This is a genomic window from Sphaerisporangium sp. NPDC049457 (genome assembly GCF_055586705.1).
Map to the genome: position 1 here is coordinate 1 of NZ_JBVJHR010000011.1, position 57,671 is coordinate 57,671.

The following is a 57,671-nucleotide window of genomic DNA, read 5'->3' on the forward strand; positions in this document are numbered from 1 at the left end:
CCCGGTCATCGGCTATTTCTCATGGCGTCCACGGAATACGGAATGGGGAACTGGTGTGCTGGCCATGGACGTGTGCCGGGTCGGGCACCGTACGGTGGCGCCGGGATCGCCGTACTGCTTCCCGCCGACCCGGCGCCGAACACACTCAGCACCCACCTGAGTAGGGGAAGAGCGCCCGGTGGGTGGGGCCGTGGGAAGGGCGCTCGGTGGTTGGGCGCCGTACGGTGGCGCCGGCATCGCCGTACTGCTTCTCGCCGACCCGGCGCCGAACACGTCCAGCACGTCGAGGTGGGGCAGGGTGGCCGGTGGGTGGGGGTCGTGGAGAAGGGGGCCCGGTGGGTGGGGGCCGCGGGGAAGGGGGCTCGGTGTTGGGCGCCGTACGGTGGCGCCGAGATTGCCGTACTGCTTCTCGCCGACCCGGCGCCGGTTATGTCCAGCACATGCTGGAGTGGGGGAAGGGCGCCTGGTGGGTGGGGGCCGTGGGGATGAGGGTCCCGGCGGGCGGAGCATGGGGCAGGTCTCGGAGCTTGGGGTGGGGTCTGACAATCGGAGTCAATCTGTTATTTGGGGGGTTGGTCGGAGGGGCGGCCGGTGAGTGAGGGACGCGCTACGCTTCCCGGTACCTGGGGGAGATCTTCGCTGAGTGTCCTTTGTTGGCGTTAAGGGCGTGACGTCGTGACAGGCAGGCATCGCAATCCGGATCCCCTTGACGGTGAGGCGTGGAGCGGGGAGGCGCCTTCGTGGCGCGACCGGTTCGCGAGTTCACTGGAAGCCCTGAGGACGACCGGTCCGCTGGCCACCGCCCGGAGCCGGGCGATCGTCGCGCTCGGGTTGGGCACCGTTCTGCTCGCGTCGCTGGTCGGCGGAGGGTATGCGCTGGTCAGCCATACGATGTGCGCCGAGCGGCCGCATTTACGGGTGACCGCCACGCCCGAGGTCGGCCCGGCGCTGGAGCAGGTGGCCGCGAGGTACGCGCAAGGCGGCGGCTGCGCGTCGGTGTCGGTCAGCACGGCGGGCTCCGCCGATGTGGCCGACGAGTTCGCCCTGCGCAAGAACCACATGGACGTCTGGGTCCCGGACGCGTCGGTGTGGGTGGACCTCGCCAAGGTGCAGGGCGCCGACCGGACGCTGTTCTCCGAGGGCACGTCGATCGCTCGATCTCCGGTGATCATCGCAGTGTCGGAGAGCACCGCCGCCAAGCTCGCCGGTGGCGATGCCCGGGGTGACGACAGCGGCAAGAGCGACAAGGCCCGGGGGGATGACGCCCGGGGTGGTGGTGTTGACGGGGGTTCGGACGCCAAGGGCGATGCGGGCGGGATCGGGCCACGGGCCGGGGAGGTGTCGTGGACGCTGTTGATCCCCACCTCGGCGAGCAAGAAGAGGCTGCCGAAAGCGTCCACGACCTTGCCGGATCCCAGCAGGTTCGCCTCAGGGCTCGCGGTGCTCGACGCGCTCAACACCGTGGTGGCGGACCGGCCGGCCGCATTGAAGATCGTGCAGGGCATGACCATGAACCTGAAGCGGTCCATCCTGCCCTCCGAGGAGGCGCTGTTCGACCTCGTCGCGCAGTCCGGGAAGGGCACAGACGCGATCATCGTGGACGCCGAGCAGGCCATCTGGCGCCACAACGACGCGCGTACGAACCCTCAGGTGGTGGGCCTGTATCCCGAGGAGGGGACGCTGGCCCTTGACTATCCCTACGTCCCGCTGACCAAGGACGCCGCCAAGCTGAAGGCCGCCGAGGAGTTCCGCAGGGCGGTGCTGTCCGATACGGGTCGGACGTTGTTGCAGGCGTCGGGGTTCCGTGACCCGTCCGGCGTGGCGGGGGCGGCCATGGACGAGCGCCACGGCGTGCGCGCCGAGCCTCCGCCTGAGATCAACGCGCCGACCGCCATGACGACGCTGCGTTCACTGCTGTCGATGCGGTTGCTACTCGCCGACACCCGCACCCTGCTGCTGCTGGACGTCAGCCGTTCCATGGGGAAGGAGGTCCCGGGGATGGGGACCACGCGGATACGCGCCATGGCGGACGTCGCGGCGGCGGGCGTCCAGGCTCTGCCGCCGGGTGGCGACATCGGGCTGTGGGTGTTCGCGACCGGCCTGAACGGCGACAAGGATTACCAGGAACTGGTGTCGGTCGGTCCGGTCCGCGAACGCGAGCCGGAGATCGTCAAGGCTCTGCGCAAGCTTCCCGGGAACACCCGCGGGGACACCGGCCTGTACGACTCGGTGCTGGCGGCGTTCCGCGCGACCTCGTCCAGCCAGGTCAAGAACATGCTGAGTTCGATCATCGTGTTCACGGACGGCCGGGACGACGATCGCCGCGGCATCTCGCTGGACGAGCTGCTGACCGTGCTGCAGAAGGAGTTCGACCCCGGCCGGCCGGTGACGATCACGTTGATCGGCTACGGCGAGGACGTGGACGCGGAGAAGCTGAAGAAGATCGCCCGTGTGACGAACGGCGCCGCCATGGTGGCCAGGTCGTTCGACCAGGCTCAGCAGATCTTCCTCCAGGCTCTCGCCAACAGGGTGTGCCTGGACAGGGAAAGGTGCGCTTCGCAGGAGGGCTGAGTCCGAGCGCTTCGCCGGATCGTCTCCCGGGGGTCCGGCAGGTCGCCGGTGGTCGTCATGGGCCGGGGGTGGGGCGGCTGGCCGCTCTCAGGAGAGGCTCGACGCGGTACGGGACCTGCGTCGACAACGCGATGGTGGTGTCGGTGCGCTGGACGGCTGGTGACGCCAGGACGCGGGCGATGATCTCCTGAAGCTCGACGGTGGAACGGGCCACCACCCGGCAGAGCAGGTCGGCCTGGCCGCTGGTCCCGTATACCTCCAGGATCTCCGGGACGGCCTCCAGCGCCTGTACGGCCTCTTTCAGCCTGCCCTGAGAGATCTGCAAGGACACGAAGGCCAGGATGGGGTATCCCATCTCGGCGGGCATGACGGTCGGCCCGAAGTCGCCGATGACGCCGCGGCTGACAAGCTTGTCCACCCGCGCCTGCACGGTGCCGCGGGCGACTCCGAGCAGCCGCGCCAGCTCGGTCAGGCCGATGCGCGGATGCGCCCGCATGGTCGAGAGGAGCCGCCCGTCCAGAGGATCGACGGGACCGTGAGCCGTGGGCATGGCGTCGAGAGTACGGCCTGCCATGGCGCTTCGACCACGCCTGGCCGACCATGCCCCGCCGACCGCGCCGCTTCCACCGCGCCGCTTCCACCGCGCCGCTTCCACCGCGCCGCTTCGATCACGGCCCCGTCCCGGGGTACGGCCTGCAACGTCCTCCGGCCATGGTCTCCCGAAGGGGAGGGGATTCGTGGGAAGCGGAAGCGGGACGGGACGAGGGCCGCGGTGGGGCGGCGGCTGGGGGGGTGTTCTGGCGGGGCGGTGGGAGGCTGGGCGGATCGACCAGTGTTCGGGGGGCCGGAGGGTGGTGTTCTGGCCGATATGACCATCGAAACTGGCCGCTCTTGCCAGCCAAACCCCCGACTGCCGATATTTCTGTCATGTTCGAAGAAGCCCAGTACTTTGCCCCGGTGGCGACGCGGGAGGACGGGTCCGTCGTCGTCGAGCTGGCCGCCGGCCACCCGGGGGTCGCGGACCCGGCCTATCGTGAGCGCCGCAACGCCATCGCCGCTCTCGCGCTGAACCACGTGGCGGGCGAGCCGATCCCGGTGGTGGAGTACACCGAACGGGAGCACGAGGTGTGGGCGCTGGTCGCGCGCGAGCTCGCGGTCAAGCACCGCGAGTACGCCGCCACGGAGTACCTGCGCGGCTGCGAGCGTCTCGGGCTGCCGAAGGACCGGATCCCGCAACTGCAGGAGGTCGGCGATCTCCTCGCGCCGCTGACCGGGTTCCGGTACCTCCCGGCGGCCGGGCTGGTGCCGCTGCGCGACTTCTACGGCGTGCTCGCGGACGGCCTGTTCCACTCGACGCAGTACATCCGCCACCACTCGGTGCCGGTCTACACTCCCGAGCCGGACGTGATCCACGAGGTGATCGGGCACGCCAACGCGCTCGCGTCCGACCGCTTCGCCGGGCTCTACCGGCTGGCCGGCGCCGCCGCGCGCAGGGTGGAGACGCAGGAGGCGCTGGAGTTCGTCTCCAAGGTCTTCTGGTTCACCATGGAGTTCGGCGTGCTCGGCGAGAACGGCGAGGACCGGGCCTACGGCGCGGGGATCCTGTCGTCCTACGGTGAGATCGAGGAGTTCCGCGGCATGGACATCCTGCCGCTGGACCTTGCCGTGATGGGTACGACGACCTACGACATCACGAAATATCAGAATGTGCTGTTCCGGGCAGAGTCGCTGAGCCACCTCGAAGACGTCGTCGGGACCTTCTGGGCGAGCTGTGACGATGACGCCATCGCCCGCCTCGTGGCCGACCGGGCGGTGGGGAACAGCGCCGTTTAGGCGGTCTGTTCCCTCGCCGGCCCGGTCTCCCTGCTCCCGTCTCGCCTGCCCGATGTCCTGCGCGGGGCGGATCGCGTCGGTTCACGCCAGGCCGTTCCTAGGCTCTGGTACAACCTTGAGGGGTCCGTCATGACCGTCGGACCCGGGTGGTCGGACATGCCGCCATGTGACGGTTGTCAGTGCTCTGTCAAGACGATGACATCGCGATCCGCGCTCTCGCCGGACGTACGGACTGTGGCTGAGCTGTGTGCGAGCCGCCGCCGATCGGGGCCCGCGCCGCGCCCCGCCGCATTAGATGATCAATAAAAAAGGGTGGATGGTAAACATAGTTGTTGACGATCACTTAACATACGATGGTGTCTCCCGGGGCTGCAGGGAGAGACATGCAGGTGCGCATCTTAGGTCCGCTAGAGGTGCTGGCCGACGGTCGCCGACTACCACTCGCGGGTCCAAGACCACAGGTGATCTTGGCGCTGCTCGCACTGGAGCCCAATCGGGTCCTGTCCGTCGACCGTCTTCTGGACGCGATCTGGGAGGACGAGCCGCCCACCACGGCCCGGGGCCAGATCCACATCTGCGTCTCCGTGCTCCGGCGGACGTTCGCCGAGGCAGGCATGCCGGAGGCGATCGTCACCCGGCCGCCGGGCTATCTGCTGAACATCCCTGACGCGGACATCGACGCGCGGATGTTCGACGATCTGGTGCAGGAGGCCCAGGCTCTCGCGGACGCGGGCAGGCGGGAAGAGGCCGTGGTGGCTCTGCGGTCCGCCCTGAGCCTGTGGCACGGGGCCGCCATGGAGGGCCTGCAGGGGCGGGTCATCAGGGGAAGCGCGCTCCGCTTGGAGGAGCGGCGCCATTCCGCCATCGAACAGCTCATCAGGCTCGAACTCGCGCTCGGCAGGCACACCAGCCTCATCGGCGACCTCACCGACCTGGTCCGCAGGTATCCCCTGCGCGAGACGCTGTACGTCCATCTGATGGTCGCTCTTCACCGGTCCGGCCGGCAGGCGGAGGCGCTGGAGACCTACCGTGCCGCGCGCACGGTGCTGATCGAGGAGCTCGGCATCGAGCCGGGCGAGGAGCTCCGCCGGCTGGAACAGTCGATCCTCCGCGGCGATGTCGACATCGGCGACGAGGCGGTGGGCGAGCAGCACCCGCCCGTCCATGAGACCCCGCCGGCGGCGGTGGCGGCGGCCCAGGTCGTCCCGCGTCAGCTTCCGGGCTCGATCGCCGACTTCACCGGGCGCGCCGACCGGTTCACCGACATAGTGAACTCCCTGACCAACGCGGCGCCCGACGACCGGTCGGGCACCGTGCCGACGGTGGTCATCAGCGGCCAGGGCGGCGTGGGGAAGTCCACGCTGACCGTCCAGGTCGCCCACTCCATCCGTGAGGAGTACCCCGACGGGCAGCTGTTCGTCGACCTGCGCGGCGGAAGCGGGCGGCCGGCGCAGCCGATGGAGGTGCTGGAGCGCTTCCTGCGCGGCCTGGGCGTCGAGGGCACGGCGATCCCCGACACCGTCGACGAGCGCGCCGCGATGTACCGGAGCCGGCTCGGCGAGCGGCGCATCCTGGTGGTCATGGACGACGCCGCCGGGGAGTCGCAGGTGATGCCCCTGCTGCCGGGGATCTCCAGCTGCGCCGTACTGATCACCAGTCGCACCCGGCTCACCGGCCTGCCCGGCGCGCACCGCATCGAGCTGGAGGTCCTGGAGTCCGGCGCGGCGGTCTCGCTGCTCGAACGCATCCTCGGCGAGGAGCGCGTGCGGCAGGAGCCCGCCGAGGCCGTCGATCTGGTGGAGCTCTGCGGCCACCTGCCGCTCGCGGTGCGGATCGCGGGAGCCAAGCTCGCCTCACGCCCGCACTGGCGATTACGCCAGCTGGTGAGCCGTCTGCGTGACGAGAACCGCCGGCTCGACGAGCTGGAGCACGGTGACCTCGGCATCAGGGCCAGCATCGAGGTGAGCTACCAGGGGCTCCCCGATCAGGCCAAGTCGCTGCTGCGCCTGCTGGCCCTGCTGGAGGCGGAGGACTTCCCGAGCTGGGTGTGCGCTCCCCTGCTCGACCAGGACGTCGCCGACGCGGAGGACCTGCTGGAGACCCTGGTGGACGCCCAGCTCATCGACGCGGGCGCGGCGTCGGCCAAGAACCCGCCCCGTTATCGCTTCCATGATCTCATCCGGGCGTTCGCCCGCGGCCGGGCGCTGACGGAGGACTCGGCCGAGGTGCGCATCGCGAGCCTGCGCCGCGTCCTGACGGCCTGGCTCGCCCTGGCCAAGGAGGCGCACCGCCGGGAGTACGGGGGTGATTACACCATCCTGCACAGCAAAGAGCAGTTATGGTCGCCGCCGCAGTCGCTGGTGGAGCGGCTGATGCCGAACCCGATGGTCTGGCTGGAGGGCGAGCGCAGCGCCTTGGTCGCCGGGGTGCGGCAGGCGGCTCATCTCGGCTTCGACGACCTGTGCTGGGACATCGCCCTCACGTCGGTGACCCTGTTCGAGGCCAGGAGCTACTTCGACGACTGGCGTTCGACGACGGAACTGGCGCTCGGCCTGGTCCGCAGGAAGGCCAACGCCCGAGGGCTGGCCGCGATGCTCTACTCGCTCGGCAGCCTGCGCATCTTCGACCTGGAGCCCGACGCGGCCTCGGAGGCCATGGAGCAGGCTCTGCGCATGTTCATCGAGCAGAACGACCAGCACGGACGGGCTCTCACCCTGCGCAACCTCGCCTTCATCGACTCGCTGCGCGGAGACCTGCATCAGGCGACGCGCAAGTACGAAGAGGCGCTGGAGGTGTTCCGGCTCATCGGCGACCGGATCAGCGAGGCCCACGTGCTGAGCAACATGGCCCGCTCGATGCTCGAAGGCGGCGAGCACGCCAAGGCGGAGAAGCTGCTGGAGCAGGCGCATCAGATCGCGCGGATGAGCGGCAGCAAACGCCTGGAGGCCCAGGTCCTCTACCGGCTCGGCGAGGCCGCGTTGCGCCAGAAGCAGCTCGACCGGGCGGGCGAGGCCTTCACGTTCGCGGTGCGGCTGGTCAGGGACGGCGGCGACCACATCGGCGAGTCGTACGCGCTGTACGGACTCGGCCGGGTGTGCGCGGGGGAGGGAAGGCACGAGCAGGCCCAGATGATCTTCGAGCAGTCGCTCGTGCTGGCCTGCCGGGTGGGCGACCGGCTGGTCGAGGGACGGGTGCTGTACGAGCTGGGGGAGGTGGCGGTCGCCTGCGGCCGCACCGCCGAGGGGATCGACCGGTTCACCAAGGCGCTGGAAATCTTCCGATTGCTGCGGCTCGCCCCGCTGCAGGCGATGACCCTGGTCTCGCTGACCGAGGCGCATGACGCGGTCGGCGCGGCCGAGGCCGCGGAGGAGACCGCGAGCCTGGCCTGGGGGCTGCTGGCGGGGCTGACGTCGGTCGAGGCCCGCCACCTGCACGAGCGACTCGCCTTGCGCGGGCCGCAGAAGCGCTTCCCCGCGGTGAGCGACCCCCGCGGCGACCGGCCGGAGCCGGCCCTCAGCGGACCCGGCTCCCCCGGTACGTACGGTACGGCGGGCACGGTCAAGCATTCGTGAGGGCTTCGGCCGGTGGCGCCGGGGGGCGCGGGAACCGCTCGGCGAGCCGGCGGACCAGGTCCAGGCAGGGTGCGGTCATGACGGTCGAGACCAGGGTCATGAAGACCAGCATGGTGAACATCGTCGGGCTGATCACCTTCATGCTCAGTCCGATGTTGAGCACCACGAGCTCGGTGAGACCCCGGCAGTTCATCAGGACGCCGAGCGAGACCGACTCCTGCCAGCCGATCCCCGCCACGCGGGCGGCCACGGCGCTGGCCACCGCCTTGCCGAAGATGGCCACCACGGTGATCAGCAGGCACCAGGCCCAGAGCCGGCCGGAGGCGCCGAGCAGGCCGAACTCGGTGTGCAGGCCGGTGTAGACGAAGAACAGGGGAAGCAGCAACGTCACGGTCAGGCCGCGCAGCTGTCCGGTGGCCCGCTCGATGGGCATCGACCCACGGGGCATGATCGCGCCGAAGACGAACGCGCCGAAGAGCGAGTGGATGCCGATCGCGTCGGTGGCCAGCGCCGACAGCATGACGCCGACGAGCACCACGGGCAGCGTCGCGGCCTCGGGGAACCGGCGTTCGGCGTCGAGGACCCGGTGCAGCACCGGCCGGACCGCGAAGATCATGAAGGCGAAGTACGCGACGGCCATCGTCGCGGTGAGGGCCGCCGCGCCGAGGCCGGTGCTGCCGGTCACCGCCACGACGGCCGCGAGCAGGCACCAGGCCGTGACGTCGTCGACGGCCGCGCAGGTGAGCGACATGGCGCCCATCGGGGTGTCGGTGAGCTTCCGGTCGGCCAGGATGCGGGCGAGCACGGGGAAGGCGGTGATGCTCATGGAGATGCCGAGGAACAGCGCGAACGCCAGGAAGCCGACCTGTCCTGAGCCGAGCGAGCGGTACAGCGCGAACGCCAGCAGGATCCCGCAGAGGAACGGCACCACGATGCTGACGTGGCTGATCACCGCGGCCGCGTAGCTGCGGCGCCGTACGACCGCGAGGTTGAGCTCGTGCCCGACCAGGAACATGAAGAAGATCAGCCCGACCTGGGAGAGCGTGTAGAGGGTGGAGACGAGAGAGGGCGGGAAGAGCGTCTCGAAGGCCTCCGGCCACAGGACGCCCAGCACGGACGGCCCGAGGATCACCCCCGCGAAGATCTCGCCGATGACCGGAGGCTGGGCGATCCTGTTGAAGAACCGCCCGCACAGGTGGCAGGTCACCAGGATCACCGGCACCGCGATCAGCAGTTTCGAGTAGGTGCTCGGCGGGTCGGCGGGGGACGGCCCGCCGGCCGGCCGCCCGGTGTCGGGCAGGCCGAACCGCAGGGCGAGCACGGCCAGCACCGCGGGCGCCACGACCAGGCCGATGTAGATCGCGAGCATGCGGGCGGATCGCCGGGGCGTGCCGGAGGACGCGAAGGCCGGACGGTCGCCGACTTGCACGGACATGTCTACTCCTCGTGAGGACAGAGGTGGGGCGCGCCCTGCTCGGGTCGTGCGAGACGCGGAAGGGTGGTGGTCGCCCTAGGGGTGGCCGTCCCAGCCCCAGTGGGTGTTGATGTCGGGCGGAGGAGTGGGCCCGGCGGCGACGACCGTGGCCTGAGCGTCCTGAGCGGAGAAGTGGGCCTGCGCGACGACCGGCAGTGAGAGGGCGGCCGCGATGGTGAGGGCGGTGACCAGACGTTTGAACATGGGAAACCTGCTTTCATGTGGTTCAGAGGGGCCCTGTCGGTTGCTCTGCGGGTTGCTCTTGGTGTTGCTCTGTCGCTGATCGGTAGCCAACACAAATGGGGTGTCACGCGGCTTTCGTCGTTCTTAGGAAGCGCTTAATAAGCCGATATAGGGCTATGAAACCCCCCTAATAGCCGCCCTGCCCACCATTCGTGGCGTGAAGAATGACGCGAGCGTGGTCTGGTACCTCACAGAGGAAGTCACCAGATGGGCGTGCCGGCGGCTCGACCCCGTGAAGATCGTGCGTGAGGTGCTGATCCTGCACGGCCAAGGGGAGAGCAGGCTGCCCGACGAGGCATATCTGTCATGGACGAGCCCCTCAGGGGCCGCCGCGCGAAGCCTCAACATGCCGGGATACGTGGGCGGCCAGTACGAGATGGCCGGCACGAAAATCATCAACGGCTGCCTGGACAACCCCGAACGCGGGCTGCCCAGGGCGAGCGGCCTGACCATGCTTTTCGACCGGCAGACCGCGCGCATCCGGTGTGTGATGGCCTCGGCCCACATCAGCGCGCTGCGCACGGCGGGCGTGACGGTGGCGTGCGCCCAGGCGCTGCTCACGCAGAAGGCGATCACCGTGGGCATCATCGGCGCCGGAGCCATCGCCCAGGCGCACATCGAGCTGCTCGTCCGGACGATCCCGGTGATCACCTCCATAGCCGTCCACGACCAGGACAGGGACCGCGCGTCGCGGCTGCTGGACCTGATGGACGACACCGTGCGGCGGCACGGCGTGCGCATATCGCTGGCCGACTCGGCGCAGGAGGCCGTCCTCGGTGCCGACCTCGTCATCCCGGCCACGACCACCGTGACCGGGTACATCGAGCACTCCTGGCTCAGCAAGGGCGCGGTCGTGTCGAACGTCTCCCTGGACGACGTTCTGCCCGAGGTGGTCGACAAGGCGGACTCGCTGCTCGTCGACGACTGGCACCTGGTCAGCACGGACTCCCACCGCCTGCTCGGCCGGATGGTCCGCGAGGGCCGGCTGGCCGGCCCCGGGGAGGAGACTCCGCCCGGCGCCCGCCGGGTCGACGCCGAGCTCGGCGACGTCTTCGCCGGCCGGCATCCAGGCCGCTACCACCACGACGACATCATCCTCGTCAACCCGTTCGGCCTCGCGATCGAGGACATCGCGCTCGCCACCGAGGTGTACCGCCTTGCGATGCAGGAGGAACGCGGCATCGCGCTGCCGCGCTGACGCCGTCCGCACCGTCCGCACCGTTCACATCGTCCACGTCGACCGTTCCGCCCAACCCACCCCTCACCCGACGGGAGCAAGACCATGAACAATGACGAGCCTGACGGCCGCGTCTACCGTGTCGTGTTCAACGACGAGGAGCAGTACTCCATCTGGGCCGCCGACCGGGAGCCGCCCGCCGGCTGGTACGCCGAGGGCACCGAGGGCACCCGCGAGGACTGCCTCGCGCACATCGGCGAGATCTGGACCGACATGCGTCCCAAGAGCCTGCGCGAGCGGATGGCCGCGGCCGACCGCGTCGCGGGCTGAGAGGCCGGCGTCATGTCGATCCGGCATCTGATCTCCCTGCGCGACCCCGGCATCCCCGTCCGCCGCCTCGTCGAGCGAGGCGCCTGGTACGCCGACGGGAACCGCCGGCCCGACCCGCCGCTGCGCGGCCGGGCGGTCGGCATCTACTTCCGCAGAACCTCGACCCGCACCCGCACCGCCTTCTCGCGGGCGGCCCTGCTGCTCGGCGCCGACATCATCACCTACGGCCCGACCGACCTCCAGGAGAACACCGGCGAGACGGTGGCGGACACCACGCGCGTGCTCTCGGGCATGCTCGACGCCCTCGTCGCCAGAACCTCGGGGGACGACGCCGAGATGCGCGCGTTCGCCGCGCAGGACCGGATGGCCGTGGTCAACGCGATGAGCGCCGGGGAGCATCCGACGCAGGCCCTCGCCGACCTGGCCACGATCCACCGCCGCCGCGGGACGGTCGACGGCACGCGCCTGCTTTATGTGGGCGAGGGCAACAACACGGCCGCGGCGCTCGCGCTCGCGCTGGGCGCCTTCGACGGCGTCGAGCTGCACCTGCGGACCCCGCCGGGGTACGGGCTCGACCGGGAGGTCGTGGCGGCCGCGCGCCGGGACATCGAGGCCAGGGGCGGGCTGCTGGCCGAGGAACACGACATGACCCTCCCCATGAAGCCCTGCGACATCGTCTACACCACCCGGTGGCAGACCACGGGGACCAGCAAGCCGGACCCGGACTGGCGGGAGGTGTTCGCCCCCTTCCAGGTGTGTCCCCGGCTGATGGAGTCCCACCCGGGCGCGCTGTTCATGCACGACCTGCCCGCCCACCGCGGGGATGAAGTCGACGCCCGGGTGCTCGACGGGGCCGACAGCATCGCCTTCGAGCAGGCCGAGGGGAAGCTGGCGGGCGCGATGGCCGCGCTCGAATGGTGCCTCGCCGGTCAGGACGGTTGATCGCCATGACCATCTCACCCACGTCACCCAGGACACCGCTGTCCCCCCTGCGCGCCAACCGCGACTACCTGCTGCTGTGGATCGGCGGCGCGGCGTCCGCGCTCGGTTCGCGCGCCTCGTCGCTCGCCATGCCGCTGCTGGTGCTCGCCATCGGCGGGTCGGCGACCGAGGCGGGCGTGGTCGGCTTCGCCGCCACCCTGCCCTACCTGGTCGCCCAGCTCCCCGCGGGCCTCCTGGTCGACCGGATGGACCGGCGGCTGCTGATGATCGTCTGTGACGCCGGCCGGATCGCGGCCCTGGGCGGCGTGGTCGCCGCCCTGCTCCTCGGCCGGCCGCCGATCGCACTGCTGATCGTGGTCGCCTTCGTCGAAGGAATCCTGTCGGTCCTGCACAACCTGGCCGAGCAGGCCGCGGTACGGCACGTCGTACCGGAGGAGCAACTGCCCGAGGCGCTGTCCGGCAACGAGGCCAGGGTGCGCGGGGCGCTGCTCGCCGGGCAGCCTCTCGGGGGCGCGCTGTTCGGCCTGGCGCGATGGGTGCCCTTCGCCTTCGACCTGATCACCTACCTGGTCTCGATCGTGACGGCCCTGCTCCTGCGTGGACGGTTCCGCGCCGGGGCCGGGCCGGCCGGTCAGGAGCAAGGGCAAGGACAGGCCCAGGCTCAGGAGCAGGGGCAGGGGCAGGGCCCGCTCGCCGAGCTGCGCGACGGGGTCGTCTGGCTGTGGCGGCAGGCCTTCCTCCGTTCCGCGGTCCTCGCCATCGCCGCCAGCAACCTGCTCTTCCAGAGCCTGACCCTCGTCGTCATCGTGGTGGCCGGCAGGCAGGGGGCCGCGCCCGCCATGGTCGGCCTGCTGTTCTTCGGCGCCGGCGTCGGCGGGGTCGCCGGCGCGCTGCTGGCCTCGCGGATCACCCGTGTGCTGTCGATGAAGGTCGTCGTGATCGGCGCGAACTGGTTGTGGGCCGCGCTCACCCCGCTGATCGCGTGGGCGCCCGGCCCGATCTCCCTCGGCGTCGTCTTCGGCGCGATGTGCTTCGCGGGCCCGGTGTGGAACGTGGCCGTCGCGGCACACCAGCTTCAGATCACGCCCGAGCACCTGCTGGGCCGGGTGGGGAGCGCCATCGGCACCCTCGCCTTCGGCGCCCTGCCCGTGGGGTCCCTGCTGGGCGGATGGCTGCTGGACGCCGCCGGTCCCGGCGGCGCCACGCTCGCCCTGGCCGTCTTCATGGCCGTCGTCGCGGCCGTCGTGACCGTGACCCCCGCCGTCAGGCACGCGCCTGACCTTTCCTCGTCCTTGGGCCGCCGGCTGGAGCCGAGCGTCGAAACCGGAAGGTGACCGATGGAACCCCATCGTTTCGCCGCCCTGCCTCACCTGGTGTGGGCACAGGCGCGCCGTACACCCGGCGCCGTCGCCGTGGAGCACGGAGCACACACGCTGGACTACGCCGCGCTCGACCTGCGGGTCGCGCGGATGACCGCCCGGCTGCGCGGTGAGGGCGTCGCGCGCGGGCATCTCGTCGGCGTCCTGCTCGACCGCGGCCCCGACCTGCTGGTCACGCTGCTGGCCGTCCACCGGGCGGGCGGGGCGTACGTCCCCCTCGACCCGTCCCACCCGCCGGAGCGCATCCGCCAGGTGCTGGCCGACGCCGAGGTGCGGACGCTGGTCAGCGACCGGCCCGGCCTCGGGTCCTTCCAGCCGCCGCCCGGCATCGGCCTGATCCTCACCGAGGAGGCCTCGGCCGCCGTCCCTGACCTGGAGCCGCCGGCCGTCCTGCATCCCGACGACCTCGCGTACCTCCTCTACACCTCGGGGTCGTCCGGCACGCCGAAGGGCGTCATGGTCACCCACGGCGCGGTCGTCAACCTGCTGACCTCGCTGATCGAGGAGCTGGCGTTCAACGCCGCGGACGTGCTCGTCGCGACGACCACCTACTGCTTCGACATCTCCGTCCTGGAGCTGTTCATGCCGCTCATGGTGGGCGGCCGGGTGGTGCTCGGGTCCGCCGAGCAGGCGCGTGACCCGCGCGCGCTGGCGGAGTTGCTCGACGCGGCCGGCGCCACCCACTTCCAGGCGACGCCGACGAGCTGGCGGATGCTGCTGGACACCGGCTGGCGCCCGCCCGGCGGCTTCACCGCGCTGAGCGGCGGCGAGAAGCTCGTTACCGAGCTGGCGGAGCGGCTGTGCTCGCTGTGCGCCCACGTCTGGGACCTGTACGGCCCCACGGAGACGACCGTGTACTCCACCCACGCCCGGGTCACCGGCGGCCGGGCGCACGACTTCGCCGTCGTGGGCGACACCACGCTGCGCATCCTCGACGAGACCATGAGCCCGGTGCCCGACGGGGACAAGGGCGAGCTGTACATCGGCGGCGCGGGCCTGGCCCGCGGCTACCTCGGCCGTCCCGCGCTGACCGCCGAGCGGTTCACCCCCGACCCGTGGGACGAGGGCGCCCGTCTGTACCGCTCGGGCGACGTCGCCCGGCGCCGCCCGGACGGGCTCGTCGAGATCCTCGGCCGCACGGACTTCCAGGTGAAGCTCAGGGGCCACCGGGTCGAGCCGGGCGAGATCGAGGCCGTCCTCGCCCGGCACCCGGAGATCCGGTCCTGCGTGGTGCACCCCTTCGGCACCCCGCTGCGGCTGGCCGCCTACCTGGTGCCGGAAGAGGGCGACGGCCCGTCCACCGCCGCGTTGCGGGCGTATCTGGGGCGGTCCCTGCCGGAGTACATGATCCCGGCCGCCTTCGTCCGGATGGCCGCGCTGCCGGTCACCGCCAGCGGGAAGGTCGACAGGAAGGCGCTGCCGCTCCCCGGCACGCGGCTGCGCGAGCCGGGGAGCGTCCCTCCCGAGACCGCGATCCAGCGCGTCGTCGCGGACGCCTGGGAGCAGGTGCTCGGCCTCGGCGGGGTCGGGCTCGACGACGACTTCATGACGCTCGGCGGGGACTCGGTGTCCGCGGCCCAGGTGACCGCCAGGATCTCCCGCCACACCGGCGTCCGGGTCCCGCTCCGGGAGCTGTTCGAGGCCGGTACGGTCCGCGCCCTCGCCGCCCGCCTCGAAGAGACGGCGCCGGACTCGGCACTGAACCCGGCGCTGGACACAGCGCTGAATCCGGTGCTGAACCCGGTGCTGAACCTGGCGCCGGACACAGCGCTCAACCCGGCGCTGAGCACGGTGGCGATGGGGGGTGGCGACCACGACGGCCGGCCCCTGTCGTTCGCGCAGCGCCGGTTGTGGCTGCTCGACCAGATGGGGGAGGCGGAGAACGCCTACAACCTGCCGACGGTGCTCAGACTGACCGGCGCGCTCGACGAGAAGGCACTGCTGGACGCGGTGAACCTGCTCCTCGCCCGGCACGAGTCACTGCGCAGCCGGTACGTGTGGGACGGCGGCGAGCCGGTCCAGCGGGTCCTTCCCGCCGGCTCGGTCACGGTGGAGGTCTCCGCGCTCGACCCCGCCGCCGACGCCCGCGCGCAGACGGACGAGTGGCTGGGACGGCTGACGGGCGCCGCCTTCGACCTGGCGCACGCCGCCCCCTGCCGGGTCGGGCTGCTCAGGCTCGGCCCCGACGAGCATCTGCTCTGCCTGGTCGTCCACCACATCGCCATCGACGGCTGGTCGGAGAACATCCTGCGGCGGGACCTGGCCGAGCTGTACCGCGCCCTGACCGCGAGCCGGGAGCCCCTGCTGCCCGCGCCCGCCGTCCGGTACGGCGACTACGCTGCCTGGCAGCGCGAGAGCCTCGACGACGAGACGCTCGCCGCCCACCTCGCGTACTGGCGGGACAAGCTCACCGGCCTCGCCCCGCTGGAGCTGCCCACGGACCGGCCCCGCCCGGCCACCTGGTCGCAGGAGGGCGCGGCGCTGTCCTTCACGATCGGCGCCCGGCTGCGCGAGGACGTGCGGGACCTGGCAGGACGGCACGGCGTCACCCCCTTCATGGTGCTGCTCGCCGCCTTCCAGACGCTGCTCGCCCGCTACGCCGGCGCGACCGACGTCCCGGTGGGCACCGTGCTCGCCGGACGGGGCATGCCCGAGTTGGAGCAGGTCGTCGGCCTGTTCGTGAACACGGTGGTCATGCGGGGCGACCTGTCCGGCGACCCCACCTTCGCCGAACTGCTCACGGCCGTGCGCCGGGACACCCTCGCCGCGCACGAGCACCAGGAACTGCCCTTCGACCGCCTGGTGCAGGAGCTGGCGCCCGAGCGCGACCTGTCCCGCAATCCGCTGTTCCAGGTGATGTTCGCCTTCCAGAACACCCCGAAGGAGGACCCCTTCTGGGGCGACGGCCTGCGCGTGCGGCGCGAGCCCCGGCCCGCGGTGACCTCCCGGACCTTCGACCTCACCCTGTCGATGAGCGACGACGAGGACGACGGCTGGGCGGGCCACGTCGAGTACAGCACCGCCCTGTTCGACCGGGAGACGGTCGAGCGGATGGCCTGGCACTACCGGGCCCTGCTCGCGGCCGTGGCCGCCGACCCCGACGTCCCGGTCGGCGAGGTCTCCCTCTACGACGGCGACCTCGCCCTCGTGCCCCAGGCGTCGCCCGACCTGCCGTTGCCGGCGGGGTCGGTGGCGGACGTCGTGGACGAACGCGCCGCGCGCGCCCCTGACGCGGTCGCGGTGGTGTGCGGCGGGGACGCGATCCCCTACAAGGAGCTGACGGAGCGGAGCGACCGGCTGGCGCGTCATCTGCGCGGGCTGGGTGCCGGCCCCGGCGTACCGGTGGCGGTTTGCCTGCCGCGCGGGGTGGAGCTCGTCGTGACCCTGCTGGCGGTGGCGAAGACGGGAGGGTACTTCCTGGTCCTGGATCCCGCCCACCCGCGGGAGCGGATCGCGGCCATGGCCGGCGACGCGGCTCCCCTCGTGCTGGTGACGACGGCCGGGGCGCCCGACCTCGGCGTCACCCGGGTGGTGCGCCTGGACGAGGACGCGGCCGCGATCGCGGCGTGCCCGGCGTCGCGGCCCCCGGTGGAGGTCTGCGGTGACGACCGGCTGTCGCTGGTGTACACCTCGGGGTCGACCGGAGTGCCGAAGGGCACCGTGGTCACCCACCGCAACGTCCTGTCGGCCCTGGTCGGCCGCCAGGCGTACAGCGACCCGCCGCGCGGCGTGCTGCTGCCGGTCTCACCCTCCTTCGACGTGTTCGTCTCCTTCGCCGTCTGGACCCTCGGCACGGGCGGCGCGCTGATCCTGCCCACGCACGGGTCACGGGCGGACCTGGACGAGCTGGCCGCGCTGGCGCGCCTGCCCCTGGTCAGCCACCTGGTGGGATCGCCGCACCTGTTGCGGGCGCTGCTCGAACGCGACGACCGGCCGCTCGCCGAACTGGAGATGGCGGTCATCGGCGGGGAGTCGTGCCCGGCGACGGTGCTGGACGACCTGGCACGACGCGCCCCCGGGCTGCGGCTGGTCAACGAGTACGGCCCGACAGAGGCCTCGTGGGGGTCGTTCTTCGACGCCGCGGCGCATCCGATGCCGGCGGGACGCGTGACGCTGCCGATCGGGATCGCCCCGGCCAACTACCGGGTCCACCTGTGGGACGCCGGCGGGCGGCCGGTTCCGCTGGGCGCGGTGGGGGAGCTGGTCATCGGCGGGCCCGGCGTGGCCTGCGGATACCACCGGCGGCCTGAGCTGACCGCCGCCCGGTTCGTGCCCGACCCGTGCGGGGAGCCGGGGGCACGGGTCTACCGGACCGGCGACCTGGCCCGTCACGGCGGAGGCGGGCTGCTGGAGTTCCTCGGGCGCACCGACGACCAGGTGAAGATCCGCGGCCACCGGATCGAGCTCGGCGAGATCGAGGCCGTGCTGGCCGCCCATCCCGGCGTCGCCCAGGCGGTCGTCCGGCATGACGGCGGGCGGCTGGTCGGCTACGTCCGCCCCGCCGGGGGACCCGGCGCGGCCACGGAGGCGGAGCTGCGGACCTACCTGCGCGAACGGCTGCCCGACCCGATGATCCCCGGCGTGTTCGTCACCGTCGAGGACTTCCCCGTGACCCGGCACGGCAAGATCGACCGGAACGCCCTTCCCGTCCCCGGCCCGGGCTCCGGCGCCGCCGCGAGCGGCCCGTCCCGCACGCCGCCGCGGACGCCGATCGAACGGCTGGTGGCCGAGGTGTGGGCGGAGACGCTCGGCCTGGCGAGCTGCGGCGCGGAGGACTCGTTCTTCGACCTGGACGGCAACTCGCTCACCGCCGCCCAGGCCGTCGCGAAGGTGCGCGCGAGGCTGCAGGTGCCGATCAGCGTGCGGGACCTGTTCGCCGCGCCGACGGTGGCCGGGTTCGCCGAACTGCTCGGCGCCCGCATGTTCGACGCCCTCAGCTCCCCCGCGGCCAGCACCGAGACGGCGTCCCCCGCGGCCGGGACAGGCGCGGTGTCCTCCGCGGCCGAAACCGTGACGACGTCCTCCGCGGCCGGGACCGGCGCGGCGTTCTCCGCGGCCGGAACCGAGGCGGCGGCGTCCCCTGTGGCCGGGTCCGGGACGGCGTCCGCCGGTGAGCCGGCCTCGGCTCTCGACACAGGCCAGGCGGGGGTGCAGGAGCCGCCGCTGTCCCCCGGGCAGCGCCGGCTGTGGCTGCTGGACCGCATGGATCCCGGCGGAGCCGACTACGTCGCCCCGATCGCCTGGCGGTTGCGCGGACGGCTCGACGCCGAAGCCCTGAGCGAGGCCCTGAGCGGGCTGGTGGCCCGGCACGAGGTGCTGCGCACCCGGTACGAGCTGCGAGACGGCGAGCCGCGCCAGGTGATCGACGACCCCGAGCCGGTGCGGCCGGCGCTGCGCGACCTGTCGCGCGTGCCCTGCGCGACCGGAGTGGCACGGCTGGCCGAGGCCGTCGAGGAGGAGACCACGCGCGGCTTCGACCTGGCCGCCGAGTGGCCGCTGCGCGCCTCGCTGCTGCGGCTCTGCCAGACCGAGCACGTCCTGCTGCTCGTCGTCCACCACATCGCCTGCGACGCCTGGTCCCTGAAACTGCTCACCGACGAGCTGGACGTCAGGTACCGGGCGCTGACCGCCGGGCGCACCCCCGCGCTGCCCGCCCTCCCCGCGCAGTTCGCCGACCACGCGGCGCGCGAGCACGCGGGCGACCATGCCGCCTCGCTCGGCTACTGGCGCGAGCGCCTGGCCGGCATGGCGGAACTCGCCCTGCCGGCCGACCGTCCCCGTCCGCCCGTGCGGGACCGGCGCGGCGAGGCCGTCGGCTTCGAGCTGCCGCCCGAGCTCGCCGAGCGGGTGCGGGCGCTGGCCCGCGGGCGCGGCGTCACGCCGTACATGGTGCTGCTCGCGGCGTTCCACGCGCTGCTCGGGCGGTACTGCGGGCAGGACGACATCGTCGTCGGAACGCCCGTGGCGCGGCGCGACACACCGCACGCGGAGCGCCTCATCGGCTTCTTCGTGGACACCGTGGTGCTCCGCGGCGACCTGCGAGGCCGCCCGGCGTTCCAGGAGCTGATCGACCGGGTGCGCGAGGACGTGCTCGGCGCCCTCGCCCACCAGGACCTGCCGTTCGACCGCCTGGTGGAGGAGCTGGCCCCCGAGCGGGACGCCTCCCGCAACCCGCTGTTCCAGGTCATGTTCGCCTACCAGAACGCGCCTTCGGCGGCTCCGCGGCTCGGCGCGCTGGAGGTGACCGAGATGCCGGTCGCGGCGCGGACCGCGAAGTTCGACCTCACGCTGGAGCTCGCCGAACGGCGCGACGGCGGCATGACCGGGGGTGTCGAGTACGCCACCGCGCTGTTCGACCGGGCCACGATGGCCGCGTTCGCCGAACGGTACGTCACGCTGCTGCGCCAGGCGCTCGACCACCCCGAGCTGCCCGCCGACGGGTTCGACATCCTCACCGGCGACGAGCGGCGCGACCTGCTCACCGGCTGGAACGCCACGCAGGCCCCGCGCGGCGGCGGATGCCTGCACGAGCTGGTCGAGCGGCAGGCTGCCGCGACCCCGCAGGCGACCGCGGTGGTCGACGGCACGCGCACCATGTCCTACGCCGAGCTGGACGCCTCCGCCGACCGGCTGGCCGGCCGGCTGCGGGCGGGCGGCATCGGCGCCGGGTCCTTCGTGGGGGTCTGCCTGCCACGCGGGTTCGACCTGGTCGTGACGCTGCTCGCCGTGCTGAAGGCCGGCGCCGCGTACGTGCCGCTGGACCCCGGCCATCCGCCGGAGAGGCTGGCGACCGCGCTGAGGGAGTCGCGCGCGGCGGCGCTGGTCACCCGCGACGCCGTGGCGGGCCGGCTGCCCGCCGTCCCGGCTCAGGTGATCAGGCCGGACGAGACGGCCCCGGACGTCCACGGACGCGGCCCCGCCCCGGACCTCGACGCCGCCGCGTACGCCATCTTCACCTCCGGCTCGACCGGCACCCCCAAGGGAGTCGTGATCACCCACAGGGGGATCGTCAACCGGGTGCTGTGGACGGTCGGCCGCCACCGGCTCTCGGCCGCCGACCGGGTGCTGCAGAAGACGACCGTCGCCTTCGACGCCGCCGGGTGGGAGATCTTCGCCCCGCTCGTCGCCGGCGGGACGGTCGTCCTGGCGTCGCCCGACGCCGAGCGCGACCCCGCGCTCATCGTCGCGGACGTCATCGCGCACGAGGTGACGGTGCTGCAACTGGTGCCCTCGATGCTGCGGATGGTCGTGGAGGAGCGCGACCTGGAGCGGTGCGGCTCGCTGCGGCTGGTCTTCTCCGCAGGCGAACCCCTCACCGCCGAGTTGTGCGAACGGCTCACCGCCCGCCTGGCGGTGGAGCTGCACAACACCTACGGCCCGACCGAGTGCTCGATCGACGTCACCGCCTGGTCGTACCGGCCAGGGGAGCACGGCGGCGGCACGGTCCCCATCGGGACTCCCATCGACAACACCGCGATCCGCATCGTCGACCGCCGGCTGCGCCTGACCCCCGTCGGTGTCCCCGGCGAGCTGTGCGCGGTGGGCGCGGGCCTGGCCCGCGGCTACCTGAACCAGCCGGCGCAGACGGCGGAGCGGTTCATCCCCGACCCGCACGGCGAGCCCGGCGCCCGCATGTACAGGACCGGCGACCTGGCCCGGTGGCGGGCCGACGGCACCATCGAGTTCCTCGGCCGCCTGGACCACCAGGTCAAGGTGCACGGCGTGCGCGTCGAGCCCGGCGAGGTGGAGGCCGCGCTGGCCGGGCACCCGGACGTGGCCGCCGCCGTCGTCGTGGCGGGCAAGGACGCGCACGGCGGCGGCAGGCTGGTGGCCTACGTGACACCGGCGGGCGAGGCCGTCCCGTCCGCCGACGGGCTGCGGGCGTACCTGGCCGACCGCCTGCCGGCGCCGATGGTGCCCGGCGTCTTCGTCCCGCTGGAGTCCTTCCCGCACACCGCCAGCGGCAAGATCGACCGGGCCGCGCTGCCCGAGCCGGAACCGGCCGCGCCCACCGGTCAGGCAGGCGCGTACGTGGCTCCGCGTGACCCGGTGGAGGAGGTGATCGCGGGCGTCTTCGCCGACACGCTCGGCCTCGCGCGGGTCGGCGTCCACGACGACTTCTTCCGCGCCGGCGGGAACTCGATGCTGGCCATGCGCGTGATGTCACGCCTGCGCGAGACGTTCCCCGGCGAGCTGCCCATGCGGGCGCTGCTCAACGGGCGCACGGTCGCCGAGCTGGCCAGGCGGCTGCCGGCCGCCGAGCCGGAGGACGGCGGCCGCATCGAGGCGGTGCCGCGCACCGGGCGGCTCCCCCTGTCGTCGCCGCAGCGGCGGATGTGGCTGATGCACCGGCTGGCGCCCCGCAGCGGGGAGTACCTCGCCCCCATCGCCCTGCGGCTGCGCGGCCCTCTGGACGAGGACGCGCTGCTGTGGGCGATCGAGACGCTGAGGGACAGGCACGAGATCCTGCGCACCCGTTACGACGTCGAGGACGGCGAGCCGTACCAGGTGATCGACGAGCCCGTGCCGCTGGAGCCGCGCCGCGCCGACCTGTCCGCCGAGCCCGACGCGGAGCGGCGCGCGGCCGCGCTCGTCACCCGGTGGGCCGGTGAGCCGTTCGACCTGGCGCGGGAGGCGCCGCTGCGGGTCGGCCTGATCCGGCTCGGCGCCGCCGACCACGTGCTGCTCATGCTCACCCACCACATCGCCTGCGACGGGCGCTCGCTCGACGTGCTGGCCCGCGAGCTCGGCGAGGCCTACGAGGCGTTCCGCGCCGGTACGCGGCCCGGCCGGCGGCCGCCGCCCGTGCAGTACGCCGACTACGCGGCCTGGGAGAGCGGGCCGGAGGCCGGGCGGGTCCGGCGGCGGCACCTGGCCGGCAGCCGGGAACGGCTGGCCGGCGTGCCACCGCTCGACCTTCCCCTCGACCGGCCCCGCGCGCCGGTGCGCGACGCGACGGGAGCCGTCCACGCGTTCGACGTGCCCGCCGGCCCGGCCTCGCGCGTGCTCGCGTTCGGCCGGGAGCGGGAGGCCACGCCGTTCATGACGTGGCTGGCCGTCTTCCAGGCGCTGCTGGCCCGCTACAGCGACCAGGCCGCCTTCCTGGTCGGCTCCCCCGTCGCCGGGCGCGACCGTCAGGTGGTGCAGGACCTGGTCGGCTGCTTCGTCAACACCATGGCGATCCGCGCCGACGTCTCCGGCGACCCGAGCTTCGCGGCCCTCGTCGACCGGTCGAGGGAGGCGGTGCTCGAAGCCCTGGACCACAAGGACGTGCCCTTCGACGAGCTCGTCGACGCCCTCGACGTCACCCGCGACCTGTCCCGGGTGCCGCTCGTGGACGTGATGCTCACCGTCGAGGACACCGGGCTCACGCCGTTCCGGCTCCCCGGCATGCGCGTGGAGGCGTACCCCGTCGGCGTCCGCGCGGCGATGTGCGACCTGGCGCTGTCGATGCGGGAACGCCCGGACGGCGGGTGGACGGCCGAGTTCGAGTACGCGGCCGCGCTCTTGGAGCCGGAGACCGTCGAGCGGATGGCCGGCCACTTCCAGCGGTTGCTCGACGCCTGCGCCGGCGACCCCGGGCGATGCCCGGCGGACGTGCCGCTGGTGGAGGTGGACGCGCCCGCGGAGCCGCGCGCGGTGCCCCTGGTGAACGAGACCGTCTCGTCCTGGGCGCGCCGGACGCCGGGCGCCCTGGCCGTGGTCGAGGCGGGCGGCGGCGAGGCCTGCACCTACGCCGAGCTCGATCGCCTGACCGGCCACCTGGCGGCCAGGCTCGTCGCCGCCGGGGTGACGCCGGGAGCGCCCGTCGTGGCCTGCCTGCCCCGCGGCCCCCGGGTCGTCGTGGCGATGCTCGGCATCATGCGCGCCGGCGGGGTCTACGTCCCCGTCGACGCCGACTCGCCGCCCGAACGGGTGGCCGGGCTGCTGGCCGACGTGGCGCCCGCCGCCGTGGTCACCGGCAAGGGAAGCCCGGAGATGATCACGCCGTTCGGCGTCGCGGTCCTTGCCGTGGACGCGCCGGGGCCGCCGCCCGCGGTGGCGCTTCCCGTGCTCGACCCGCGCGACCTCGCCTACATGATCTTCACCTCCGGCTCCACGGGCCGCCCCAAGGGCGTCCAGGTGGAACACGGGTCGTTCGCCGAGCACTGCCTCGTCATGACCGAGGCCTACGCCCTCACGCCCGGCGACCGCTTCGCGCTGATGGCCTCGGTGACGTTCGACGCCTCCCTCGACCAGATCGCGGCCACGCTCGTGGCCGGCGCGGCCGTCGTGGTCGCCGACCCTCGGGGCACCGCCCCTGAGGACCTGGTCGACCGGCTCACCGCGAGCGAGGTCTCGGTGCTGGACGTCACCCCCGCCTACTACCGGCTGATGGTCGGAGTCCTGCGGCCGGGCGACGGGCGGCTCGCCGCCCTGCGGGTGATGAGCGTGGGCGGCGACGCGGTGACCTACGAGGACGCCCGGCAGTGGGCCGCTACGGGGTTGCCCGCCCGGTTCGCCACGGGCTACGGGCCGACGGAGACCACGATCGCGGCCACCGAGCACCGGCTCGGACCGCTGGAGGCCGCCTCGGACGGGCTCATCCCGCTGGGCCGGCCTCTCACAGGGACCGGAGCCTACGTGCTCGGCCCGCGACTGGCGGCGGTGCCGTACGGCGTGACCGGCGAGCTGTACATCGGCGGCGGCCGGGTCAGCCGCGGCTACCACCAGGCTCCGGCCCTCACCGCGGCCCGGTTCCTGCCCGATCCGTTCTCCCCGGTCCCCGGGGCCCGGATGTACGCGACCGGGGACCTCGTGCGCCGCCGTTCCGACGGCGTCATCGAGTTCCTCGGCAGGGCCGACCGCCAGGTCAAGATCCGGGGGTTCCGCGTGGAGCCCGGGGAGGTCGAGGCGATCCTGGCCGCGCACCCCGACGTCCGGGCGGCCGTCGTGGAGGCCCGCCATGGGCCCGGCGGAGACCTGGCTCTGGTCTGCTACCTCGTCCCGGCTACTGTGCCCGCCGCTGTGCCCGCTGATGGGGCGGCCCACCCCGCCGCACTGGCCGGCCACCTGCGCGAGCGGCTGCCCGACTACATGGTGCCCTCGGCGTGGGTGGAACTCGGCGAACTGCCCATGACCCAGAACGGCAAGGTCGACAGGGCCGCGCTGCCCGAGCCCGACTGGAGCCGCCCCGAGCTGGCTCGCGAGTACGTCGCGCCGGAGCCCGGGATCGAAGAGTACGTCAGCACGCTGTGGACCGAGGTGCTCCACGTCGAGCGGGCCGGCCGGGACGACGACTTCTTCGCCCTGGGCGGCAACTCGCTGCTGGCCTCCCGCGTGCTGCTCCGACTCCGGGAGGTGTTCGACCTGCCGATCTCCCTGCGCCAGATCTTCGAGGCGCGGACGGTGGCCGCGATGAGCGCGCTGCTCGAACGCTCCATCGAGGAGGAGATCTCGCACTGGACGCGAGACCAGATGGCGACCCTGCTCTCCGAAGGAGAAGAAGCGTGAACCCCACCAGTGACGCCGCGACCATCGATCCCCCCGACGCCAAGCTGCTGCTCCGGCGGTATCTCGACCGCGGCAGGCGAAGGGCGGCCGCGCCGGGCATCAGCCCGGCGGACCGCGACCGGCCCCTGCCGCTGTCGCCCGGCCAGCACCGACTGTGGCTGCTGGAAAGGCTCCGGCCGGGGAGCACCGAATACCTGGTCCCTGTGACGCTGCGGCTGACCGGCCCGCTGGACGTGCCCGCCCTGCGGGCGGCGCTCGACCGGCTCGTGGCCCGGCACGAGGTGCTCAGGACCCGCTACCCGGAGTCCGGCGGCGAGCCCTGCCAGCTCGTCGACCCGCCGGCCCGGCTGCCGCTGACGGTCCTGGACCTCGCCGGCCACGGCGACCGGCGGGCGCGCCGGGTGCGGCAGATCATGATGGTCGGCGACGGGCGGTCCCCCGAGGAGCGCGAGCGCGAGCTGACCGCGCAGAGCCTGGCCGATCTCGTCAGGGACGTGGGCGAGCGGCCCTTCGACCTGGCCGCCGAATGGCCGCTGCGGGCGACGCTGATCCGGGTGGCCCCCGACGAGCACGTGCTGTCGCTGGTCGCCCACCACATCGCCGTGGACGGGATCTCGGCGGACGTGCTGCTGGACGAGCTGACCGAGATCTACGGGGGCGGGACGCCGCCGGCCCCCGCCCTCCAGTACGCCGACGTGGCCGCGTGGTGGCGCTCCCAGGCGGACGGCCCGCGAGCCGCCTCCCACCTGGCCTTCTGGCGGGACGCGCTGGCCGGGCTCGCGCCGCTGGACCTGCCGCTCGACCACCCCCGGCCGCCGGAATGGGACCCCGAGGGCGACGTGGTGACCTTCGAGGTGACCGCGCCCGTCGCCCGCGCCGCCCTCGCGGTGGGCGCGGACCGCTCGGCCACCCCGTTCATGACGATGCTCGCCGCCTTCTGGGCGCTGCTCGGCAGGTACACCGGCGGGCGCGACATCGCCGTCGGCACGCCGGTCGCCGGGCGCGACCGCATCGAGTTCGAGCGGCTCGTCGGGTTCTTCGCCAACACCGTGGTGCTGCGCGGCGACCTGTCGGGACGTCCGTCCTTCGGCGCGCTGGTCGAGCGCGCCCTGCGGGTCGTCACCGACGCCCACGACCACCAGGACGTCCCGTTCGAGCGGATCGTGGAAGAACTGCGGCCGGGCCGCGACCTGTCGGTCAACCCGCTGTTCCAGGCCATGCTGACCTACCGGGAGCAGGGCGGCGCCACCCGCGAAGCCGGCTCCCTGACCGTCGTCGAGGAGCCGGTCGGCTGGTCGCCCGCCCGCGTGGACGTCGCGCTCGACCTGACGCTGCTGCCCGACGGGTCGCTCAGCGGAGCCCTGATATACCCAAGGGCGCTGCTCGGCCGCGGGACCGCCGAACGGCTGGCCGAGCACTTCGTGACCTTCCTCGACCAGGCCGGCCGGAGCCCGGAGACGCCGGTGGACCGGATCGGCCTCACCTCCGCCGCCGAGCGACGGCGGGTCCTGACCGAGTGGAACGACACCGCCGTGGACCACCCGGCGTGGTGCCTGCCCCAGCGGTTCGCCGATCAGGCGGCGGCCCGGCCGGACGCGGTCGCCCTCGCCTGCGGCGCCCGCCGGATGACCTACCAGGAGCTCGACGCCGCCGCCAACCGGCTCGCCCACCTGCTGCGGGCGCGCGGCGTGCGGCCGGAGACCCGGGTGGCCGTCTGCCTCGACCGCTCGCCGGAGATGGTGATCGCCCTCCTCGGGACGGTCAAGGCCGGCGCCGCCTACGTGCCGATCGACCCCGAGTATCCGCGGGAGCGGATCGGCTACCTCGTCGCCGACTCGGCCCCGCACGTGGTGCTGACCACCACGGCGTACGCGCACCTGTTCGGCCCCGGCGGCACGGACGCCGAGCGCACGGACGCCGAGGGCACGGACGCCGAGGGCACGGACGCCGTCCGCACGGACATGCGCACGGACGTCGTCCGCATGGACGGCCTCGACCTGACCGGTCTGCCGGCGACGCCGCCGCAGGACGGGCCCGACCCCGACAACGCCGCCTACGTGATCTACACGTCGGGGTCGACGGGCCGCCCGAAGGGCGTCGTGGTGTCGCACCGCGCCATCGCCAACCGGCTGGACTGGATGCAGCGCGCCTACCGGCTCACCCCGGCCGACGTGGTGCTGCAGAAGACGCCGTTCGGGTTCGACGTGTCGGTGTGGGAGTTCTTCTGGCCGCTGGGCGAAGGAGCCCGGCTGGTCCTGGCCGAGCCGGGCGGTCACCGCGACGGCGGCTACCTGCGCGACCTCATCGCCGAGGCCGGGGTGACCGTGTGCCACTTCGTGCCGTCGATGCTGCGGTCCTTCCTCGACGTCCCGGGCGCCGAGGCGTGCGCGTCGCTGCGCGCGGTGATCTGCAGCGGGGAAGCGCTGCCGAAGGACCTGCAGGCCGCGTTCCTCGACCGGCTCGGCGCCCGCCTGCACAACCTGTACGGCCCGACCGAGGCCGCCGTCGACGTCACCGCGTGGGAGTGCCTGCCCGGCCGGCGGGAGGCCCGCGTCCCGATCGGCCGGCCGATCGACAACATCTCCATGTACGTCCTGGACGACGCCATGGAGCCGGCCCCGGTCGGGGCGCCCGGTGAGCTGTACATCGGCGGGGTGGGCGTCGCGCGCGGCTACGTCGGCCGGCCCGCTCTCACGGCCGAACGCTTCGTGCCCTCGCCCTTCGGTCCCGGCCGGCTCTACCGCACCGGCGACATCGCCCGCTGGCGGGAGGACGGCACGCTGGACTACCTGGGCCGGCGCGACCACCAGGTGAAGATCCGCGGCCACCGCATCGAGCTGGGCGAGATCGAGGCCGTGCTGCTCGGCCACCCGGACGTGCGCGCCGCCGTGGCCGTCGTGGACGAGCCCGCGTCCGGCGACCCCCGGATCGTCGCCTACGCCGTCCCCGCCGCGGGCGCGGAGGTCGACGACAGGGCGCTGCGGGCCTGGCTGGCCGCGAAGGTGCCCGCCTACCTGGTGCCCGCGTTCATCGTCCCGCTGGCCGAGCTTCCCGTCTCCGCGCACGGGAAGCTCGACCGGTCCGCGCTGCCCGCGCCGCGCGCCCACGAGTCCGCCGACGCGTTCGTCGCGCCTGCCACCCCTGCTGAGCACGCCGCCGCCGCGGCCTGGGCGGCCGCCCTGGACCTGCCCGCGCCCGGCGCGCACGCCAACTTCTTCGAGCTGGGCGGCGACTCGATCAGGGCACTGCGCGCCGTCGGCGCGCTCCGCGAGGCGGGGTGGGACGTCGGCGTGCAGGACATGTTCCGCTGCCAGACCCCCGCCGCGCTCGCGGTGGTCATGGAGTCCCGCCAGGACGGGCCCGCGACGCGGCCCGAGGCCGTGGCGCTGCCCCCGTTCGCCCACGTCGGCCCCGAGGACACGCGCCTGCTGCCCGCCACGCTGGGCGACGCCTACCCGCTGACCCAGGTGCAGGCGGGGATGCTGTTCGAGCTCGCCTCGGACGACGGTCTCAGCCCGTACCACAACGTCACCGCCTACCTCATCAGGGACGACGCACCGTTCTCGCCGTCCGCCCTGCGGACGGCGGCGCGGACGCTGGCCGAAAGGCACGACGTGCTGCGCACCTCGTTCGACCTGCTCACCTACTCGGTCCCCATGCAACTGGTGCACCTCGACGCCCAGGTGGAGATCAGCGTCGAGGACCTCACCGGCCTGCCGGACGACGAGCGGCGCGCCGCCGGGGAGGCCGCGCTCCGGCGCGAGCGGTCGCGCCGGTTCGACATCGGCCGGGCCCCGCTGTGGCGGCTCTACGTCCAGCGGCTGAGCGACCGGCGGTGGCGGCTGGGCTGGGTCGAGTGCCACCCCATCCTGGACGGCTGGAGCCACAACTCGCTGCTGTCGGAGCTCCTGGAGCTCTACCGCGCGGTCCGCCGCGGCGAGCCGGTGCCCGAGCCGCCGCCGTCCCCGCTGCGGTTCGCCGACTACATCGCGCTGGAGCGCGCGGCCGTCGAGTCGGCCGAGCAGCGGGACTTCTGGGCCGGGCGGGTGCTCGGCCACGAGCGGCTCAGGCTGCCCGAGGCCTGGGCCGGCCCCGCCGCCGACGATCCCTTCCCCTACGACCTGCGGGTGCCCATCGCCGGCCTGCTGCCGCGGCTGCGCGCCCTGGCCAAGGCTTCAGGAGCGCCGCTCAAGAGCGTGTTGCTCGCCGCGCACGTGAAGGTCATGAGCATGGTCACCGACCAGCGGCCGTTCCGCACGGCGCTGGGCGTCAACGGCCGGCCGGAGGTGGCCGGCGGCGACCGGACGCGTGGCATGTTCCTCAACGTCGTGCCGTTCGCCGTCCGCGCCGACGCGGCCACCTGGCGCGACCTGGTGCGCGCGGTCTTCGACGAGGAGACGACGCTGTGGCCGTACCGGCGCTACCCCGCGCCCGAGATGCAGCGGCGGTGGAGCCAGGGAAGCCCGATCAGCGACGTGCTGTTCAACTATCTCGACTTCCACGTGCTCGACCGGGACGCGGTGGACCTGGCGGAGACCGACGACCGCAGCCCGACCGACTTCGCCCTCGTGGTCTCCACCGAGCCGGGCTCGCTGGTGCTGTCGATGGCCCCGCACGCGATCGCGCCCGGCTGGGGCTCCCGGCTGGCGGACCTCTACGCGACCGTGCTCGCCGCCATGGCCGCCGGCCCGCAGGGGGACGCGCGCGCCGCCTGCCTGCCCGAGGCGGAGTCGCGCCTGGCGCTGGGCGGCGGCGCGGCCGTCGAGCCGCTCCCCGCCCTGTGCGTGCACGAGCTGTTCGCCGCCCAGGCCACGCGCACCCCGGACGCGGTGGCCGTCGAGTTCGGGTCCGACCGGCTCACCTACGCCGAGCTCGACATCCGGGCCAACCGGCTGGCGCACTACCTGCGCGACCGGGGCGTGCGGCCGGACACCGTGGTCGGCGTCTGCCTCGACCGGTCGCCGGACCTCATCGTGGCCATCCTCGGCGTCCTCAAGGCCGGCGGGGTCTACCTCGGCCTGGACGCCGCGGACCCGCCCGCCAGGCTCGCCGGGCTGCTCGACGACGCCGGGGCCCGGCTCGTGCTGGCCTCCGCGGAGGCGGCCGGCTCGCTCGGCCGTCCGGACGTCGTCGCCGTCGAGGGACTGGCCCTAGACGCGCTGCCCGGCACCGCGCCCGAGGCGGGGGCCACCCCCGAGCACCTGGCGTATCTGATCTACACGTCGGGCTCGACCGGCCGGCCCAAGGCGGTGGCGGTGCCGCACCGGGGCGTCGTCCGCCTGGTCACCGGGCAGGAGTACGACGAGTTCGGCGCCGGACGGGCGCACCTTCTGCACTCCCCGATCACCTTCGACGCGGCCACCTACGAGATCTGGGGCGCGCTGCTGCACGGCGGGCGGCTGGTCGTCGCCCCGCCCGGCCTGCTCGACGCGCGCGAGCTGCGCGACCTCGTCGCCCGGCACAAGGTCACCTCCCTGTTCATCACGCATGGACTGTTCAAGCTGATGGCCGACGAGGGCATGGACGGGCTGGAAGGGGTGCGGACGCTCATCACCGGCGGCGAGACCGCCTCTCCCGAGCACATCGAACGCGTGCGGCGGGCGCTGCCGGCGACCCGCCTGGTCAACGCGTACGGCCCGACCGAGACCACCACCTACGCCACCTGCCATCCCATCGACCCCGGCGTGCCGGTCACCCGGCCGGTGCCGATCGGGCCCGCCATCGCCCACACCAGCGCGTACGTGCTGGACGCGGACGGTCTTCTCTGCCCGGCGGGCGTGCCCGGCGAACTGCACATCGGCGGTCCCGGCGTGGCCCGGGGGTACCTGGGCCGGTTCGAGCTGACGGCCGACCGGTTCGTCCCCGACCCGTACGGAGGCGAGCGCGGAGCCCGCCTCTACCGCACCGGGGACCTGGCCAGGCTTCGCCCCGACGGCGGGTTCGACTTCATGGGCAGGCGGGACGACCAGCTGAAGATCCGCGGCCACCGGATCGAACCGGGCGAGATCGAGGCGGTGCTGCACCGGCATCCCGGAGTCCGCCTGGCCGCCGTCGTGGCCCGTGAGGTCGGCCCGGGAGATCGGCGCCTGGTCGGATACGTCATGGCCGAGCGCTCCGGGCCCGACGTCGCCGAGCTCCGCGCCCACCTGGCCGGGCTGCTGCCCGGATACCTGGTGCCCGACATCCTGGTGAAGCTCGACCGCTTCCCCATGACCACCAGCGGGAAGATCGACCGCGCCGCCCTCCCCGCGCCCGGCGGCCACCGGCCCGAGCTGGACGTCCCGTACACGCCGCCGCGAGACGACGTCGAGCGGATCGTCGCGGACGTCTGGCGGGCGGTGCTCGGCGTCGACCAGGTCGGCATGAACGACGACTTCCTCCGGCTCGGCGGGCACTCGCTGTCGGCCATGCGGGCCGCGGCCCGGCTGCGCGCCGAGGCCGGCCTGGCGATCACCGGACGCGACATCATGGCCCGCCGCACGGTCGAGGCGGTGGCGCGCGACCTTCGAGCCGGCCAAGGTGCCCCGGACGGCGCGTCCCCGGCCGACGGCGCCGCCGAGCCGGACGGCCGCCCGCCCGCCGTCGCGGTGTGGTACCGGACCGCGGGCGACCAGGACCCGCTGTTCTGCGTCCACCCGGGCGGCGGCAGCGTCCACTGGTACCGCCACCTGGCCGAACGGCTGCCGGCCGACCGGCCGATGGTCGCGCTGCAGCATCCCGCGATGGAGGACGAGGGCATGGCCGGCCTGCCCGTCGACGAGCTGGCCGGCCTCTACCTGGACGAGATCCGCGGCATCAGGCCCGCCGGCCCGTACCGCATGTTCGGCTGGTGCGGCGGCACGTCCGTCACCTGGGAGGTCGCCTCGCGCCTGCGGGACATGGGGGAGGAGGTCTCGCTGGTCCTTCTCGACCCGTGTCTGCCCGCCGAGGACCCGCCCCTGCAGGAACGGCTGCTCGCCCGGGCCGCGGAACTGCTCGCGGAGCCGGCGGCCGAGCCCGCGGACGAGGACCTGCGCGCCGAGCTCGTGGAGGTGCTGCGGGCCGTCGTCGACGACAACGCCGGAGAGCCGATCACCGAGGAGGACCTCGACGACGACTGGTCGCCGAGGATCCGGCTGTGGCGCGGCATCGCCGAGGCCGCGCGACGGCACCGCATGGAGCCGGCCGACGTGCCGCTCAGGATCCTGCTCACCGATGAGCTGATGGGCGACGGGCATGACGCCAAGGGCGGGCTCAGCCACGACGCGTACCTGCGGGAATGGCGACGGCTCGGCGGCGACGTCCCCGTGGGGAGGATCCGTCACGGCCACCTGGAGGCGATGGAGCCGCACCACGTCGGCGACCTGTCCGCGTCGCTGACGGCGTGGCTGAAGGACGCGGAGACGGGACGATGAGCCTGCCCGCCGTGCCCGTCGCCGCCCGTCCGGGCGACGTCGAGGCCGAGCTCGACCGCCTGTCGGCAAGCGCCGAACCCACCCCGCTGGCCGGCGTGCGCATGGTCGTCGCCGGCCGCCGGGTCGGCGTCCGGCTCAAGCTCGAAGGCGCGCTCCCGTGCGGCTCCATCAAGGACAGGACGGCGCTCAGCCTGCTGAAGTCGGTGGCCGGTCGCCTCGACCTGCCCGGCGCCGTGCTGGTCGAGTCCACCTCGGGCAACCTCGGCATCGCGCTGGCCTCGTTCGCCTCCCGCATCGGGGTGCGGTGCGTGGCCGTCGTCGACCCGAGCATCTCCCCGGTGCTGGCCGAGCGGCTCGTGCTCCTCGGCGCCGAGGTCGAGCAGGTGCGGGAACGCGACCCACAGGGCGGCTACCTCAAGGCCCGGCTGGAGCGGGTGGCCCGCCTGACCGCCGACGATCCGGCGATGGTGTGGACCGACCAGTACCACAACCCGGCGAACCCGCTGGCCCACTACCAGGGGACCGGCCCCGAACTGGACCGGCAGGCCCGCGGGGAGTACGACGCGGTGTTCGTGGCGGTCTCCACCGGCGGCACGCTCGCCGGACTCGGCCGCTACCTGCGCGCCCACCGGCCCGGGGTCCGCGTGGTGGCCGTCGACGTGCCGGGCTCCAGGGTGCTCGCCGCCCCCACGGGCAACCGGTTGCTGACCGGGATCGGCGCCGGCCGGGTCTCCGCCTTCCTGCGGCCGGGAGACTGGGACGATCTCGTCATCGTGGACGATGTCGTCGCGATCGCCCACTGCCATGCCCTCGCCGACTCGGCGGGGATCAGGCTCGGCGGCTCCAGCGGCGCCGTGCTCGCGGCCTGCGCGGCCTACCTGGCCCGGCATCCCGAGATCACCTCCCCCATCTGCGTCTGTCCCGACTCGGGGGACAACTACACCCGCACGTTGTACGAGCCCGGCTGGCTGGCCGGGCACGGCATCGAGCTGTCCGCCGACCTGCTGCGACCGGAGGCGGGCCGCCCTCCGGTCGCGTTCGCGGCGCAGGACCGGTCGTGAGCCGCGCCGCGGGCGTGGACGTGTGGTGGGCGCGTCCGGTGAGCGCCGGCGACGGCCTGACCCGGCTGCTCGACCCGGTCGAGCGGGCCCGGTACCACGAGTACCACCGCCCCGCCGACCGGGCCAGGTTCCTGACCGCCGCGGCGCTCCTGCGCCTGACCACCGGCCGGCTGCTCGGCATGGAGCCGGAGCGGGTGCCGCTCGACCGGTCCTGCTATCGCTGCGGCAGGCCGCACGGCCGCCCCAGGACCCGGGCCGGGGTGCGCCGCCTGGCGCTGTCGGTGTCGCACGCCGGCGACTGCGTGGTGGTCGCCGTCGGCGACGGCGTCAAGGAGGTCGGGGTGGACGTGGAGGTGATCGACCCCGCGCTCGACGTCGACGAGCTGATCGACGGGGCCATGACCGAGCAGGAGATCCAGGCGCTCGCCGAGCTGGACCCCGCGAGCCGCGTGTCGACGTTCGTACGGCTGTGGACCAGGAAGGAGGCGCTGCTCAAGGCCGTCGGCGTCGGGCTGGACCAGGAGCCCGACCGGGTGAACGTGCTCGGCTCGGGACCGTCGCTGCGCGTGTGGACGAGCGCGGGGGAGGCCAGTGTGCTGCCCCTGCGCCCGCCCCGCGGGTACCACGCCAGCCTGGCGGTGATCCGCGGGCCGGTGCCCGTCGTCGAGCGCGACGGCACCGGCCTGCTGGCCACCACCATGGCGACCGCGACGCTCAGCAGCACCACGACGACCACGACGCTCACGGCTCGCGCGGCCGGGGGCTGATCACAGGCCCGGCGTGGCCGGCTCGCGCGGCCAGGCTCGACAGGGCGCTGTGGCAGGCACGCGGAACGCCCGGCCGGGATGTCCCGGCCGGGCGTTCCGCACTGCGCTGTCGAGGTCTTTCGTCGTGGGCTCAGGCGAGGTAGACCGCGTCGGTGGTCTCGTAGCTCTTCTCGGTCAGCAGGTCGTTCACGCCGGCGAACGTCAGGTTCACGATGGAGCGCGTGACGCCCTCGGTCTGGATCGGCATGGTGCGGTGGAGGGTGGTGTCGGTCTTGAAGAAGTACGACTCGCCGCTCTCGTGGTGGTAGCTGCGGATCATCCCCTCCATGAGCCGGCGGTTGACGGCGGGGTCCTGCTTGTTCCAGTGGGTGTGCGGGACCGTCTGGAGCAGGCCGCCGTGCTCCGGGCCGGGCGCCGCCGCGATGAAGATCCAGGCGAACTCGTGGTCGCCCCAGTGCCACCCGTGGGTGTCGCCGACCTCGGTCTGGTGGGTGCCGGTGATCCGCTCGTCCGCGTAGGTGCAGTCCAGGACCGGCGCGCCGGCGATCTCGGCGAGCAGCGACCGGAACGCCGGCACGTGGTAGAGCGCGGTGAACATGGTGCTGTTGGACTCGAACAGCGAGTTCGGCAGGCTTCCCATCCGGCGGGGCGTGTTCCCCGTGACCGGCACCCGGATGTCGATCCGGCGGGTGTTCGCCGCGGTGAGCTGCGAGGTCTCCTCCTGGAGCAGGCGGACGAGCTCGTCGGGCAGCAGCCCGGTCATCCTCGCGTAGTGCTCCTCGGAGTACTGCAGCGCCGCCCTGCGCACCTGCTCCTCTCTGGTCGACAGGTGCTTGGCCAGCAACTCGTCCAGCTCGTCGACCACGTCCATGCGGATGTGGGCCGCCGGCCGGTTGCCGGCCTCGATGAGGGTGACCGCGGCCGATGTCGCGCTAATGGTGGGCATCTCTTCTCCTTCTCCTCGCGGCACTCGCCTTGTGTGGCGGAGTCCGGCGTCAGGCGCCGGGCTCTGTACAGAAGGTCGGCGGGCCGCCTATCGAAGGTCTTTCACCGCTACATCACGGAGCTAAGAATGCCTGGTGAGAGCCTCACCGATCGCCCTTGCGCGGCGGGGTGCGGACGCGGCCCGACGCGGAGGTCCCGCGCGGAACGGCGCCGCCGTCAGACCGGCGTCACCAGGCGGTAGCCGACGCCCCGCACCGTCTGGATCAGCCGGTCGTCGTCGTCGCCGAGGCGGGCGCGCAGGCGTTTGACGTGCACCGCGATGGTGTTGGTCGACATGCCGTCCGCCGCGTGCCACACGTGGTGCATGATCTGCTCGCGCGTCACCGTGCGGTCGGCGTTGCGCATCAGGTAGTGCAGCAGCTCGAACTCGCGCAGCGGCAGGTGGACGGGCATCCCGGCCACGCGCACCTGGTAGGCGGCGGCGTCGAGCTCGACGTCTCCGACGGTGAGCACGCCGCGCGCCCCCGCGTCCCCGGGGAAGGCCGCCTGGACGAGCGGCAGCAGCTCGGGCACGCGGTAGGGCCTGGCGACGCACGCGGTCGCGCCGGCGGCCAGGGCCTGGACGGCCTGCTCGGCGTGCCCCTCTCCGACGCCGAGCAGCACCGGCACGGTGCGGGCGAGCCGGACCGCCCGTACGAAGTCCACCGGCCCGATGACCGGCAGGGTGGCGCTCACGAGCACCACGTCCGGGCGTAGCGCGCCCGCTTGGAGGAGGGCCTGCGCGCCGTCGGGGACGCCCGTCACGGAGATCCCCTCGCGCTCCAGCGCCGAGGCCAGTTCCCTGACCAGGCCCGCGTCGGGATCGGCGACCAGCAGCATGGGCGCCGGCCGGGTGTCCCCGTCCACTTCAGGTGCCGCCTGCGGCCGGCTCACACCATCTCCTTCACGAGCGGGTCGGCAGAGGCGTCCGGATCATCCGAAGCGTCCGGTGATGTAGTCCTCGGTCGCCTTCTCGGTGGGGTTGGTGAAGATCTTCGAGGTGTCGTCCATCTCGACGAGCTTGCCCGGCCGTCCCTGGCCTGCCAGGTTGAAGAACGCCGTCTTGTCGCTGACCCGCGCCGCCTGCTGCATGTTGTGGGTGACGATCACGATCGTGTAGTCGTTCTTCAGCTTGGCGATCAGGTCCTCGATGGCCAGCGTCGAGATGGGGTCCAGGGCCGAGCACGGCTCGTCCATGAGCAGGACCGCCGGGCTCACCGCGATCGCCCTGGCGATGCACAGGCGTTGCTGCTGCCCGCCGGACAGGCCGGACCCGGGCTTGTTCAGCCGGTCCTTGACCTCGTTCCACAGGTTGGCGTCCCTGAGCGAGGACTCCACGATGCCGTCGGCCTCCGAGCGGGAGACCCGGCCGTTGAGGCGCAGACCTGCGGCGACGTTGTCGTAGATGGACATCGTCGGGAACGGGTTCGGCCGCTGGAAGACCATGCCGACCGTCCGGCGCACGGAGACGGGGTCGACGTCGGGCCCGTAAAGGTCCTGGTCCTCCAGCCTGATCTTGCCTTCGACGCGGGCGCCCGGGATGACCTCGTGCATGCGGTTGAGCGTGCGCAGGAACGTCGACTTGCCGCAGCCGGACGGGCCGATGAAGGCGGTGACCGAGCGGGGCTCGATCGTCATGGTGATGCCTTCGATCGCCTTGTGCGATCCGTAGTACGCGTCGAGGTCGGACACCTCGATCTGCTTGGCCATTGTCGAAACCCCTTATCGGCCCTTGGCGGGAGAGCGCCACCACGAGATGAGGCGTGCCACCAGGTTGAGCAGCATGACGAACAGGATGAGGGTGAAGGCTCCGGCCCACGCCCTGTCGATCGCGGTGTCGTTCGGGCGGCTCATCTGGTCGAAGATGTACAGCGGGAGGCCCATCTGCGGCCCGTGGAACGGGTCCGGGTTGATGGAGTCGGTGACGAACACCGTCAGCAGCAGCGGCGCCGTCTCGCCCGCGACGCGGGCGATGGCGAGCATGACGCCGGTGACGATGCCGGTGAACGCGGTCGGGAGCACGATGCGCACGATCGTCTTCCACTTGGGGACGCCCAGCGCGTACGACGCCTCGCGCAGCTCGTTCGGGACGAGGCGCAGCATCTCCTCGCTGGAACGGACCACGGTCGGCATCATCAGGATGGACAGCGCGAGCGCCCCGGCGAAGCCGGAGTAGCCGAGTCCGAGGATCAGCACCCAGAACGCCAATACGAACAGACCGGCCACCACGGAGGGGATGCCGGTCATCACGTCGACGAAGAAGCTGATGGAGCGGGCGAGGCGACGGCCCCTGCCGTACTCCACCAGGTAGACCGAGGTCAGCAGGCCGATCGGCACAGAGATCAGGGTGGCGACCCCGACCTGCTCCAGTGTGCCGACAATGGCGTGGTAGGCGCCGCCGCCCGCGTCGCGCGGGCCGATGTTGCGCATCGAGTGGGTCAGGAACTCGACGTCGAACCGGGCGAGCCCGTTCTTGGTCACCAGCCAGAGCACCGACACCAGCGGGACGACCGCGACGGCGAAGGCCAGCCAGACGAGCCCCTGCACTACGCGGTTCCTCACCCGCCGGCCGGTGGAGACCGGGGTGATGACACTGGGCGACATGGTCATGCGGCGGCCCTCGAATACTCCTTGCGGCGGGCGATGATCAGCCGTGCGGCCACGTTGACCACCAGGGTGATCACGAACAGGACGAGACCCGAGGCGATCAGCGCGCCCTGCCCGATCGGGGTCGCCTCGCCGAATCCGTTGGCGATGTTCGCGGCGATGCTGTTGCCGCTGTTGGACAGCACCCTGAACGTGATGTCGAAGGTGGCGGGGAAGATCAGCGCGACCGCGATGGTCTCGCCCATCGCCCGTCCGAGGCCGAGCATCGCCGCGCTGATGACGCCGGGACGCCCGAACGGCAGCACCGACATCCTGATCATCTCCCACCGGGTGGCGCCCAGGGCCAGCGCGGCCTCTTCGAGCATCGTCGGGGCCTGGAGGAACACCTCGCGCGAGATGGCCGCGACGATCGGGAGGATCATGATCGCCAGCACGAGCGAGGCGGTCATGATCGACTTGCCGTAGACGCCGTCTCCCCCGAACAGCGGGATCCAGGCGAGGTAGGTGTTCAGGAAGATGTAGGGGCCCTTGACGAGCGGGACGAGGAACAGCACGCCCCACAGGCCGTAGATGACGCTGGGGACGGCCGCCAGCAGGTCGATGACGTAGCCGAGCACCCCGGCGAGGCGTCGCGGCGCGTAGTGCGAGATGAACAGCGCCACGCCGATCGCGACGGGCACCGCCATGACCAGCGCGAGGAACGAGCTGATCATGGTGCCGAACGCCAGCGCCGCGATGCCGAAGGCCGGCCGGGTCGCGTTCGGCGTCCAGTTCCTCTCGGTGAGGAAGTTCGCGGTGTTGGCCTGGAGGGCCGGAGCGGCCTTCACGATCAGGAAGATCGCGATCGCCGCCATGATGGCGAGCAACAGAACGCCGGCGCCGGTCGTCGCGAACCGGAAGGGGCCTTCGCCGCGACTGCGCCGGAAGGCGGACCGGCCAGTGGCCGGCCCGCCCTCGCGTGTACGAAGTGGCGTGGCCATCGAGTTAGGAGATCGCCTCGACGGCCGTGCGGACCTTGCTCACCAGGCCGGCCGGCAGCGGCGCGTAGCCGAGGCTCGTCAGGGCCTGCTGGCCCTCGTCGCTCGCGGTGTAGGTGAGGAAGGACTTGACGAGCTTGACGTCGTCGGCCGACAGGCCCTTCTCACAGGTGATCTCGTAGGTCACCAGGACGATCGGGTAGGCGCCCGCGGCCTTGGTGGCGTAGTCGATCGACAGCTTCAGGTCGTTGCCGGTGCCCTTGATCTCGGCGGCCTCGACCGTCTTGGCCGCGCTCTCGGGGGTGAGCTCCACGAACTCGCCGGAGCCGTTGGCCACCTTCGCCTTGGTCAGGCCGGAGTTCTCGGCGAAGGACAGCTCGACGTAGCTGATCGTGCCCTCGGTGCCCTTGACGGTCTGGGAGATGCCGTCCGACCCCTTGGCGCCGGTGCCCTTGGCCTCAGCGGGCCACGCCTTGCCGGGCTCGTACGGCCATTCGGCGGTGGCCTTCAGGAACTTGGTGAAGTTGTCGCTGGTGCCGGACTCGTCCGAGCGGTGGACGGCCTGGATCGGGGTCGACGGCAGCTTGGCGTCAGGGTTGTCCTTCTTGATCGCCGCGTCGTCCCACTTGGTGATCTGGCTGCTGAAGATGCCGCTGATGGTCGCCGGGGACAGCTGAAGGTTGTCCACACCCGGCACGTTGTAGACGACCGCGACCGGGCCGGTGACCATGGGCAGGTTGATCGCCTTGCCGGTCTTGCAGCGCGCGTCGGCCTGCGCCGGCTCGCCCTTCTCGTCGTTCAGCGCCGAGTCGGAGCCGGCGAACGCGACGGTGCCCTGGATGAATGCCTGCACACCCGCGCCGGAACCGCTGGGCTGGTAGTTGATGCTCACGCCGGGGTTCGCCGACTGGAACGACTTCTTCCACTCGGCGATCGCGTTGGCCTGCGCCGAGGAGCCGGCCGCGTTGATGGTGCCGCTGACGCCACTGCCGCCGGCGCTGCTCGCGGGAGCCGCTGCGGCGTCGGTGGCACCGCCGTTGTCATCGGTGCCGCACGCAGCGAGCGAAAGCACGCCGGCGATGGCGGCTACGGCGAGCCGGCCTGCATACTTCACGGTTGTTGTCCTTCCACGTTGTTCTCTCAACGGGTAGGACGGTAGAGAGCCAAGATGACCTGATTCCCGGTACAAGGTGAACGACGAATGAACGAGTCGGGTCACTATCGTGGTGCGCGCCCCATGACGCTCTACCTGCGCATGGTGTCCGGGGCGTGATGCTCTACCCCGACATGGTGTCCGGGCGTGGCGGTCCACCTCTGCTGGGCGCGACCACGGGCGTTCATGGCACATCATGGCGTTCATGACACGTGTATGCCTGGTGTGCATGGGGAACATCTGCCGGTCGCCGATGGCCGAGGTCGTGCTCCGGCGGGTGCTCGAAGACCACGGCCTGGCCGGCGAGGTGACCGTCGACAGCGCGGGCACCGGCGGCTGGCACGCGGGCATGCCCATGGACGAGCGCGCGCTCTCGACGCTGTCCTCCCGCGGGTACGACGGCGCCCGCCACCGGGCGCGCAGGTTCGAGCCCGAGTGGTTCGCCGAACGCGACCTGGTGCTGGCCATGGACGCCGACAACCTCAGGGCGCTGCGCAGGCTGGCGCCGCCGGGGGCCGACGTGCGGCTGTTCCGCTCCTTCGACCCCGCCGCGCCCGAGGGGGCCGAGGTGCCCGATCCGTACTACGGCGGCGCCGACGGCTTCCGCGAGGTGCTCGCCATGGTCGAGGCCGCCTCCGAAGGCATCGTGAAGCACCTGCGGGAGCGCCTCGCGACGCCAGATCACTGATACGCGACTGTTCCCTCACCGACAGTGACGCCCGCGGGGATGTGCCGTAGCGTCGTGGGCAGGACAGCCGAGGAGGGTGGGCGATGCTCCCAGGATGCGGTAACTGCGATTGCTACCTCGAAGACCGGGTCATCTCACGGCCCCCGGAAGAGCGCTGACGGCCGCCGCCCGGCCGGTCAGTCGCCCAGTCGTTTGAGCACCTCGGCGTGCAGGACGGGGTTGGCGCACACCATGCTGCCGCCGTCGACGTCCTGCGCGCCCGACAGGTCGGTCCACACGCCGCCGGCCTCTTCGACGATCACCGTGAGCGCCGCCATGTCCCACGCCGACAGTTCGGGCTCGGCCGAGATGTCGACCGCGCCCTCGGCGACCATCATGTGCGACCAGAAGTCGCCGTAGGCCCGGGTGCGCCACACCGTCCTCGCCAGCGTGAGGAACTCCTCAAGGCGCCCGCGCTCCTCCCAGCCGCCGAAGCTGGAGTAGGAGAACGAGGCGTCCTGCAGGCGGCTCACCGACGAGACCTGACAGCGGGACGCCTTGGTCAGGCTGCGGCCGGTCCACGCGCCGCCCTCGCGCGCCGCCCACCAGCGGCGGCCGAGCGCCGGGGCCGACACCACGCCGACCACGACGCGACCGTGCTCCATGAGGGCGATCAACGTCGCCCACACCGGCACACCGCGCACGTAGTTCTTCGTGCCGTCGATCGGGTCGATGATCCAGCAGCGGGAGCCGTACCCGCTCGTCCTGCCCATCTCTTCGCCGACGACCGCGTCGCGCGGCCGGGCGCGCCGCAGCGTGCCGCGGATGGCCTCCTCCACGGCGCGGTCGGCGTCGCTCACCGGAGTCAGGTCGGGTTTGGTGTCGACCCGCAGGTCGACGGCCCGGAACCGGCGCATGGTCAGGTCGTCGGCGCTGTCGGCCATCATGTGCGCCAGGCGCAGGTCGTCGCTATAACCCGTCACAGGGACAAACGCTATCGTGCCGCCGCGTGATTCAGCAGTCCCCGACGGCTCCGAAGCGTCGCATGCCGGTCATGCTGGGTCACTCCGCCCCGCCCGGCGCGTCGCCGGGTCTCCTCAGTCGTCGTCGGGGGCGCCGTCGCGGCTGGCGAGCAGCCGGCGCAGGGACGCGAGGCTCATCGGGTCGGCGTGGCCCTCGGCCACCCAGCCGTCGAGCGAGCACTCCTCACCCCGGTGGGTGCAGCCCTTGGGACAGTGGACGGCGCCCTCGGCGAGGGCGGGGAACGCCGCGAGCACGTTGTCGATCACCACGTGGCCGAGGCCGAAGCTGCGCACCCCGGGAGTGTCGATGATCCACCCGCCGCCGGGCAGTTCGAGGGCGACCGCCGAGCTGGAGGTGTGGCGCCCGCGCCCGGTGACCGCGTTGACGTGCGAGACGGCCCGTCCGGCGTCCGGCACCAGGGCGTTGACCAGGGTCGACTTGCCGACCCCCGAATGGCCGACCAGGACGCTCAGCCGGTGGTCCAGCCTTTCCCGCACGGGGTCGAGGTCGCCGCCCTTGCTCACCACCAGATAGGGGACGCCGAGCGGCTCGTAACGGGAGACGAGCTCGTCGGGGGCCGCCAGGTCGGCCTTGGTGAGGCAGAGCAGCGGGTCGATGTCGGCGTCGAACGCGGCCACCAGCAGGCGGTCGATCATGCGGGGACGCGGCGGCGGGTCGGCCAGCGCCGTGACGATCACGAGCTGGTCGGCGTTGGCGACGACGGGACGCTCGACCTCGTCGGTGTCGTCGGCGCTGCGCCGCAGCATCGACGTGCGCGGCTCGACCCGGACGATGCGCGCCAGCGTGTCGGGACGGCCGGAGGTGTCGCCGACCAGGCTGACCAGGTCGCCCACCACGATGCCCTTGCGGCCGAGCTCGCGGGCCCGCATCGCCGTCACCGGGCGCGGCGCCTCGCCGCGCCGCCGGCGGTCGCCGTCGACGCCCGTCTCGGTGATGCCGCCGCCGACCAGGCAGGTGTAGCGGCCCCGGTCGACGGCGACGACGAACGCTGGGACGGCGTCTTCGTGCGCGGGACGGCGCCTGGTGCGCGGCCGGGAACCCTTGCCCGGCCTGACCCGTACGTCGTCCTCGTCGTACTCCCGTTTTCTCAGCGGGCTTCCTCCAGCATCAGTGCCCACATGCGGGCGAACTCGGGGAGCGTCTTGGCGGTGGTCGCGATGTCCTCCACCTCGACCCCGGCCACCGCCAGGCCGATGACCGCGCCGGCGGTCGCCATGCGGTGGTCGGCGTAGGAGTGGAACACGCCGCCGTGCAGCGGCCGCGGCCTGATCACCAGGCCGTCGGCGGTCTCGGTGACGTCGCCGCCGAGCCGGTTGATCTCGGTGGCGAGCGCGGCCAGCCGGTCGGTCTCGTGGCCCCTCAGGTGCGCGACGCCGCGCAGGGTGCTGGGCGAGCCGGCCAGCGCGGCCAGGGCGGCGATCGTCGGGGTCAGCTCGCCGACGTCGTGCAGGTCGGCGTCGATGCCGTCGATGCGGCCCCCGCCGGTGACCCGCAGCCCGCCCGGGACGCGGGCGACGGTCGCCCCCATGCGGGCCAGCAGCGTGCGCAGCGCGTCGCCGCCCTGCGTGGTCTCGGCCGGCCAGCCGGGGATGGTGACCGTGCCGCCGGTGACGAGCGCGGCGGCCAGGAACGGCGCGGCGTTGGACAGGTCGGGTTCGACGGTGAGGTCGCGGGCGGCGATCGGGCCCGGCTCGACCCGCCAGACGTCGGGCTCGCCGTCGTCCACGTTCACGCCGGCGGCGCGCAACATCTGCACGGTCATCTCGATGTGCGGCATGGACGGCACCGGGGGCCCGCTGTGGCGTACGGTGACGCCCTTGTCGTAGCGGGGGGCGGCCAGCAGCAGCCCGGAGACGAGCTGCGAGGAGGCCGAGGCGTCCAGGGTCACCTCGCCGCCGGAGATCGGGCCCCTGATCGTGAACGGCAGCGCGTCGCCGGAGACCTCGGCGCCGAGGGTGCGCAGCGCGGCGAGGATCGGGCCCATCGGCCGCGTGCGGGCGTGCGGATCGCCGTCGAAGGCCACCTCGCCGTCGGCCAGCGCCGCCATCGGCGGGACGAACCGCATGACGGTGCCCGCCAGGCCCACGTCGATCGACGCGCCGCCGCGCACCGGGCCGGGGACGACGTGCCAGTCGGCGCCGGACACGGTCTCGTTCGAGGAGGTCAGCCCGGCTCCCAGCGAGCGCAGCGCCGCGACCATCAGGTCGGCGTCGCGGCTGCGCAGCGCCAGCCGGACCGTACTCGGGCCGTCGGCGAGCGCGGCGAGCAACAGGGCACGGTTGGTGACCGACTTGGACCCGGGCAGCGGGACGGTCGCCTCGACCGGACCGGCCGCCTCGGGCGCGCGCCACAGGGGAGCTGACATAGCACCGAGCCTACCGGGACCCTCCCGTGGAGGCTGTCCTACAGGCGGTGTCATGAGCGGTGTCATCGGCGGCGTCACAGGCGGTGTCACCGGTGCGCCGAGCGGTGTCCTGCCGCGAGGGGGCGCGCGCGGCGCGCCGGTGCGGCAGTCTATGGGCATGTGCGGGAGATACGCGTCGGCGCGCAAGCGCCAGGAGCTGCTCGAGGAGTTCGACATCGGGCCGGACGAGACGGGGACGTCCGACGAGCTGAAGCCCGACTACAACGTCGCCCCCACCAAGAAGGTCTACGCCGTGGTGGCCAAGCCGGCCGGCAAGGACGGCGACGACGGCAAGAAGGGCGAGAAGGGCGAGAAGGGCGAGGACGGCACAAAGGGCGATGACGGCGGGGACGCCGGCGCCGGTGATCGGCCGCGGGGGCCGGTCCGGCGGCTGGAAGTGGTCAAGTGGGGGCTGGTGCCGAGCTGGGCCAAGGACCCCTCCATCGGCTCCCGCATGATCAACGCGCGGGTCGAGACGCTCACCGAGAAGCCGTCCTTCCGCAGGGCCTTCGCCAAACGGCGCTGCCTGCTGCCGGCCGACGGCTACTACGAGTGGTACCGGGCCGACAAGAAGACCAAGCAGCCCTACTTCATCCACCCCGAGGACGGCGGGGTGATGGCCATGGCGGGGTTGTACGAGTTCTGGAAGGACCCGGGCCGCGCGGACGACGACCCGCTGAAGTGGCTCACCACCTGCACGGTGATCACCACGACGGCCGAGGACCACCTCGGGCACATCCACGACCGCATGCCGGTGATCGTCAAGCGCGACATGTGGGCCGACTGGCTCGACCCCGGGCGCACCGACCCGGCCGAGGTGCTGGCCATGCTGAAGGAGGCCCCGCCCAGCGGGCTCGCCGCCTACCCCGTCTCCAGCGAGGTCAACAACGTCAGGAACAACGGGCCGCACCTGATGGACCCCGAGAGCCCCGAGACCGCGCTGTTCTGACCGGCCAGGTCGTGGCGGCGCCGTCGCGGTCCGCGCGGTCGCGTGACGGCGGCGTTCCAGGCGTGACACCCGGAAAAGGCCGGGCCGCGCCGGTGTAAGAACCCGGCCGAATGGGCATCCGGTGAGGAAAGCGATGACGTGCTGGCACAGAGTCACCGCCCGAAGGCGTGCTCGACGGCCAGGAGGGATGTCCGGGGGATCCCGTCCGAGGCTTCACCCGTTTCCCTTCCCGGAGGTGCGGATTCGTGGACGACGCGACCGCTCGCGCCCAACTGGAGAACATGCTGGCCGAACTCGACCGGTCGATCAGGGTCCTGCGCGGTGATCCCGTGACCGTGGGGGACAGATCGGCGGCCGACGCCGGCTCCACCCTCACCGAGGCCGATCGCGCCCAGGCCATGATCGAGGTGGCCACGCGCCAGCGGACCGCCGTGGTGCACGCGCTCGAACGGCTGGAGGCCGGGGTCTACGGGCGATGCGTCGACTGCGGCGCCCCCGTGCCGGAGGGCCGGCTGGCCGCGCGCCCGGAGGCCGCCCGCTGCGTCCACTGCCAGTCGCGGCGCGAACGCCGCCGCTGACCCGCCCGCCTCCGTGCCGGCTCACTCGGGTCTGCGGGCGCTGGCCACCAGGTGGATGCCCACCGTGTCGTCGTCGTCGGGGTGCGCGTCCAGCTCCGTGCGGACGAGCCAGTTCAGCGCCCGGGTGTCGGCGGCGAGCACGTGGTCGACGGTGGAGGGCGACAGCACCGTTCGCGGCCGTATCCACTCCACCTCAAGCCCGGCGTCGCCCAGCAGCTCGCGCAGCTGGGCGCTGCTGAAGCAGCGGGTGATGCTCCCGTCCGGCCACGGCACCAGCATCACCTCGCCGGTGCCCGTCTGGCACAGGTGGGCCCAGTAGTTCTGCTCCGCCATGATCGCCATGCCGAGTACGAGCGAGTCGACGCAGGCCAGCACCCGCCCGCCCGGCTTGAGCACTCGCACGATGTCCTCGATGGAGGACTCGGCCATCAGTTCCAGCGACAGCGCCCGCTCCTCGGCGATCACCGCGTCGATCGAGGCGTCCGGCAGGAAGGACAGGTCGTCGGCGCGCACCCGCCGGATGAGGTTGGAGGCGTCGCGCAGCCCGGCCGCGGTGGGACGCCGGAAGTCGACGACCTCGATGACGTGGTGCCCGGCGCCGGCCGCCTGCGCGGGCCAGCGCCCGCGTCCGCCGGACAGATCGAGCACCAGACCGGGCCGGCCGGGCAGCCACCGCTTCAGCTGCTCGGCGACGACGGCATGGTAGAAGGTCCAGTACGGCCCGAGTGCGCCTGAGCCGTTCAGTTCGTTGGCTGGGATGGGCAGCACAATGGCTCCTGGACGGTCGGGGCTCCGGGGAATCGCTACCAGCCGGTACGTATCTTTTTCCCCGTACCGGGTCGTTCGTCACCTTCTACTTACCGGGAACAGATGCTATGCCTCGCGTGTTGCAGACGCGTGTAAACACGCGAGGAGGTTCCGTCCCATGCTGATGGCCGAGGTCGGCGATCGGGCGATCGTACGCAAGCCGGTATTCTCGGCGGTGTACGGCGCGTATAAGGGGGTGGGTCCGGTCTCCAAGACAGCCGAGGAGACTCTGGAGCAACGAAGTGAGCGGTTCGAGCGGGACGCGATGCCGTACCTCGACCAGCTCTACTCCGCGGCGCTCCGGATGACCAGGAATCCCGCCGACGCGGAGGACCTGCTTCAGGACACCTTCGCCAAGGCCTTCGGGTCCTTCCACCAGTTCCAGGAAGGCACCAACCTCAAGGCCTGGCTCTACCGCATCCTGACCAACACCTTCATCAACACCTACCGCAAGAAGCAGCGGGAGCCCAAGCAGGCCGGCACCGAGGAGATCGAAGACTGGCAGCTCGCGCGCGCGGAGTCGCACACGTCGGCCGGTCTGAAGTCCGCCGAGGTCGAGGCGCTGGAGCATCTGCCTGACAGCGATGTCAAGGACGCGCTCGCCGCCCTTCCGGAGGACTTCCGGATGGCGGTCTATCTGGCCGATGTCGAAGGTTTCCCCTACAAGGAGATCGCCGACATCATGGGCACTCCCATCGGGACCGTGATGTCCCGGCTGCACCGCGGGCGGCGCCAGCTGCGGACGCAACTCGAGGATTACGCGCGTGAACGCGGGCTTGTGCGATCGGAGGACCCGTCGTGATGCAGTGGGGTGACAAGGGCCGATCCCCTGGAACGGGCGGCCGGGCGGACGCGGACGGCGCCGGCGCCCTGGCGGGGTGTTGGTCATGAGCTGCGGCGATCCGCACGACACCGACTGCAAGGAAGTGCTGGACAAGGTGTACACCTTCCTTGATGGCGAGCTGGACGACATCCGGCGCTCTGACATCCGGCAGCATCTGGACGAGTGCGGCCCCTGCCTTGAGGAGTACGGCCTCGAGCAGGTCGTCAAGCAACTCGTCGCCAAGCACTGCGGGTGCGACCCGGTGCCCGAGGACCTCCGTTCCAAGGTCCTGGCGCGCATCAAGGCCCTCAGCACCGAGCTGTCCGCCGACTGACGCGCCGGGCTCGCGCGACCGGTCGCCGAGGCCGGGCCGTCCGCCGGTCGGCGCGCCGGGCCGTCCGCCCGCCGGGCGGCGGTGACACGGGGTTCGCCGCCGAGGGCGTCGCGGGCTGATCGCCTAAGATACCGGGATGCGCCTTCTCGTAACCGGCGGTGCCGGCTTCATCGGCTCGACGCTCGTCGACCGCCTGCTCGCGGACGGCCACGAGGTGGCGGTCGTGGACGATCTGTCCTCCGGCGACCTGTCGAACCTCGATGACGCGGCGGGCCGCTCCTCGTTCCGGTTCCACGAGCTCGACGTGCGCGACCTCGCGCTCCGCGGGCTGATGGCCGAGTGGCGGCCCGAGGTGGTCTGCCACCTGGCCGCCCAGATCAGCGTCCGCGCCAGTGTCGCCGATCCGGTGCACGACGCCCGGCTCAACGTCGAGGGCACCGTCAACGTGCTGGAGTCCGCGCGCGAGGCGGGGGCGAGGAAGGTCCTGTACGCCTCCTCGGTCGCGGTGTACGGCCGCCCGGCCGTGATCCCCGTCCCGGGCGACGCCGCGACCGACCCCCGCTCGCCGTACGCGGCCTCCAAGCTGAGCGGCGAAATCTACCTGTCGATGTTCAGGGCGCTGCACGGCCTGTCGTACACGACCCTCGTGCTGTCGAACGTCTACGGCCCGCGCCAGTCGCCCACCGGCGAGGCGGGCGTGGTGTCGATCTTCACCGACGCGCTGCTGCGCGGCACGCCGACCGTCGTCTACGGCGACGGCTCCCAGACGCGCGACTACATCTTCGTCGACGACGTCGTGGACGGCTTCGTGCGCGCGTGCGGCGACCGCGGCGACGGGCGCAGGTTCAACCTCGGGACGGGCGTGCGGACGACCGACCGCGAGCTGCACTCCCTGGTGGCCCGCGCCGCCGGAGCGCCCGACGAGCCGGGGTTCGAGCCCGCGCGGCTCGGCGACCTGCCCGCCATGGCGGTCGACCCTGCCCCGGCGATCGAAGGGCTGGGCTGGCACCCGCGTACCGACCTGGCGACCGGCCTGAAAGCCACCGTCGAATGGGCCAGATCGCGTTAGCTCCGGGTAGTTGTTTGATTACGCTTTGGATGCGATTCTTCGACTTCCCGTACGCGTCACCTCCGCTTCTGTAGCCTGAATCCGGATTCAATGGGGAGGCGGCACATGGTGAAGGCAATGGCCACACGCCTGGTGGCGGCCGTGAGCATCGGCGGCCTGGCATGGGCTCTGGGCGCACTGGCTCTGGTGGTTCTCACGGGGGGCGCCGTCGAAGTGCCCACGGGCATCTCCTGGACCTGAGCGCGTGCCCGTGACGGCCAGAGGCGGTCGCAATGCGTGAACTACCTTGGCCGGCGAAGGCGTATCTCGCCACGATCGTCGTGGCGGCGGCGGCGCTGATCGTCCGGGGTCTGGTCGACCCGGGCCGCCTGGGCGAGCGCGAATGGCCCACGTTGCTGGTCCTCGCGCTGTTGTTCCTGGTGTGCGAGTCGGTGCCGACGCTGCTCAACGTGGAGCAGGCGGCGATGTCCGTCAGCTTCTCCGCGGCGCTCGCGGCGGTGGTGCTGGTAGGGGATGTGGGCGCGGCCCTGGTCGGGGCGACGGCTGTACTGAGCGTCCGGCCAGGGCTCGCGCCGCACAAGCGGCTGTTCAACGGCGCGCAGTTCGCCCTGTGCGGCTACGCCGCCGGGTGGGTGTTCGACTCGCTGGGCGGGCAGCAGGACGTTCCCAGCGTCGAGCGGTTCAGCGACCTGCTGGTGCCCTTCATGGGCGCGGCGGCGGTGTTCGTGCCGCTCAACGCCGTGCTGTTCACCGTGATGCTGTCGCTGGCCGGGCAACTGCGCCTGCAAGAGGTGCCGCTGCGCTCGGTCGCCCAGTTCCTCGTGTCCTACCTCGGCTACGCCACGTTCGGGCTGCTGATCGCCGGTCTGTGGGCCACCGTGCAGTCGATATCGGCCGTGCTGGTGCTGCTGCCGCTGTTCATCGCCCGATGGGCCTTCGGGCAGTATCTGGCGCAGCAGCGGTCGTACGACGCGACGATCGCCGCGCTGTGCCAGGCCGTCGAGACCAAGGACTATTACACCCGCGGCCACTGCACGCGCGTGTCCAGCGCCTCCACGATGATCGCCCACGAGATCGGCATGGGCCCCGAGCGCATGCGGGCCATCGGATACGCCGGCATGCTGCACGACGTGGGCAAGCTCGGCGTGCCGACGAAGGTCCTGCAGAAGGACGGCCGGCTGACCGAGGAGGAGTACGCCGCCATCCAGCTCCACCCGATGCGCGGCCTCGAGATCGTCCGGGGCATCGACTTCCTCGACGAGGCGTTCGCCGGCATCATGCACCACCACGAGCGCCAGGACGGCAAGGGCTACCCCATGGGGCTGGCGGGCTCCGAGATCCCCGAGTTCGCCCGCATCATCGCCGTGGCCGACGCCTTCGATTCCATGACCTCCGACCGCGCCTACCGCAAGGCGAAGTCGCTGGAGGAGGCCCTCGCCGAGCTGCGCAAGGGGTCGGGCACGCAGTTCGACCCGGTCATGGTGACCGCGTTCATCAAGGCCGTCGACCGTCGCGGGTGGGACCCGCCGGGCAAGATGCCCGCCCCGGCCGCCGACCAGGAGGTCGAGACCGTCGCCAAGGACCACGACGACCCGACCACGCCGATCGAAGTGGTGTCCGAGCGGTGAGCGCCGCCACCCGTCCCATCAACGGGCTCGACTCCGGGCAGCTCCTGCTGATCTGCGCCGCCGGCATGGTCACCGTCGCCGGCATCGCGCACACCGCCGCCGTCGGGCTGGCCGACGCGCCCATCGCGATCGCCTTCGGCGCGCTGGTGGCCGCCGGCGAGCTGGCCAGGCTCACCATGCCGGGCAACCGCGAGGTCGCGCCCATCGGCGCCGCCGCCGCCCTCGGCTACACCCTGCTCCTGGACGTGGGCGGCGTGCCGACGCGGCACCCAGCGCTGCAGGTGGTGGCCGTCATGTCCGTCGGGATGACCCTGGGCGCGCTCCCGCACATCGCCGTCGGCAGGCCGCCCCGGCTGGACGCGATCGCGCGCCGTCTTCTGTCCGGCGCCCTGCTCGCCTTCGCCTACCGCCCGCTCGCCTCGACGCTGTACGACACGACCGGCCACGGCAACGGCCCGTGGTGGGTGGTGCTCGGCGTGATGGCCGTGCTCATCATCGCCATGCTGGCCGCCGACGTGGTCATCGCCGCCGTCCTGCGGGCCGAGCAGGTGCGCACCGCCCTGCGCGTGGCCATTCGCGACGAGCTGCGCATGGCCGCGCCGCTCGGCGCCGCCGTCGCCGCCTCCGGCACCCTGCTCGCCCTGGCCTCGCACAGCATGAACCTCGCCGCGCTCGTCGTGTTCGCCGCCCCGCTCCTGGTCACCCAGGTCGCCTTCCGCAAGTACGCGGGCATCCGCGCGACCTACCTGCAGACCGTGCGCGCGCTGGCCCGGGTGACCGAGGTCGGCGGGTACGTCGAACCCGGCCACTCCCGCCGGGTGAGCATGCTCTCCCTGGCGATCGGCCGCGAACTCGGCATGGCCGAGCCCGAGCTCCTCGAACTGGAGTACGCCGCGCTCATGCACGACATCGGCCAGCTCTCCCTGCGCGACCCGATCCCGGGCGGGGCCACGGTGCTGACCGACCCCGAGCAGGCGCGCAGCATCGCCGAGCTCGGCGCCGAGATCATCAAGAAGACCGGCGTGCTCGACCGGGTCGCCGACATCGTGCGCCGCCAGGGCGACCCGTTCGCCGGGCCAGAGCCGCCGCCGCTCGCCAGCCGCATCATCAAGGCGGCGAACGCCTACGACGACCTCGTCGGCGGCTCCACCGACCGCGACCGCGCCGCGGCCGCCCTCGAACGGCTCCGGCTCGACGGCGGCGGCGAGTACGACCCCGCCGTGGTCGAGTCAATGGCCCGAGTCGTCGACCGCCTGACCCCCACCAGCCGTCTTTAGTGCAGTGTAGGAAAGGTACGCGGGTCCCCGCCGTACGGCGGCGCCGACATCCGCCGTCCAACGTCCCACCGACCCGGCGCCGATGGGGAAACCCCATCGGACGGATGGAAGGAAGCACCCCGGCGGTAAGCGGTCCCGGCACTGATGGCCGGCCCGGGGCGTGTTCATTCTGCCTCGCTTCGCTCGGCGGGCCCGGGGCGCCTTTGAGGCGGTGTCCTTCGTCGTCGCTCACGAGCGCTCGTTCCTCGCACTCGCTCCCTCCTCCTCAGGACACCGCCGCGCCCCGGGCCGGTTGGGAGAGTCTCCAATGGGTGGGTTGGGGGGAGGGGGCGGTGGGGGGTGTCGTTGTGGGGGGTGTGGGGGTGTCGTCCCAGTTGGGGAGGGCTTTGCTGGTTTCTGGGCAACCTTCTGCGGGCGGTGAGACGGTCGTCCGCGCTCCCTGCCGGTTGTGGGGTTCCTACAGATGGGACACGGGGGATCGGTGCTCTGGAGCGAGAGGATCCGGCACGGCTCGGCCATAAGGTGGTGAGCCGTCGAAGGGAGCACGACCAGTGTTCGAGAGCATTCTGGTGGCCAATCGAGGCGAGATCGCGCGGCGCGTCATCCGAACCGTGCGGAGCATGGGCCTGCGGGCGATCGCGGTGCATTCGGAGGCCGACGCCGATCTGCCCTTCGTCCAGGAGGCCGACGAGGCGTTCCTGCTCGGGCCGGCGGCGCCGGCACAGAGCTATCTCGACATCGCCAGGGTCATCGAGGCGTGCAGGGCGACCGGAGCCCAGGCCGTCCACCCCGGCTACGGCTTCCTCGCCGAGAACGCCGACTTCGCTCGGGCCGTCATCGACGCCGGCATGACCTGGATCGGGCCCTCGCCCGAGGCGATCGAGCGCATGGGCGACAAGATCAACGCGCGTAACCTGATGGAGGCCGCCGGAGTGCCGGTGGCGGCGGGCACGCGTGAGCCGGTCGCCGACCTGCCGGGCGCGCTGGCGGCCGCGGCCGAGATCGGCTACCCCGTCATGGTGAAGGCGGCGGGCGGCGGTGGCGGCATCGGCATGGGCGTCGCCCACGACGACGACGCGCTGGCCAAGGCCTTCCAGACCGCCGTGCGGGCGGCCGAGCGCTTCAGCGGCGGCGGCGGCGGTGCGGGGCCGGCGATCCTGCTCGAGCGCTACATCGAGCGGGCGCGCCACGTCGAGGTGCAGATCCTCGGGCTGGCGGACGGCACGGTCGTGGCGCTGGGCGAGCGCGACTGCTCGGTGCAGCGGCGCCACCAGAAGGTCGTCGAGGAGTCCCCGTCCCCTGGCGTCACGCCGCAGTTGCGCGAGCGCATGCTGGCCGCCGCCGTGCGGGCCGGCGAGGCCGTCGGCTTCCGCGGCGCGGGCACCGTCGAGTGCCTGGTGGACACCGCCCGGCAGGATTTCGTGTTCCTGGAGATGAACACCCGGTTGCAGGTGGAGCACCCGGTGACCGAGCTGGTCACGGGCATCGACCTGGTCGAGCAGCAGATCCGCGTCGCGGCGGGCGAGCCGGTGGGCTTCACCTCGGTGACGCCGAGCGGGCACGCCATCGAGCTTCGCGTCTACGCCGAGGATCCCAAGCGGTTCTTCCCGGGGCCCGGCAAGATCGACGTATGGGAGGAGCCGGTCGGTCCTGGCATCCGCGTCGATTCGGGGTATGTCGCCGGAAACACCGTCACCCCGTTCTACGATCCTCTGATGGCGAAGCTGTGCGTCCACGGCGCCGACCGCGAGGAGGCTCTGGCCCGCGCCCGTGAGGCCGTGGCCGCCTTCCGGGTCGAAGGGCCGAAGAACAACCTGCCCTTCTGCGCGGAACTGCTGGACGACGCCGCGTTCTCCAGCGGTGACTACGACACCGGGCTCGTCGCTCGCATGCGCTCCTGACCCTGATGAGCCCTGTGGGGCGGTCTCTTGGACCGCTCACAGGAGTGCGACGATGAGCACAGGCTTCTGACGCAGTTGATCATTACTTGAGGGGAGTTCCGGTGGCGGAAGTACGTGCCGAGATGGTGGCGAACGTCTGGAAGATCGTGGTCGCCGAGGGAGACAGCGTCAACGAGGGCGACACGCTGGTCATCCTGGAGTCGATGAAGATGGAGATCCCCGTGATCGCCGAGGACTCCGGCGTCGTGAGCCGGCTCAAGGTGGCCGAGGGCGACGTCATCCAGGAGGGGGACCTCATCGCCGTCATCGAGTGACGTCCGCCGTCCGGGCGGAGACGCTCGCGGGGGCGGCCGCCGTCAGCGGCGCCGTCAGCGGCGCGCCGTCAGGCCGTCAGCGGGTCAGGCCGGCGAGGAAGCGCTCGCGGTCCACGATGACGCGCTCGATGGTGGCCACCGCCACCGTGCGCTCGCGGTCTCTGGCGGTGACGTCGAAGACCAGCCGCCTGCCGTCCGCCTGGACGAGCTCGGCCACGATCGACACGTGCGTGCCGACCGGGCTCGCCGCGCGGTGCTCCAGCGTGACCTTGGTGCCCACCGAGGTCTGCCCGGGCGCGAGCCGGTCTTCCAGGGCCCGCACGGTGGCCGCCTCGGCGACGGCGAGCAACCGCGGCGTGCCGAGCACCGGGACGTCGCCGCTGCCCATCTTGATCGCGGTGTCCGACCGCTCGACCATGATGAGGATCTCGGCGCGCAGCCCCGGCTCGATCGTCATGCGGCAAGCCTAGAGGGTGTCGTGTCCGTTCGGCCTCGCTCGGCCCGGCGGGCTCGGGGACGCCTGCCGGGCGAGGGAACGGGTGCTGTCCGTGGGCATCCTGTTCGCGCGGTCTCGCACCACCTTCGGCGGTTGGCGGCCTTGGCGGGGAACGATGGAATACGCTCTTGGCGTGAGCCCTTACTGCGACCATTGCGGACGTCTCGCTGGAGACGAGGACCACTCCGCATGCCATGCCGCACGGCTCATGGAGCCGCCTCGCTACTGTCCGGCGTGTCAACGCAGGCTGGTCGTGCAGGTGACGCCGCGGGGATGGTCCGCCCGCTGCGTCGAACACGGCGTTACGACTCGCTGACACCCCGGCGCGAGTCGTACGGCCACAGGGTTTTGTGATTCCAGCGTGACCTTGTCGCGACACAAATCCGCTTTGTTGGAGAACTCTGGGGTGACGTCGGGTTGGACGGATTGGGGTTAGCGGGGGAGAGATGGTTGCCCAAGGGACCACGCTGGCGGGACGTTACCGGTTGGACGTCCGTCTCGGTGCCGGCGGCATGGGCGAGGTGTGGCGCGGTGAGGACACCGTCCTTGCTCGCACCGTCGCCGTCAAAGTGCTTTTACCAGGCCGGATGGACGATCCCGGCTTCGCGGCGCGTTTCCAGGGGGAAGCGCGCGCCATGGCCACGATCAACCATCCAGGGGTCGTGGACGTCTACGACTACGGCGTCAGCGACGTCCCGGGGGACGGGCCCACCGCTTACCTGGTCATGCGGTTCGTCGACGGAGAGCCGCTCGACCGGCTGCTCACCCGGCTCACCCGCATCGGCCCGGAACCGGCCATGGAGCTCATCGCCCAGGCCGCCTCGGCGTTGCAGGCGGTGCACGACAGGGGCATCGTGCACCGCGACGTCAAGCCGGGCAACCTGCTGGTGCGCCCGGACGGCACGCTCGTGCTCACCGACTTCGGCATCGCACGCGCCGACATGGGCCACCGGCTGACCGACGCCGGCATGGTGCTCGGCACCGCCGCCTACTGCGCTCCCGAGCAGGCCGAGGGGCAGCCGGTGACCCCGGCGGTCGACCTGTACGCGCTCGGCGTGGTCGCCTACGAGTGCCTGGCGGGGTACCGCCCTTTCGACGGCGACACCCCCGTCACCATCGCGCTCAAGCACATCCGCGAGGACCCGCCGCCGCTGCCGCCCGACATTCCGCCCGCCGTGCGGCACCTCGTCGAGCGGGCGCTGGTCAAGGACCCCGCGCGCCGCTGGCACAGCGCCGCCGAGATGAGCGTGGCGGCGCGCAGGGCCATGCGCGAGGACACCGGAGCCTCGGCCGCGGTGGCCGGGGTCACCGGGCTGACCGGCATGATCGCCCCCCAGCGCACCGCGACGGTGGCCGGGCACCCGCACCAGATGGCCTCCCCGGAGACCGGGGCGCGCATGAACCAGCCCGGCTGGGGCGAGGCCGGGCACGGGGCGTCCACCGCGCCGCCTCCCGCCTACATCATGCCCGGCCCTGGGCACCCCGCCGGCGCGCATCCGGCCGGCATGGCGCACCCGACCGGCGCGCACGCGCCTCCGGCGACCACGGCGTCCGCCCCGCCGCCCCCGCGCGGCTCCCGCGGCCGCCGCGCGGCCGCCCCCAAGCGCGGCAAGGCGATCCTGATCGTCGGGGTGATCGCCGCCGGAGCCGTGCTCGGAGGCGGCGGGGCGATCGTGTTCAACCAGGTGGCCAACACCCCGGCCGGCGCCCAGGTGGACAACACGCCCACGGTCGACGCCACCGCCGGCGCCTCACCCGGTAAGAAGCCCCCGCGCCCTCGCGTCTCCCCATCGGCCACCCGTCCCACGGTGGCCGGGTCCGATCACTCCGAGCCGCCGCCCTCGGCGACTCCCAAGCCCTCGCCGTCGCCCAGCGCCTCCAAGTCCCGCACCCCTTCACCTTCCCCGACGGTCAGCAAGTCGCCGGCGGCCAAGAAGGTCGTGCCCGCGGTGATCAACTTGCTGCAGGCCAACGCCGTGACCAGGCTGCGGGCCGCCGGCTTCAAGGTCAAGGTGGACATCAGCGGGGAGCCGAGCTCAGAGGGGTGCAGCCGCGTGGTCGACCAGAACCCGACGCCCGGCACCTCCTGGGCCGTGGACCGCGTTGTGACGATCATCGTGGAGCAGGGCATCCCCTGCGGCGGCGACCCGAGCGAGACGCCCTCGCCGACCCCCAGCCCCACGGTCACCGCCACCTCCTGACCGGCCTTGCGACGTCCCGGCCGGCGCGCGCCATGCCGCGCGCCGGCCGGTGGTGAGGCCTCGCCGGGGTCAGATGCCGGTGGTGGTGCGGGGGTAGGCGATCTCGGGGTCGGTGGCGATGTTCACCATGTACGGCACGCCGGAGTCGAAGGCGCGGCGCAGCGCCGGGCCGATCTCCTTGGGGGAGGTCACCAGCTCGCCGGCTCCGCCGAGCGCGGTGACGACCTGGTCGTACCGGGTCTGCGGCCGCAGCTCGGCCGCCACGTCGTACCCGTACAGCATCTGCATGGGGTGCTTCTCAAGGCCCCACATGCCGTTGTTGCCGCAGATCATGACGACCGGCAGGTTGTGGCGGACCAGCGTGTCGACGTCCATCAGCGAGAACCCGGCGGCGCCGTCGCCGAGCAGCAGCACCACCTGCGAGGACGGCCGGGCGAGACGGGCGGCGATGGAGTACCCGAGACCGGTGCCGAGGCACCCGTACGGCCCGGGGTCGAGCCAGCATCCGGGACGGCGCGGCTCGATGTACTTGCCGGCGTAGGAGACGAAGTCGCCGCCGTCGCCGATGACCACGGCGTCGTCGGCCAGGACGCGGTTGAGCTCGCCGTAGATGCGCATCGGGTGGATGGGGTCGGCGTCGGAGGCCAGCAGCTCGGCGTCGCCGGCCACGGCCGCGGCCGAGGCCTCGGCGAGCTTGGTCACCCAGGCCGCGTACGAGGCGGGGGATACCCCGGCGTCGGCGCAGGCCGTGCTGAGCCCCCAGAAGAGCACCGACAGGTCGCCGGACGCCGAGGCGGCCGTGCCGACGTGCGTGGCCAGCTGTGAGGGGGCGTCGGCCAGGTGGACGACCTTCGCGAGCGGGGCGCCGTCCCTGCCGCCGAAGAAGCCGTAGCCGAGACGGAAGTCGAGCGGGGCGCCCGCGACGATGACGAGATCGGCCTGGGAGAACGCCATGCCGCGCGCGCGGGCGGCCAGCAGCTCGTGCCCGGCGGGCAGGATGCCGCGCCCCTGGCCGTTCGGGATCACCGGCAGCCGGTAGGCCTCGGCGAAGTCGCGGGCGGCCTCCTCGGCGCGCTCCATCCACACGTCGGAGCCGAGGACGAGCACCGGGCGCTCGGCCTCGGCGATCAGCCGGGCGATCGAGGCCAGGGTGTCCGCGTCCGGCTCCAGCGGAGAGGGCGTCATGGTCTCGGCCTGGTGCTCGGGCGAGGGCGAGAACAGG

Annotated in this window: 39 protein-coding genes (1 of these 39 running past the window's edge); 24 read left to right on the forward strand and 15 right to left on the reverse strand. The window is 72.5% G+C overall.

Going from position 1 to position 57,671, the window contains the following annotated elements:
- Positions 1-675: 675 nt before the first annotated feature.
- Positions 676-2,571, forward strand: coding sequence for a substrate-binding and VWA domain-containing protein (locus ACZ6QO_RS18225; RefSeq protein ID WP_465852029.1), 1,896 nt, complete (start codon positions 676-678; stop codon positions 2,569-2,571).
- A gap of 55 nt (positions 2,572-2,626) precedes the next feature.
- On the opposite strand, the gene ACZ6QO_RS18230 is transcribed toward ACZ6QO_RS18225, so the two are convergent.
- Positions 2,627-3,121, reverse strand: coding sequence for an Lrp/AsnC family transcriptional regulator (locus tag ACZ6QO_RS18230; RefSeq protein ID WP_465852031.1), 495 nt, complete (start codon positions 3,119-3,121; stop codon positions 2,627-2,629).
- Between the two features lie 377 nt (positions 3,122-3,498).
- Between ACZ6QO_RS18230 and ACZ6QO_RS18235 the strand changes: the two genes are divergently transcribed.
- Both ACZ6QO_RS18235 and ACZ6QO_RS18240 read left to right on the forward strand, forming a co-directional pair.
- Positions 3,499-4,404 carry a phenylalanine 4-monooxygenase gene (locus ACZ6QO_RS18235; RefSeq protein ID WP_465852032.1) on the forward strand — a complete coding sequence of 302 codons (906 nt, stop codon included), beginning with the start codon at positions 3,499-3,501 and terminating at the stop codon, positions 4,402-4,404.
- Between the two features lie 467 nt (positions 4,405-4,871).
- On the forward strand, positions 4,872-7,976 hold the full coding sequence (locus ACZ6QO_RS18240; RefSeq protein ID WP_465852033.1) for an AfsR/SARP family transcriptional regulator: 3,105 nt from the start codon (positions 4,872-4,874) through the stop codon (positions 7,974-7,976).
- Here the strand turns inward: ACZ6QO_RS18240 and ACZ6QO_RS18245 are convergent.
- Positions 7,963-9,411, reverse strand: a complete 1,449-nt coding sequence (locus ACZ6QO_RS18245; protein WP_465852036.1) for a cation:proton antiporter domain-containing protein — start codon at positions 9,409-9,411, stop codon at positions 7,963-7,965. The genes ACZ6QO_RS18240 and ACZ6QO_RS18245 overlap by 14 nt on opposite strands.
- Before the next feature lie 75 nt (positions 9,412-9,486).
- Positions 9,487-9,654: a hypothetical protein gene (locus tag ACZ6QO_RS18250; protein ID WP_465852037.1), complete on the reverse strand. Its 168-nt coding sequence runs from the start codon at positions 9,652-9,654 to the stop codon at positions 9,487-9,489.
- Between the two features lie 196 nt (positions 9,655-9,850).
- Here ACZ6QO_RS18250 and ACZ6QO_RS18255 point away from each other — a divergent pair, with 196 nt between their 5' ends.
- The 8 genes from ACZ6QO_RS18255 (at position 9,851) to ACZ6QO_RS18290 (ending at position 34,236) form a co-directional block, all read left to right on the forward strand.
- The gene (locus tag ACZ6QO_RS18255) at positions 9,851-10,891 is read left to right on the forward strand and encodes an ornithine cyclodeaminase family protein (RefSeq protein WP_465852039.1); all 1,041 of its coding nucleotides are present in this window, start codon (positions 9,851-9,853) and stop codon (positions 10,889-10,891) included.
- Between the two features lie 84 nt (positions 10,892-10,975).
- Positions 10,976-11,200, forward strand: a complete 225-nt coding sequence (locus tag ACZ6QO_RS18260) for an MbtH family protein (RefSeq protein ID WP_465852040.1) — start codon at positions 10,976-10,978, stop codon at positions 11,198-11,200.
- 12 nt (positions 11,201-11,212) lie between these two features.
- Positions 11,213-12,142, forward strand: coding sequence for an ornithine carbamoyltransferase (locus ACZ6QO_RS18265; RefSeq protein WP_465852042.1), 930 nt, complete (start codon positions 11,213-11,215; stop codon positions 12,140-12,142).
- 5 nt (positions 12,143-12,147) lie between these two features.
- Positions 12,148-13,476, forward strand: a complete 1,329-nt coding sequence (locus ACZ6QO_RS18270) for an MFS transporter (protein ID WP_465852043.1) — start codon at positions 12,148-12,150, stop codon at positions 13,474-13,476.
- 3 nt (positions 13,477-13,479) lie between these two features.
- A complete protein-coding gene (locus tag ACZ6QO_RS18275) occupies positions 13,480-25,014 on the forward strand; it encodes an amino acid adenylation domain-containing protein (RefSeq protein WP_465852045.1) in 11,535 nt (3,844 codons plus the stop codon).
- The gene (locus tag ACZ6QO_RS18280; protein WP_465852047.1) at positions 25,011-32,408 is read left to right on the forward strand and encodes an amino acid adenylation domain-containing protein; all 7,398 of its coding nucleotides are present in this window, start codon (positions 25,011-25,013) and stop codon (positions 32,406-32,408) included. Before ACZ6QO_RS18275 ends, ACZ6QO_RS18280 begins: the two co-directional genes overlap by 4 nt.
- On the forward strand, positions 32,405-33,469 hold the full coding sequence (locus ACZ6QO_RS18285) for a pyridoxal-phosphate dependent enzyme (protein ID WP_465852049.1): 1,065 nt from the start codon (positions 32,405-32,407) through the stop codon (positions 33,467-33,469). Before ACZ6QO_RS18280 ends, ACZ6QO_RS18285 begins: the two co-directional genes overlap by 4 nt.
- The gene (locus ACZ6QO_RS18290; RefSeq protein ID WP_465852051.1) at positions 33,466-34,236 is read left to right on the forward strand and encodes a 4'-phosphopantetheinyl transferase family protein; all 771 of its coding nucleotides are present in this window, start codon (positions 33,466-33,468) and stop codon (positions 34,234-34,236) included. Before ACZ6QO_RS18285 ends, ACZ6QO_RS18290 begins: the two co-directional genes overlap by 4 nt.
- A gap of 130 nt (positions 34,237-34,366) precedes the next feature.
- Here ACZ6QO_RS18290 and ACZ6QO_RS18295 read toward each other — a convergent pair whose 3' ends face one another.
- From ACZ6QO_RS18295 to pstS, 6 genes are all read right to left on the reverse strand, one after another.
- Complete coding sequence (locus ACZ6QO_RS18295; protein WP_465852052.1) at positions 34,367-35,182, reverse strand: HalD/BesD family halogenase; 816 nt, start codon at positions 35,180-35,182, stop codon at positions 34,367-34,369.
- A gap of 215 nt (positions 35,183-35,397) precedes the next feature.
- Positions 35,398-36,114, reverse strand: a complete 717-nt coding sequence (locus ACZ6QO_RS18300) for a response regulator transcription factor (protein ID WP_465852054.1) — start codon at positions 36,112-36,114, stop codon at positions 35,398-35,400.
- A gap of 39 nt (positions 36,115-36,153) precedes the next feature.
- Positions 36,154-36,930: a phosphate ABC transporter ATP-binding protein PstB gene (gene pstB, locus ACZ6QO_RS18305; RefSeq protein WP_465852056.1), complete on the reverse strand. Its 777-nt coding sequence runs from the start codon at positions 36,928-36,930 to the stop codon at positions 36,154-36,156.
- A gap of 12 nt (positions 36,931-36,942) precedes the next feature.
- On the reverse strand, positions 36,943-37,830 hold the full coding sequence (pstA, locus tag ACZ6QO_RS18310; protein ID WP_465852058.1) for a phosphate ABC transporter permease PstA: 888 nt from the start codon (positions 37,828-37,830) through the stop codon (positions 36,943-36,945).
- The gene (pstC, locus tag ACZ6QO_RS18315) at positions 37,827-38,807 is read right to left on the reverse strand and encodes a phosphate ABC transporter permease subunit PstC (RefSeq protein WP_465852059.1); all 981 of its coding nucleotides are present in this window, start codon (positions 38,805-38,807) and stop codon (positions 37,827-37,829) included. Before pstC ends, pstA begins: the two co-directional genes overlap by 4 nt.
- A gap of 4 nt (positions 38,808-38,811) precedes the next feature.
- Positions 38,812-39,918, reverse strand: a complete 1,107-nt coding sequence (pstS, locus tag ACZ6QO_RS18320; protein ID WP_465852061.1) for a phosphate ABC transporter substrate-binding protein PstS — start codon at positions 39,916-39,918, stop codon at positions 38,812-38,814.
- A 244-nt stretch (positions 39,919-40,162) separates the two neighbouring features.
- On the opposite strand from pstS, the gene ACZ6QO_RS18325 reads away from it, so the two are divergent.
- On the forward strand, positions 40,163-40,645 hold the full coding sequence (locus ACZ6QO_RS18325) for a low molecular weight protein-tyrosine-phosphatase (RefSeq protein ID WP_465852063.1): 483 nt from the start codon (positions 40,163-40,165) through the stop codon (positions 40,643-40,645).
- A 176-nt stretch (positions 40,646-40,821) separates the two neighbouring features.
- On the opposite strand, the gene hisN is transcribed toward ACZ6QO_RS18325, so the two are convergent.
- The 3 genes from hisN to aroA all read right to left on the reverse strand — a co-directional run bounded on the left by hisN (position 40,822) and on the right by aroA (position 44,033).
- The gene (gene hisN, locus ACZ6QO_RS18330; protein ID WP_465852064.1) at positions 40,822-41,607 is read right to left on the reverse strand and encodes a histidinol-phosphatase; all 786 of its coding nucleotides are present in this window, start codon (positions 41,605-41,607) and stop codon (positions 40,822-40,824) included.
- Positions 41,608-41,721: 114 nt separating this feature from the next.
- On the reverse strand, positions 41,722-42,759 hold the full coding sequence (gene rsgA / locus ACZ6QO_RS18335; RefSeq protein ID WP_465852421.1) for a ribosome small subunit-dependent GTPase A: 1,038 nt from the start codon (positions 42,757-42,759) through the stop codon (positions 41,722-41,724).
- Positions 42,756-44,033: a 3-phosphoshikimate 1-carboxyvinyltransferase gene (gene aroA, locus ACZ6QO_RS18340; protein ID WP_465852065.1), complete on the reverse strand. Its 1,278-nt coding sequence runs from the start codon at positions 44,031-44,033 to the stop codon at positions 42,756-42,758. The genes rsgA and aroA overlap by 4 nt, the downstream gene beginning before the upstream one ends.
- A 157-nt stretch (positions 44,034-44,190) precedes the next feature.
- Between aroA and ACZ6QO_RS18345 the strand changes: the two genes are divergently transcribed.
- Positions 44,191-45,021: an SOS response-associated peptidase gene (locus ACZ6QO_RS18345; RefSeq protein ID WP_465852423.1), complete on the forward strand. Its 831-nt coding sequence runs from the start codon at positions 44,191-44,193 to the stop codon at positions 45,019-45,021.
- A 245-nt stretch (positions 45,022-45,266) separates the two neighbouring features.
- Positions 45,267-45,599 (forward strand): TraR/DksA family transcriptional regulator, encoded by a 333-nt coding sequence (locus ACZ6QO_RS18350; RefSeq protein WP_465852067.1) that lies wholly within the window; start codon positions 45,267-45,269, stop codon positions 45,597-45,599.
- Between the two features lie 21 nt (positions 45,600-45,620).
- On the opposite strand, the gene ACZ6QO_RS18355 is transcribed toward ACZ6QO_RS18350, so the two are convergent.
- Positions 45,621-46,367 (reverse strand): class I SAM-dependent methyltransferase, encoded by a 747-nt coding sequence (locus ACZ6QO_RS18355; protein WP_465852069.1) that lies wholly within the window; start codon positions 46,365-46,367, stop codon positions 45,621-45,623.
- Between the two features lie 235 nt (positions 46,368-46,602).
- Here ACZ6QO_RS18355 and ACZ6QO_RS18360 point away from each other — a divergent pair, with 235 nt between their 5' ends.
- From ACZ6QO_RS18360 to ACZ6QO_RS18395, 8 genes are all read left to right on the forward strand, one after another.
- The gene (locus ACZ6QO_RS18360; RefSeq protein WP_465852425.1) at positions 46,603-47,208 is read left to right on the forward strand and encodes a sigma-70 family RNA polymerase sigma factor; all 606 of its coding nucleotides are present in this window, start codon (positions 46,603-46,605) and stop codon (positions 47,206-47,208) included.
- A gap of 85 nt (positions 47,209-47,293) precedes the next feature.
- Positions 47,294-47,563, forward strand: a complete 270-nt coding sequence (gene rsrA / locus ACZ6QO_RS18365) for a mycothiol system anti-sigma-R factor (protein ID WP_465852070.1) — start codon at positions 47,294-47,296, stop codon at positions 47,561-47,563.
- 136 nt (positions 47,564-47,699) lie between these two features.
- Positions 47,700-48,632, forward strand: coding sequence for an NAD-dependent epimerase/dehydratase family protein (locus ACZ6QO_RS18370; RefSeq protein ID WP_465852072.1), 933 nt, complete (start codon positions 47,700-47,702; stop codon positions 48,630-48,632).
- Positions 48,633-48,737: 105 nt separating this feature from the next.
- Entirely contained in the window at positions 48,738-48,872 is a 135-nt protein-coding gene (locus ACZ6QO_RS18375; protein ID WP_465852074.1) for a hypothetical protein, read from the forward strand.
- A 32-nt stretch (positions 48,873-48,904) separates the two neighbouring features.
- A complete protein-coding gene (locus ACZ6QO_RS18380; RefSeq protein ID WP_465852076.1) occupies positions 48,905-50,260 on the forward strand; it encodes an HD-GYP domain-containing protein in 1,356 nt (451 codons plus the stop codon).
- A complete protein-coding gene (locus tag ACZ6QO_RS18385) occupies positions 50,257-51,537 on the forward strand; it encodes an HD-GYP domain-containing protein (RefSeq protein ID WP_465852077.1) in 1,281 nt (426 codons plus the stop codon). The genes ACZ6QO_RS18380 and ACZ6QO_RS18385 overlap by 4 nt, the downstream gene beginning before the upstream one ends.
- A 551-nt stretch (positions 51,538-52,088) precedes the next feature.
- A complete protein-coding gene (locus ACZ6QO_RS18390) occupies positions 52,089-53,438 on the forward strand; it encodes an acetyl-CoA carboxylase biotin carboxylase subunit (RefSeq protein ID WP_465852079.1) in 1,350 nt (449 codons plus the stop codon).
- Between the two features lie 101 nt (positions 53,439-53,539).
- Entirely contained in the window at positions 53,540-53,752 is a 213-nt protein-coding gene (locus ACZ6QO_RS18395; RefSeq protein WP_465852081.1) for a biotin/lipoyl-binding carrier protein, read from the forward strand.
- Positions 53,753-53,828: 76 nt separating this feature from the next.
- Here ACZ6QO_RS18395 and ACZ6QO_RS18400 read toward each other — a convergent pair whose 3' ends face one another.
- On the reverse strand, positions 53,829-54,209 hold the full coding sequence (locus ACZ6QO_RS18400; RefSeq protein ID WP_465852082.1) for a thioesterase family protein: 381 nt from the start codon (positions 54,207-54,209) through the stop codon (positions 53,829-53,831).
- A gap of 154 nt (positions 54,210-54,363) precedes the next feature.
- Here ACZ6QO_RS18400 and bsaP point away from each other — a divergent pair, with 154 nt between their 5' ends.
- Positions 54,364-54,564, forward strand: coding sequence for a biotin synthase auxiliary protein BsaP (bsaP, locus tag ACZ6QO_RS18405; protein ID WP_465852427.1), 201 nt, complete (start codon positions 54,364-54,366; stop codon positions 54,562-54,564).
- Positions 54,565-54,694: 130 nt separating this feature from the next.
- Complete coding sequence (locus ACZ6QO_RS18410) at positions 54,695-56,449, forward strand: serine/threonine-protein kinase (protein ID WP_465852084.1); 1,755 nt, start codon at positions 54,695-54,697, stop codon at positions 56,447-56,449.
- A 69-nt stretch (positions 56,450-56,518) separates the two neighbouring features.
- Here the strand turns inward: ACZ6QO_RS18410 and ACZ6QO_RS18415 are convergent, their stop codons facing one another.
- Positions 56,519-57,671, reverse strand: partial view of an acetolactate synthase gene (locus ACZ6QO_RS18415; protein ID WP_465852086.1) — the 3' portion only. It continues 494 nt past the right edge of the window; the window shows 1,153 of its 1,647 coding nt (coding positions 495-1,647); its start codon lies off the right edge, out of view — the gene reads right to left on this strand; the stop codon is at positions 56,519-56,521.

What these genes read in the sequence shown, in the direction of transcription:
- ACZ6QO_RS18230 (WP_465852031.1), bottom strand. Translation starts at nt 3,121, where the DNA reads ATGCCCACGGCTCACGGTCCCGTCGATCCTCTGGACGGGCGGCTCCTC.
- ACZ6QO_RS18235 (WP_465852032.1), top strand. Translation starts at nt 3,499, where the DNA reads ATGTTCGAAGAAGCCCAGTACTTTGCCCCGGTGGCGACGCGGGAGGAC.
- ACZ6QO_RS18245 (WP_465852036.1), bottom strand. Translation starts at nt 9,411, where the DNA reads ATGTCCGTGCAAGTCGGCGACCGTCCGGCCTTCGCGTCCTCCGGCACG.
- ACZ6QO_RS18250 (WP_465852037.1), bottom strand. Translation starts at nt 9,654, where the DNA reads ATGTTCAAACGTCTGGTCACCGCCCTCACCATCGCGGCCGCCCTCTCA.
- ACZ6QO_RS18260 (WP_465852040.1), top strand. Translation starts at nt 10,976, where the DNA reads ATGAACAATGACGAGCCTGACGGCCGCGTCTACCGTGTCGTGTTCAAC.
- ACZ6QO_RS18265 (WP_465852042.1), top strand. Translation starts at nt 11,213, where the DNA reads ATGTCGATCCGGCATCTGATCTCCCTGCGCGACCCCGGCATCCCCGTC.
- ACZ6QO_RS18270 (WP_465852043.1), top strand. Translation starts at nt 12,148, where the DNA reads ATGACCATCTCACCCACGTCACCCAGGACACCGCTGTCCCCCCTGCGC.
- ACZ6QO_RS18275 (WP_465852045.1), top strand. Translation starts at nt 13,480, where the DNA reads ATGGAACCCCATCGTTTCGCCGCCCTGCCTCACCTGGTGTGGGCACAG.
- ACZ6QO_RS18285 (WP_465852049.1), top strand. Translation starts at nt 32,405, where the DNA reads ATGAGCCTGCCCGCCGTGCCCGTCGCCGCCCGTCCGGGCGACGTCGAG.
- ACZ6QO_RS18295 (WP_465852052.1), bottom strand. Translation starts at nt 35,182, where the DNA reads ATGCCCACCATTAGCGCGACATCGGCCGCGGTCACCCTCATCGAGGCC.
- pstB (WP_465852056.1), bottom strand. Translation starts at nt 36,930, where the DNA reads ATGGCCAAGCAGATCGAGGTGTCCGACCTCGACGCGTACTACGGATCG.
- pstA (WP_465852058.1), bottom strand. Translation starts at nt 37,830, where the DNA reads ATGACCATGTCGCCCAGTGTCATCACCCCGGTCTCCACCGGCCGGCGG.
- pstC (WP_465852059.1), bottom strand. Translation starts at nt 38,807, where the DNA reads ATGGCCACGCCACTTCGTACACGCGAGGGCGGGCCGGCCACTGGCCGG.
- ACZ6QO_RS18325 (WP_465852063.1), top strand. Translation starts at nt 40,163, where the DNA reads ATGACACGTGTATGCCTGGTGTGCATGGGGAACATCTGCCGGTCGCCG.
- aroA (WP_465852065.1), bottom strand. Translation starts at nt 44,033, where the DNA reads ATGTCAGCTCCCCTGTGGCGCGCGCCCGAGGCGGCCGGTCCGGTCGAG.
- ACZ6QO_RS18345 (WP_465852423.1), top strand. Translation starts at nt 44,191, where the DNA reads ATGTGCGGGAGATACGCGTCGGCGCGCAAGCGCCAGGAGCTGCTCGAG.
- rsrA (WP_465852070.1), top strand. Translation starts at nt 47,294, where the DNA reads ATGAGCTGCGGCGATCCGCACGACACCGACTGCAAGGAAGTGCTGGAC.
- ACZ6QO_RS18370 (WP_465852072.1), top strand. Translation starts at nt 47,700, where the DNA reads ATGCGCCTTCTCGTAACCGGCGGTGCCGGCTTCATCGGCTCGACGCTC.
- ACZ6QO_RS18375 (WP_465852074.1), top strand. Translation starts at nt 48,738, where the DNA reads ATGGTGAAGGCAATGGCCACACGCCTGGTGGCGGCCGTGAGCATCGGC.
- ACZ6QO_RS18380 (WP_465852076.1), top strand. Translation starts at nt 48,905, where the DNA reads ATGCGTGAACTACCTTGGCCGGCGAAGGCGTATCTCGCCACGATCGTC.
- ACZ6QO_RS18400 (WP_465852082.1), bottom strand. Translation starts at nt 54,209, where the DNA reads ATGACGATCGAGCCGGGGCTGCGCGCCGAGATCCTCATCATGGTCGAG.
- bsaP (WP_465852427.1), top strand. Translation starts at nt 54,364, where the DNA reads ATGGAATACGCTCTTGGCGTGAGCCCTTACTGCGACCATTGCGGACGT.
- ACZ6QO_RS18410 (WP_465852084.1), top strand. Translation starts at nt 54,695, where the DNA reads ATGGTTGCCCAAGGGACCACGCTGGCGGGACGTTACCGGTTGGACGTC.